This is a genomic window from Georgenia sp. Z1491, assembly GCF_049856175.1.
In the GTDB taxonomy this organism is placed as follows: Bacteria; Actinomycetota; Actinomycetes; order Actinomycetales; family Actinomycetaceae; genus JB111.
This window is the reverse complement of sequence record NZ_JBNDNA010000009.1, coordinates 115344-170212: the sequence shown is the minus strand read 5'-3', so window position 1 is coordinate 170212 and position 54869 is coordinate 115344. Positions and strand designations below refer to the sequence as shown.

Here is a 54869-nt window from a genome sequence, read left to right as displayed (position 1 = left end):
CCGGCGGCGACGCCGGCGCTGCCGCGGCGGGCGGCCCGGCGGGGGTGGCGGAGGCGCCTGTCCCGGATCTTCGGGGTACCGGGGCGGTGCCTCGCCCGGCCCGGGGCGGCGTGGGTCGGTCGCCCCGTGAAAGGCCGGCCGGTACGACGGTGGTGCGTAGGCCGGCGGCGGTGCCGAGGGACGCCCGGGCGCCTCGCGCCCGGCGGCGGGCACGGTGCGGGTGGCGCCGATCTCGTCGCGCGCGGGGATGCCGGCGCGGTCGCTGGGGGCGCGGCGCGGCGAGCCCGTCGGAGCGGGCCGGGGGCGTCGACGGTCGAACCGATCGGCCGTGGGCTGGCGCGGGGGAGCGGGCGGGCGCCCGGCGCCGTCGACCTGCCGGGTCGCCTCCGGCTGCTCGCGCGGGCGTGCTGGGCGACGCTTGCTCCTGGGCGCGAACGACGGAGGAAGGTCGTCGTCGTTCATCGTGTCCCCCCGGTCGTCCGTCCAGCGAGAGGCACCGTACGCGCGGGGAGGCCCGGAACCGTGGCACCACCCCGAGGGAGGCGGGTGGCGGTCAGCGTGTGCACGGGGGCAGGGGGGCAGCTTCCGGCTCGTCGGTCGGCGCGGGCGGCGCCGCGTCGTCGGGCGTGCCGAGGCCGTCGGACTCGTCGGTGGGAACCTCCGGGGAGGCCTCGGCCCGGGCCGCGTCGCGGGCCTCCTGGGCGATCTCGCCGCCGGTGCCGATCGCCGTGCCGGTGTCCTCGGGCGCCGCGCCGTCGGACGCCGCCTCGCCGGACTCGGACTCCTCGGCCCCGCCGCCGAGCTCGGGGTCCGCCGCCACGGTGGCGTTCGTGACGGGCTCGTCCTCGCGCAGGGCGGCCCAGACGTCCTCGGCCTCCTCGGTCGCCGTCACGCGGTAGCCCGCGGGCTCCCAGGGCATCGTGAGGAACCCGATGTTCTCGCCCTCGAGGCCACGCAGCGACACGGCGAGCCCGGCGAGGTTCCGGATGCTGCCGAACTCCGGGGAGGTGGTGAGCGTCTGGGTGCCGGCGTCGAGCACCGAGTACAGGCGCGGCAGGTCGAACAGCACGCGACTCGACAGGACGTCGCGGGCGATGGCGCTCACGAGCTGCTGCTGACGGCCGATGCGGGAGATGTCGGAGCCGTCGCCGAGCGTCTGGCGGGCGCGCGCGTAGCCGAGCGCCTCCTCGCCGTCGAGGATCTGGCAGCCCTGCTCGAGCTCGAGGCCGGCGGCCGGGTCGGCGATCTCCTCGTCGACGTACATCGGCACCCCGTCCAGGGCCTCGACGACGCCGATGAACCCGGCGAAGTCGACGACCATGTAGTCGTCGATGCGGACGTCGGTCAGCTCCTCGACGGTGGCGATCGTGCAGGCGGCGGCGGCGCTGACGTCACCGTGCTGGCCGCCGGTGTGGAAGGCGGAGTTGAAGATGGCCTGCTCGGCCGGCTCGGTCTCGGTGCCGTCCTCGAGCGTGCAGGAGGGGATGTCGACCAGGGTGTCGCGCGGGATCGAGACGACGTCGACCCGTTCGCGGTCCGAGGAGATGTGCAGGATCATCGTGGTGTCCGAGCGCATGCCCTCGACGTCGGCCTCGCCGCCCTGAGCGGCGTTGTCCCCCTCGCGGGTGTCGGACCCCATGACGAGGATGTTCATCGCCTGGCCGGCGTTGGGGTCGTCCGGGTCCTCGTGGACGGTCGGGCGCTCGTCGTCGTCGAGCAGGTGGTCGACGTCCTCGGTGGTGATGTTGCCCTGGAGGTCGTTGTACATCGCGGCGACGGCCCCGATGCCCACCGCGACGACGGCCGCCGCGGCGCCCGCGATGATCGGTCCACGGCGGCGCCTGGCCCGCGCGGGGGCAGGCTTGCGGTGCCGGGGTCGGTAGGGCTCGTCGCGCGGCAGCTCCGGATCCGCCGCGCCGTCCTGAGCGTCGGTCGGCATCGCGTTCACGATACGGGCAGGCGGCCCCGGCGTGGGCCTTCGTCTGCGGCACGGCGGCGGGTAGTTCTGTCCTGCCGCTGGTGCTCGGTCCGCGCTGTGGCCGGTGTCTCGTCGCAGGTGGCGCGGTGCGGGCCGCTACCCGGCGGCGTCGTCCGCGCCCGGCCGGTCGTCGTCGGCGGGGCCGGTGCCTGCCCCGGGTCCGGGCACGGGCCCGGCAGGGGCGTCGTCCCGCGCGGCCCGCCGTGCGTCGTCGTCGGCCTCCCGGATGGCGAGCCTGCGGGCGAGGATCGTCGTCTGCCGGTCGCGGCGCGCGTGCCCGCGGGCGGTGACCACGACGTACCCGAAGAACATGACGACCAGCACGTACAGCACGAGGTCCGTGCCACGACCGACCCCGACGAACCGGGCCGCCTGCGAGACCCACGACGGGAACAGGACCGACAGGGCGGCGAGCACCATGAAGCCGAGCAGCCCGAGCCGGCGGATCGCCTGGTGGCGGGAGCCCGCCGTCGAGCGGGTGAGCAGCACCGTGAAGGCGACGACGGCGACCAGCAGCAGGATCTGGATGAGGCGGGTGTCCCCGGAGACGGGCATCAGCGGATCACCAGCTCCCAGAGGATGTTGACGGAGTTGAGCAACGACTGTCCCTTGGCCTTGGAGTAGTCGGTGTAGACGATCTCGATCGGGTGCTCCGCCCACGGCAGGCCGGTGCGGCCGAGCTCGAGGACGATCTCGGTGGCGTGCGCCATCCGGTTCTGCTTGAGGTCGACGCGCCGTGCGGCGTCGCGGCGGATGACGCGCAGCCCGTTGTGGGCGTCGGTCAGGCGCATCCCGGTGGACTGGTTCGTCACCCAGACCGCGGTCTTGAGGACGATGCGCTTGAGGAACCCGGGCTTGGTGCGGTCGTCGAGGAAGCGCGAGCCGAAGACGACCGCCAGGTCCTCGGCGCGCGCCCGCTCGACCATCTGGACGGCGTCGACGACGCGGTGCTGCCCGTCGGCGTCGAAGGTGACGAGGTAGCGCGCGTCCGTGCGGGTGACGACGTACTCGATGCCCGTCTGGAGCGCGGCGCCCTGGCCGAGGTTGAACGGGTGGGTGACCACGAGGGCGCCGGCCGCGGCGGCCGCCGACCCGGAGCCGTCCGTCGAGGCGTCGTCGACGCACACGATGTGCGGGAACGTCTCGCGCGCCTCCGACACGACGCGGCCGATGACGGACGCCTCGTTGTAGACGGGGATGACGAGCCAGGCGTCGTCCACGGGTGGCACCATGGGCATGGGCCGCATTGTCGCAGGCTCGTGGACGACAGCAGGGCAGCGTGCCGTGCGCGGGCCGGTCGCGGGAGCGGTCGGTGCGGGCGGTGCGCGGCCCGGGGAGCGAAGGGCAGCGCATGACCGCACGGATCGTGGACTCCGCCGACGTGGCGACCACCGCCCGCATCGGCGACGGCAGCTCCGTCTGGCACCTCGCGCAGGTGCGAGAGGACGCCATGCTGGGGGAGGGGTGCGTCGTCGGGCGCGGTGCCTACATCGGCACCGGCGTGGAGATGGGACGGCACTGCAAGGTCCAGAACTACGCGCTCGTCTACGAGCCCGCGCGGCTCGCTGACGGCGTGTTCGTCGGCCCCGCCGCCGTGCTCACCAACGACACCTACCCCCGCGCGATCAACCCGGACGGCTCGCTGAAGTCCGCCTCCGACTGGGAGGCCGTGGGCGTGACCATCGAGGAGGGCGCCGCGATCGGTGCCCGCGCGGTGTGCGTGGCACCCGTGACGGTCGGCGCCTGGGCCACCGTGGCGGCCGGCGCGGTCGTGACCAAGGACGTCGCCCCGTACGCGCTCGTGGCCGGCGTACCTGCCAAGCAGATCGGTTGGGTAGGACGTTCGGGCGCCAGACTGGTGCCGGACGGGGAACAATGGCGCTGCCCGATCAGTGGGCAGCGGTACGCCCTGACCGACGGCGTGCTGACCGAGACGGAGGAGAACGCGTGAACGACGAGCTGCCCATGATCCCGCCGGCGAGGCCCATCATCGGCGACGACGAGCGGGCGGCGGTCGACCGCGTGCTCGCCGGCGGCATGATCGCCCAGGGGCCAGAGGTCAAGGCCTTCGAGGAGGAGTTCGCCTCCGTGCTGGCGCAGGGGCGCGAGGCGGTGGCCGTGAACTCGGGGACGTCGGCCCTGCACATGGGCCTGGTCGCGGCCGGGATCGGCGAGGGCGACGAGGTCATCGTCCCGTCCTTCACGTTCGCGGCGACGGGAAACTCGGTGGCCCTGACCGGCGCCACGCCGGTGTTCGCCGACATCGAGCCGGACCACTTCTGCCTCGACCCGGAGTCCGTGCGGGCCTCGGTGACCGAGCGCACCCGCGGCATCATGCCCGTCCACCTCTACGGGCACCCCGCGAACATGGACGCGCTCCAGGCCATCGCCGACGAGTTCGACCTGCAGATCTTCGAGGACGCCGCGCAGGCCCACGCCGCCACGCTCGGCGGGCGCCAGGTCGGCACCTTCGGGGCGTTCGCCGCGTTCTCGCTCTACCCCACCAAGAACATGACCTCCGCCGAGGGCGGCATGGTGACGACGGGGGACGAGACCCTTGCGCGCCGGGTGCGCCTCCTGCGCAACCAGGGCATGGAGAAGCAGTACGCCAACGAGGTCATCGGTTTCAACACCCGCATGACCGACGTGCACGCCGCGATCGGGCGGGTCCAGCTCGGCCGGGTGCTCGGCTGGACGGAGCAGCGGCGCGCGAACGCGGCGTTCCTCGACGCGAACCTGTCCGGCGTGGTGGTGCCCCCCGTCGCCGACGGTGCGGAGCACGTCTACCACCAGTACACGGTTCGGATACCCGTCGAGGGCGACGGCGGCGCCGAGCGCGACCGCATCGTCACCGCGCTGCGCGAGGAGTACCGGGTGGGCAGCGGCGTGTACTACCCGATCCCCAACCACCGCCTCGAGTCGCTGGCCGTGTTCGCGCCGGACCTCGAGCTGCCCGAGACGGAGCGCGCCGCGCAGCAGGTGATCTCCCTGCCGGTGCACCCCTCGCTCGAGCAGGGTGACCTCGACCGGATCGTCGCCGCCGTGGCGGCCGTGACGACGGCGGGGGCGTGATCGCGATGGCTGAGGACTTTGCTTCCGGCGCGCCGCTGCGGGTGGGGCTCATCGGGCTCGGCTCGATGGGGCGCCACCACGCCCGCGTGATCCGCGAGACCGAGGGCATGGACCTCGTGGCCGTGGCCGACCCGGGCGGGGACCGCTTCGGGGTCGCCGGGGCGCTCGAGGTGGGGTCCGACGTCGAGTGGTTGATCGACGCCGGCATCGAGGCCGCCATGGTGGCCGTGCCCACGGTGTACCACGAGGAGGTCGCGCTGCGCCTGGCCGAGGCCGGCGTCCACACGATGGTCGAGAAGCCCATCGCGCACGACGTGGCCGCGGGCCGGCGCGTGGCCCAGGCCTTCGAGGAGGCCGGGCTGACCGGGGCCGTGGGGTACGTCGAGCGCTGCAACCCCGCGATCGTCGCCCTGCGGGACAAGCTTGCCGAGGGGTTCCTGGGGGAGATCTACCAGATCCAGACGTTCCGGCAGGGGCCGTTCCCGGCGCGCATCTCGGACGTCGGGGTGGTCAAGGACCTCGCCACCCACGACGTCGACCTGGCCGCGTTCGTCGCCGGCTCCCCGTACAGCTCGATCTACGCGCGCACGACGCACCGTTCGGGGCGCGAGTTCGAGGACATGGTCGTGGCGACGGGACAGCTGGCCGACGGCACGATGGTCGGCCACACGGTCAACTGGCTCTCGCCGTTCAAGGAGCGGCGCACGGTGGTCACCGGTGAGCGGGGGGCGCTCGTCGCCGACACCCTCAACATCGACCTCACGTTCTACGCCAACGGCACCGTCCCGACCGAGTGGGACGCCGTCGCGGCCTTCCGGGGTGTGTCCGAGGGTGACATCACGACCTACGCGATCCCGAAGCGCGAGCCGCTGCGGGTGGAGCAGGAGCGGTTCCGGGACGCCGTGCGCGGCGTGTCTGACGAGGTGGTGTCGATGGCCGAGGGCGTGCACACGCTCGAGGTGGTCGAGGCGATCCTGTCCGCGGCCGCCGACGGCCAGGCCGTCCAGCTGTAACCGCTGCGTCGACGACCTGGCGCCGCGCGGGGCCGACCACGGATGGTCGGCCCCGCGTGCTGTCCATCGACCTCGCGCCTTCGGGTCGAGCGCACAGGTCGAGTGTCGAACCCACCGGTCGAGTGTCGAACCCACCGACGCCGTCGGCAGGGTCGGCGCACCGTGTGTGGGCTGGGCGTCGGACGGTGAGGTCGACGACACCCTTCACCGTCAAGGCGCCGAGGACGCGGACCGCCGTCGAGGGCACGGGTTGCGCGTCGAGGGCGCGGGCGGCGGGGGGCCACTCGGCACGTCGACCGCGTCCTCGGCAGGTTGACCGCGTCCTCGGCGCATCTCCGCCTCGCCCACTTCCGCCCCGCCCACCTCGGACACAATGGATCCCATGCCAGCCGCGCGCCGTCCCTCGGAGAGCCACGCCCGCCGCCCGCGCGTGACCGTCGCGTCCCGCATCTGGGACCCCGAGCCGGCCGCCGCGTCGTTCCGCCTGGCCGCCCTCGCCCGCGGCCTGCGCGACGCCGGCGCAGCCACCCGCGTCCTCACCGCGCAGCCACCGGCGGGTGCCACGATCGCTGACCACGCCGGCACCCGCGTCTCCCGCGCGCCGGTCCTGCGCGACGCCGACGGCTACCTCCGCGGCTACGTCCCCTACCTGTCCTTCGACGTCCCGCTCGCCGCCCGACTCCTCGCGGACCCCGTCCCGGACGTCTACGTCGTCGAGCCGCCGCCCACCACCGGGCTCGTGGTCCGGGCGGTGGCCACGCTCCGCAGGAGGCCGTACGTGGCCTACGTCCCCGACATCTGGTCCGACGCCGCGACGTCCACGGGTGCCCCCCGCGCGATCGTCGAGGTGCTGCGGCGCTCGGAGTCCGCCGTCCTCGCCGGCGCGGCGGCGACCATCGCGGTGTCCGACGACGTCGCCGCCCGGGCGGAGGAGCTCGGCGCCCGCGGCGTCGTCGTCGTGCGCGGGGGAGCGGACACCGAGACGTTCACGCCGACCGGACCGATGCCCGACGACGACGACCCCCGCCCGTACCTGCTCTACGCGGGCACGGCCTCGGAGTGGCAGGGCGCGGACGTGTTCCTGCGCGCGCTGCCGCAGGTCCTTGAGCAGGTGCCGGACGCGCGCGTGGTGTTGATCGGTCAGGGCAGCGCGTGGCCGGAGCTCGAGCGCCTGGCCGCCCGCCTGCCGCGGGGGACGGTCGAGCTGCGCGGGCTCGTCGGGCAGGCGGAGGCGGCGCGCTGGCAGCGGGGCGCGCAGGCGGCGCTCGTGTCGATCCGGCCCGGCATCGGCTACGACCTCGCCTACCCCACGAAGGCATACGCCGCGTGGGCGTCCGGCGTCCCGGTGATCTACGCGGGCCCCGGCCCGGCTCGGGCGGACATCGCCGAGAGCCGCCTGGGCTGGGCGGTCGAGCACGACGCCGACGACGTCGCACGGGCGATGGTCGCCGCCCTGACCGGCGAGCGAGGGCCGCGGGACGCCGAACGGTTGGCCGCCTGGGTGGCGGAGAACGCGTCGTCGGCGGCGGCCGGGCGCGCGGCGGCGGAGGTCGTGCTGGGCGCGATCCGCGCGTAGGTGCGCTGCCGTCCCTTTGCGCCGGTCAGTCGGGCAGGTCGCCGCCGTTGATGTACATCGCCTCGGTCTGGCCACCGTCGCAGGCCGGTGCCGAGTCGCCGAACAGGGCGGGGATCGCGCCGATCTGGCCCTTGTCTACCGCGTACTCGGTGCCGAGTACAGCGATGGAGCCGTCGTCCAGGCGTACAGCGAGGTTCCCCTCGTCATCGCTCACGGGTTCAGCTCCTTCAGCGAGGACCGCCAGGCGCGTGAGATCGGTGCTGCCGGTGCTGACGACGACGAGGCACCCGTCCTCGACCTCGAGCGTGCCGTAGAACATGTCGTCGGTCCCCGTGAGGGCCAGGGTCACGGTCTCCGGCAGCGTCGCGATCGAGAACTGGTCGGTCTCGCCCCAGACGTCGCCGGCGGCGAACCGGAAGCGGTCGTCCTCTCTCTGGAGGACGAGGTCGTCCCCGCCGCCGGACGCACCGACCTCGACGACGATCGAGTCGAGGACCTCGGCCTCGTCGACGCTCGCGGCCCCGAGCAGCGACTCGTCGAGGTCGAGAGCCCCGGACGTCAGGAGCTCCTCGAGCGCGTCGGCCGCCTCCTGGGTCGAGACCTCGACGCTGATCTCGCCCGAGACCGGGTCCGCCACTGTCGATATACCGATCCCGGGCGCGAGGTGCTCGGACAGCGCCATGTGCACGGCGACGGTGACCGACTCGGCGGCCTCGGCGTCGTACGCCGCCCCGCCGTGGGCGAACATCCCGGGCTCGGCCGCCAGTTCCTCGACGACGTCGGCCGGGACTTCGCCGGTGAAGTACAGGTGCGCGGTGGCATCGTCCCGGAGCTCGGAGACGGTGAAGGTGTCAGCGTGGCGGGTGGCGATCGAGGTGATCACGGGTGCGGCACGCTCCTGCATCGCGATCCGGTCGTCGAGCTCACCGGGCTCGATCTCGCCGCGCGCGATCTGAGCCTGGATGTCCTCCCAGGCGGCATCGGAGATGCCGTCGGGCCGGTCGGGCACGGCGGCGGCCGAGCTCGTCAGCACCGCGGTGGCGGCTCCGACCGCAAGCACGGTCGCAGCAAGTGTCTGTCCGGTTCGCCTCATCGCGCGTGCCAGCCCCTCAAGCCGGGAATCGTCGTGACGGCCACTGTACGGAACCCGCGTAGGGAGCACAGCGACCGGGGCCGACCTGAGAGCGAACCGTGACGAGCTTGTGCGCGCGTGCCTATCGCTCCCGGGCCCGCGCCTCACGCTCACGGTCCCGCCGGTCCTTCCACCGCCGCATCCGCCGCTCGATCGGCTTCTCGACCCAGGCGTGCAGCGCCCACGCGCCGGCGATCGCGGGCACGAGCACGGCCGCGTACACACCGAGGTTCGCCCACCCCATCGGCTGCAGCCCGAACCACCCGCGGCACGCGTAGATCAGCGTCGCGTGCAGGAGGTAGAAGGCGAAGCTCCACTCGCCGAGCCGCACGAGCCAGCCGGCGGGCGCACCGCGCCCCGACCCGTCCGCGCGACCGCGCAGCTCCCGCACCGCGTAGGCGAGGATGACGATCCCGCACGCCGCGGGGATCATCACCGGCGACAACGGACCGAGGCGCAGCGCCTCCCACACGCCCGGCGCGCGCAGCGGGCCGAGGAAAACCCCCGCGCAGACCACGAGCAGCAGCCCGAGCACCACCGGCACCGGGAGCCGCGGCCGCCAGCCGAGCCGCACGGCGTGCGCGAGCGCCATCCCGAGGCAGAACTCCCACAGCCGCAGCACTGGACGCGGCAGATGGGCGAGCGCGTCGATCTCGGAGCGCGCGATGTACAGCACGGCGGCGGTCACCGGGATCACGAGCAGCACCGCCAGGGCCGCACGGCGCCCGGTCCGGCCGAGCAGGCGGTCGAGCCACGGGTGCGTGGCGTAGAAGAACGCCTCGAGCGACAGCGTCCACGACGCCGGGTTGCCCGAGAACACCACCTCGTTGTTCGCCGACCAGCCGTGCAGCAGCACCACCGAGAGCAGCAGCACCGCCGACAGGGGCCGGACCCAGCTCTCCTCGACGTCCGCGGGTGGCCCGACGAACACCGGCACCGCGAGCAGGAGCGCCACCATGTGCGCCGGCCAGATCCGGGCGAACCTGCGCCAGTAGAAGGTCGAGACGCGGGTGCCGGGGCGCGCCGACCACGTGAGCACGAAGCCCGACAGCACGAAGAAGAACGCCACGCCCTGGGCGCCGAGGCTGAGCGGACCGGCGATCGGGAGCGGCGCGAAATTCGTCATGTGGTGCGCGAACACGGCCAGCGCGGCCCACCAGCGCAGCGCGGTGAGCGAGTCGAGGCGGGGGAGCGTGCCGGGTACGCCGGGCTCGGTCCACCGTCCGCGTGGTGCCCCGCTCCGTCGAGCAGTGGGCACCGCGCCGGACCCCGGGCCCTCGCCGGTCATCGTGCCATCGCCGCCCGCCCCGCGGCGGTCACTCACCCCCGTGACCCCGCGTCTCCCGCCGGCGGCTCGCGCCGGACCAGCCGCTCGGCCGCCGCGACGCCGTGCACGGCGGCGGGGACGACCCCGCGCCTCAGCCACGACCAGGCCGTCCGAACGGCGGGCAGGTCGACGGCGACGGCCACGCCCGCCTGGCCGGCCAGCGCCTCCGCCGTGGCGTCGGACCGGGCGGCGCGCCACACGGTACGGGTGTCGTCCAGCGGGCTGAGCGTCGCGAGCAGCCGACCGGGCACCGAGCGTCTGGCGGCCGCATCGATCGCCCGGTACCTCCCGGAGCGCGCGATCGCCGCGAGCGGCGATCGGTCCTCGGCGATGACGTGCACGACGGCGACACCCGCCACCGGCGTGCGTGGCGCCGTGCGGCACACGAGCGTGACGTGTGCCGGCGACTCCGGGCTCCCCAGTCGTTCGGCCAGGTCCCCGGCGCCGGCCGACCGCGCCAGCACCTCGTCGGCCGGATCCTCGGAGCCCACGACGAGGACGAACCGCCGCGGGGCAGCGACGTCGGCATCGTCGGCGCCCGACGCCGCAGCCGACTCCACGGCCTCGGTGTTATCGGGCAGCACGCGTGCCGGGACCTCGTGCGCAGCCACCTCTGGGACGGGCAGGCCGAGCTCGGCCGCGCGGCGAGCGACGATGTCCCCGAGCTCGGCCACGCGCGGCGCGAGCTGCTCCTCGCGCGCATACCGCCGTGCCCAGTCCCGGGTCGCCGCCACGGAGGCCGGGGTCGCCGAGCGCGCGAGCGCAGCGCCAGCCACGAGCGCGTCCGCGACGTCGTCGGCGGACATCGACTCCGTCAGCACCCACGCGGGATGCCCCTCGAGCACGGAGGACGCCGCCGACTCCGGGCCGTGCACCGACACGACCGGCAGCCCGGTCGCCGCGTGCTCGAAGACCTTCCCGCTGGTGACGTACCGCCCCGGGATGAGGGGCAGGGCGAGCACGTCGAAGCCCGCGTAGACCTGCGCGACCTCGGCCCGCGGCACGGGCCCGCCGTGCTCGACCCCGTCCCCGGCGAACTCGGCGAGCATCGCCAGGGTCCGCTCGTCCGGCGCACCCTGGTGGCCGACATGGCCCCGCAGCACGAGCCGTGCCCGAGCCACGTCCTCGTCCCGCGACCGCGCCGCACGCCACCCCTCGAGCAGCTCGCGCACGGGCACCGACCCGTAGAGCGTCCCGAGGTAGCCGAACGTCAGCGGCGCGGAGTCGTCGGGGGCGGCCGTCACGCGCAGCGCGTCGATCTCCTCACCGAGGTCTCCGTCGTACCCGTTGGCGACGACGTGGGTGCGGTCCGCGACCTCCGGCACCGTGGCGTCGTACCAGTCGCGGATCGGGGCGTTGACGAACCACGCCTCCTCGGCGCCGAGCAGCAGCTCGCGCTCGGTGCGCCAGGCCCGCGACCGCTCCCCGGACACGCGCCGCCCGGTGGTGACGTCGAGGGCCCAGCCGTCGCGGTAGTCGAGGACGTAGGGCACGTCGAACCGGCGCGCGAGGTGCTCACCCGGGACGAAGTCGACGTGGGGGTTGGACGTGCCGAGCACGAGGTCGACCGGGTGGCGTTCGTGCACCTGCTCGGCGGCGGCGCGCAGGTTGCCCGCCCAGCCACCGTAGACGCGCTCGGGGAAGCCGGCCTCCGAGGCCCGCATGAACGCGGAGAACCACGCCGGCTCCGAGGCCACCCGTCCCCGCGAGTACCGGGCGAGGTCGGTCTCGATGTGGGCCAGCTCCTGGCGCACGCGCAGCACGCGGATCGCCGGGTGCACGCGGTCCTCCAGCGAGGTGTCCGCCCCGAACAGCTCGGTGAACAGCTCGCGCGGCGCGGTGAGGACGGTGACGTCCCAGCCGGCGTCGGCGAACGCGTTGGCGGTGGCCAGCGCCCGGTAGACGCCGGACCCCCGGCAGGGCGGGAAGCCCCAGGCGACGTAGAGCAGGTGTGGACGCACCCGGCAAGGATAGGGACGACGACGGCCGAGCGTGGTGGAGGGCACCGGGGGGTCCTCGGACGGTGCCCGGCGCCGCGTGGCACGATGAACGGCACGCGCCGGCCGGTGCGACCCGCGGCCGCCCACGGCGCCCGGACGACGAGCAGCAGGAGCACGGGTGAAGGATCTACTGAGGACGACGCGGACGCTGCTGCCGATGCTTCCGTCCGGCGCCCGGCGCTACCTGCTCATGTACTCGGTCGTCACGGCGATGCTCGCGCTCCTCGACGTCGTCGCGCTCGGCATCCTCGCCCTCGTCATGGCGCCGATGGTGTCGGGCCAGCCGGTGAGCCTGCCGCTCATCGGGGAGATCGGCACCGACGACTACATCTGGGTGCTCCTCGCGGTATGCCTGCTCATCTCGGCCAAGTCCATCGCCTCCCTGGCCATGCGCTGGGTCGCCACCCGCAAGTTCGCCGAGTACGAGATGGAGATCGGCGACCGGCTCTTCCGTGCCTACCTCCACTCGCCGTGGACGGACCGGCTCTCCCGCAACTCCGCCGAGCTCGTGCGCATGGCCGACGTCGGGATCGCCAACACGACCTCCGGCCTGCTCCTGCCGGTGGCCAGCCTGCCCACCGAGCTCGCCACCACGGCGGCCGTGCTGCTCGTTCTCGTCGTCGCCGAACCGATGATCGCGGCGATCACGGTCGTCTACCTCGGGGCGCTCGCCGCGCTGCTCTACCTCGTGGTCAACCCGAAGGCCCTCGTAGCGGGGCGGGTCAACCGGGACTACTCGCTGAAGACTGCCCGCCTGATGACCGAGATGGTGGCCACGCTCAAGGAGATCGTCCTGCGGGACAAGACCTCCGAGGTCGCCGACGTCGTGTGGGACAACCGGAAGCACGCCGTACGCGCGCGGTCCAACAGCCAGTTCCTCGGCCAGGCGCCGAAGTACGTCCTCGAGGTCGCCCTCGTCGGCGGGTTCGTGCTCGTCGGCGGCGTGGGCTACTGGCAGGGCGGCGCGACCGAGGCGTTCGCGGCCGTGGCGATGTTCGGTGTCGCCGGGTTCCGGATGATCCCCGCGATCACGCGCATGCAGGCGATCCTCACCCAGACCTCGACGACGCTCCCGCACGCGAAGCGGGTCATCTACGACATCCGGGCCTCGGAGAAGTTCATCCGCGACGCCGAGACGGTGGGCCGCGAGCCGATCGTCGGGGAGCCGCGCCAGCTGGTGCTCGACGGCGTCGGCTTCACCTACCCGACCTCGCAGGCGCCGGCGGTCCACGACATCGACCTGACGATCCGCATGGGCACGCACGTGGCGCTCGCAGGCTCGTCCGGCGCGGGCAAGTCCACGCTCGTCGACATCCTGCTCGGGCTGCTCGTCCCGCAGGAGGGAACGATGCTCATCGGCGACCAGGATCTCGACGACGTGCTCGCGGACTGGCGCTCCCGCGTGGGCTACGTCCCCCAGGACGTCTCCCTGTTCAACGGGTCGATCGCGCAGAACGTCGCGCTGGCCTGGGGCTCGACGATCGACGAGGATCGCGTGCGCGAGTGCCTGCGTCGCGCCCAGCTGCTCGACGCCGTCGAGGAGCGCGGCGGCCTCGACACGCTGGTCGGCGAGCGCGGGCTCGCGTTCTCCGGGGGCCAGCGCCAGCGCCTGGGCATCGCCCGCGCCCTCTACACCGACCCGCTCGTGCTCGTCATGGACGAGGCCACCTCCGCGCTCGACACCGCCACGGAGGAGGCCGTCACCCACGCCCTGCGCGAGCTGCACGGCGAGGTCACGGTCGTCACCGTCGCCCACCGGCTGTCGACCATCCGGCACGCCGATGAGGTCTGCTTCATGACCGGGGGCACGATCGCCGCGCGCGGCACGTTCGAGGAGGTCGTCGCCGCGCACCCCGAGTTCGCGCACCAGGCCAACCTCGCGGGCCTGGCGTAGTCGGGCGCGGCGCGACCGGGCTGCGCCGGATGGAACAATCGCGCCCATGACCCAGCCGACGCGGATGCTCATCATCTCGTTCTCGAAGATCGCGACCGACCCCCGCGTCCTCAAACAGGTCAGCTACTTCGCGGACCGATACGAGGTGACGACGTGCGGGTTCGGGCCGGCGCCCGAGGGCGTGGCCGAGCACATCGAACTGCCGCTCACCCACACGAACAAGCTCGACGGCCGCCTCATCACCTCGCGCATCTACCGGCTCGCGCTGTGGGCGCAGCGCGGTATGCGCAAGGCGCGCGAGCTGCTCAAGGGCAGGGAGTTCGACATCGCCCTCGCCAACGACTTCGAGGCCGTTCCGGTCGCGCTCGGCACGCGCCCGCGGTTCGGGGTCCACGCCGACATGCACGAGTACTTCCCGCGCTGGCGCGAGGAGCAGGACGCCTGGCGCCGCCGGATCGGGCCGTACTACCTCTCGCTCTGCAAGCGGTACCTGCCCCGGTGCCGTTCGCTCTCTACCGTCTCCGGCGGTCTCGCGCGGGAGTACCAGCGGATCACCGGGATGGACGTCGAGGTGGTGACGAACGCGACGCCCTACTACGACCTGGAGCCCGGGACCGTCGGTGAGCGGATCCGCCTGGTGCACTCGGGAGTCTCGCTGCGGCGCAGGCACCTCGAACTGACGATCGAGGCAGCGGGTCGGGCCTCCGACGTCGTCGAGCTCGACATGTACCTCATGAAGTCCGACCCCACGCACCTGGCCGAGCTAGAGGAGCTCGCGGCCGCCACGAGCAACGTCCGCATCCTCGATCCGGTCCCGTACGCGGAGCTCGTCGAGACTCTCAACCGCTACGACGCCGGTATCTTTGTCGTGCCTCCCGTGACGTTCAACCTCGAGTGGACGTTGCCGAACAAGTTCTTCGACTTCGTGCAGGCGCGGCTCGGCATCGTCACCGGCCCGAGCCCGGAGATGGCGGAGCTCACCCGGACGCACGGCCTCGGCGTCGTCACCGGCGGGTTCGCGGTCGACGACATCGAGGCGACGCTCGCCGGGCTCGACCGGGACGAGGTCGCGCGATTCAAGGCCGCGAGCCACGCCGTGGCGCAGGACCTCGCCGCGGAGGCCGAGGTCGAGAAGTGGGGTGCCGCGATCGAGAAGCTGCTGGCAGGCTAGACGTCGGCCAGGGCGATGCCGATCGCTTGGGCCGCGTCGTTCTGCCGGCGGTCGCGTGAGAGCAGACGCACCTCGTCCGGCGTTGACTCGCGGAACTGCGCACATGCGGCCAAGTGGATCGCATCCAGGGAACGCACCGGTGTGCTGAGGACATACCGCTGCGCGAGGGCGAGCGTGGCGCCATCCAGGGCGACGACACCGACGGGTCCGATGTCGGATGTGTCGGCGGCATATCGATCCATCAGGGTGGCTGCCGTGGATGCGTCGATCGTGCCTTGCCGAGTCGCCCGTGCGAACGCGCTCGCGATCTCGACGTCCGTCAGCTCGCTGGTGATCACCGGGTCCTCGTGCTCATACACGACCTGTGTCAGTCGGGCGGAGTCGGACTGGTCGCCCAGATAGACCCGGGCGAGCGCGCTGGTGTCGATGTAGATGATCACCGCTCGTCGCGTTCCGCGGACACGAGATCCGACGCGTACCCGGGAGGCGTGGAGACCTCCAGTTGGGGGTGCGGTGCGGGTCGTGCGGCGCGGGACGTCAACCGTCCGGCAGCGATCGCCTCGTCCTTCCACGCCTGTCGGCCGTCGACGGCAGCCCGAAGCAGCCGGGTGACGAATGCGTTGACGGACTCACCGGTCATGGCGGCGTGTGCCTTGACCGCATCGGCCAGCGGCTCGTCGAGCCGGGTGATGATCTGCTTCATGCCATGATGATAGCAGTCTTGGGTTTGATGCTATCGACCGGACCAGGTCTCCGCGACCCCGAGGAACGGCGCCAGCGCGGCCGCTGACGCCCGCCCGTCGTGGTGCGTCCGAGCCCATGACGGGCCGGTCGCCGCGACCTCGGTGAACCGGTCGCGATCCCGCAGGATCTCCTCCATCACCTCCGCGAAGGTCTCCGGGGTGGCGTCGATGACCGGCAGCTCGCCGTCGAGCCGGGACCGGACCCGCTCGTGCACGTGCCCGACGACGAGACGCCCCGCCGCCATCGCCTCCGCTGCGAGCGCGCCGACCGCCCCGAGGAGGATCTGGTCGACCACGATGTCCGCGCCGGCGACGAACTCCGGCATCTGCTCGTGCACCACCCCCTCGAGCCGCCGGTAGGTGATCCGCCCGGCGGCGTCGAGCCGCTCGAGCTCCGGCTCGATGACGGCCGTCCCCTTGAGCGCCGGGTTCGACGGCGCGTGCACCACGATCGGCCGCTGGTGGCCGAGCGCCGGCACCGTGTGCGGGGCGCCGAACCCCTCGACGTCGACGACGACCGGCAGCAGCGTGGCGCCGGGGGCGAGGTCGAGCAGGTCCGGCGTCGAGACGAAGATCGGCAGGTCCTCGACCTCGAGGAGCCGTTGCGCGGCACGGATCCGGTCCAGCGCGTCGTCGTCGACCGTGACCGCCGACCGGTAGGGGCTCGTCGGGTAGAGCTCGGCGTGGCGGACCGGGTCCCGGATCTCGGAGCCGTGGAGGACCACGGCAGGTGCCACGCCGGCCGCCCGGTAGGCGGCGATCTCCGCCCCGTCCGCCACCGCCGTCGTCATCGCGGTGGGGGAGTAACCGGTCTCGAGCAGGACGTGGCTGAAGCGCGCGAGCACCCCGTCGCGCCAGGCCGCTCGTCCCGGGCGCAGCGCGAGCGGCAGCCGGACGTCGGCCGGGTAGGAGAACCGGTCGACTCCGCCGGGCCGCTGCAGCGTCACCGACCGCGCGGCGACGCCCGCGAGGTGCGCCTCGACCGCGCGCGCCCACAGGAAGCCCTGGCCCGCCGTGTTCGTCGGCCCGACGAGCAGGCCGGCCTGGCGCTCCTCCGGGAGGAAGGGGACGAGGTCGCCGGCCGCGCGGAGCTCACGGACGAACAGGCGTCGCTCCACCGCCTCGCGCCGGTCGGTCGGGAGGCGCCGCACGCCGGCGGCCACGACGTCACGCAGGCTGGGGCTCATGCCGACAGTGTGCCGGTCGACCCGGGCCACGGGTGGGAACATGGGCGCCATGACGCATGCCGCCCCCGCGCCGGACCCGCGACCGTCGGTGCTCGTGATCTCGTACTCGACCCTGGTCTCCGACGCCCGGCTGCTGCGGCAGATCCGGCTGCTCGCGCGGACCTACGACGTCACGTCGTGCGGCTACGGCCCGGAGCCGGACGGGGTGGCGGCCCACGTCCGCATCCCCGACGATCTCGTCGCCTGGCACAAGGACCGGGCGCTGCTCATGCAGCGGCGGTTCGCCGCCGTCTACCGACGGAACTCGGTCAATTCCTACCTGCGGGACCAGCTGCCGGCCGGGTTCTTCGACGTCGTCGTCGCCAACGACGCCGACACCGTGCCGCTCGCGCTCGCGCTGCGGCCGAACGCCGGCGTCCACGCCGACCTCCACGAGTACGCGCCGCGCCAGCACGAGGCGTCCCCGCGCTGGAAGCTGTTCGTCGCGCCCTACTACCGGTGGCTGATCCGGACCTTCCTGCCCCTGTGCGACTCCGTCACCACGGTCGGTCGCGGCCTGGCCGAGGAGTACGCGCGGGAGTACGGCGTCGACGCCGGCGTCGTCGTCAACGCCGCCCCCTTCCGGGACGCGAGCCCGACGCCGGTCGGTACCCCGGTGCGCCTCGTCCACTCCGGCGGGGCGACGCGGGTGCGGGCCATCGAGGTGATGATGCGCGCCGTGACGGCCTCGACCTCCGGGGCCACGCTCGACCTCTACCTCATGCCGTCCGATCCCACCTACCTCGCCGAGCTCGCGGCCCTCGCCGAGACCTCGGACCGCGTCACCCTGCACGACGCCGTCCCGGCCGACGGGCTCGTCGAGACCCTCGCGGGCTACGACGTCGGGCTGTTCCTCGTCCCACCGGTGACCTTCAACCTCGAGTGGACGCTGCCGAACAAGTTCTTCGACTTCGTCCAGGCCCGTCTCGGCATCGTCGTGGGGCCGAACCCCGAGATGGCCGCCCTCGTGCACGGCCACGGCCTGGGCGCGGTGACCGAGGGGTACACCGAGGCCGACCTCACCGCCCTGCTCGACCGGCTCGACGCGGACGAGGTGGCCCGCTGGAAGGCCGGCTCCGCCGCTGCCGCGCGGGAGCTGGGGGCCGAGAACCAGATGACCGCGTGGTCGGACGCCGTCGCCGCGCTCGTCACGCGCGGACGGCCGTGAGCCGCTCCGGCGGCTGGAAGAGGACCCGCAGGGGCGTGCGCATCGCCGCGTCGTAGACGACGACGGACACGGCGACGCTCACGGCCACCAGCACGGGCGTCAGCCAGGTCGCCAACGCGTCGTTCGGGGGGAGCGGGCCGCCGAGGAGCAACGCCGCCAGCACCACGAGGTTGATGAGTACCGGGTGCACGAGGTAGATCGGCAGCGTTCTCCCGGCGATGTAGCGCGAGACGGTCCGCACCCGGCCGCTGCGCACGGCCAGGACCGAGCCGCCGACCGCCGCGGCCAGCCCGGCGACGGACAGCGGGAACGCCAGCGGCCGGTCGAGGCCGGCGAGGAGGGCGACGGCGGTCAGCCCGGTGAAGGCGGACCCGCCGATCAGCAGCACGGGCCACGGCGGGAGCTCGGAGAGCCGCTTGACGGCAGAGAACGCGTAGCAGCCGAGGAAGTACCAGAACGCGTACCGGGCCACCCGTACGACCGCGTAGGTGGCCAGCGACGGCACCGACTCCTCGATGACCGGCTCCAGGTAGGGGGCCGTGGCGGCGAGCACGAGCGTGAGGCCGAGCACCACGGCCGGCCACCGGCGCAGGAGCTTGGCCGTCACGAAGAACACGACGAGCACGGCGAGGAACCAGTAGGCGGTGCCGGCGAACGGGATCGCCTTGAGCCGGTCGAGCGCGTAGGCCTCGGGCGCGGCGGGCTGGTAGGCGAAGCCGGCGAAGGAGGCGAACGCCAGGCTCCACAGCACGTAGGGCCACAGCAGCACGAGGACCCGGCTGCGGGCGACCACCGGCCAGGGCCGTCGGACGGCGCGGTGCGCGAGGAGGCCTGCGGTGAGGAAGAAGAGCGGCATGCGCATCGGCAGGAGCACGTCGTTCGCCCGGGTCCAGAACACCGAGCCGAAGCCGTCCGGGTTCGGGAGCAGCCGGTCCATGCCCGCGCCCCCGAGGTGGTAGGCGACGACGAGGATGATCGCCGCGGCCTTGGCGGCGTCGACCCAGTGCAGCCGTTCCTGGGTCGGGGCGCCCGTGCGGGGTGTGGTGGGGGAGGGCGGTCGGTCCGGCATCGTCCCCGAGGGTAGAGGGTCGCTCGGGGCCGCCTCGGTCGTTCCGGTCGTCAGCCGGCGATCTCCCCGACCCGCTGACCGCGCGGGGCCAGCTCGGCGTCGAGCACCGCCCGGAGGTGGGCGAGCTCGTCCGCGTCGCGCGCACCGAGCTCGACGAGGACGTGCGGCGCGCCGTCGGAGGTGCGCACCGCCGCCGCCTGGCGCGGCGTCGTCGTCCGTTCCAGGGTGGTGCGCGGATCGGTGAGCAGGATCCGCACGACGCCGGCGGCGGACATCTCGACGCCGGCCACCTCGGACCACGGGACCGCCAGGCCGCCCGGACCGACGAGGCCGGAGTCCTCCACGAGGAGGTCGATCGCGTCCTCGCCGGTGCGCCGGTCGTTGCGCAGCCGCACGAGGGCCACCAGCGTCCCGCCCGCGCCGATCACGCCGACCGCGCCGAGCAGGAGGATCGCGAACAGTCGGCGCGTGACCTCCCCGGAGACGAGGCCGGCGATGCACACGACGGCCAGCGCCGTGAAGCCGAGCAGGACGAGGAGCTGGCGGCGCACCTTCCTGCGGCGCTCGCCGTCGTCGGCGACGAACCGGGCGAGGACGTCCGTGGCCCGTCCGGCGTCCGGGGTGGTGGGGTCGATCGACATGCTGCTCCTCGGGCTGCGTCGGGCTTGCAGTGCGAGGGTAGTCGCGCGGCGATTGACCGGCGCTCCTGCGTCGGCCTACGCTTCCGTTGTGCAGAAGGTGGATCTCACGAAGTGGAATCCATGCGTGCGATGATGGCGGACCGGCAGGAAGCCGCGGAGCGGTCGGTTGACGGCCCCGCCGAGCGATCGAGGGAGATCAGATGACCGACGAGACGACCTCCGCCCCGCCCCGGCGCGGCATCGCCGACGTCAACGACCCGGAGCGGGTCCGCGCCCAGATCCGCGAGTACCTCGCCGAGCACGGCCAGGCGGCTGCGCGCGAGGACGGCCCGGCCGGCAGGCGCGAGGACGGCACGGCGGACCTCGTCGTGCGCGGGCGCCGCGTGCACGGCCCGGACGGGTTCGCCTCGCGCGAGGTCGCGGTGCGGGACGGGCGCATCGTGGCCGTCGAGCCCCTCGGCGCCGGCCTGGTCGGCGACACCGTGATCGAGCTGGCGGACGACGAGGTCCTCCTGCCCGGCCTCGTGGACGCCCACGTCCACGTCAACGAGCCCGGCCGCACCGAGTGGGAGGGCTTCGCGAGCGCGACCCGCGCCGCTGCCGCCGGCGGCGTCACCACGATCGTCGACATGCCGCTGAACTCGATCCCGTCGACCGTCAACCGGCCGGCGCTGGAGTACAAGCGCCTCGTCGCGGCGCCGCAGGTCTTCGTCGACGTCGGCTTCTGGGGCGGCGCCGTCCCCGGCAACGTGCCGGACCTCGCGGACCTGCACGAGGACGGCGTGTTCGGCTTCAAGTGCTTCCTGTCCGGCTCGGGCGTGGACGAGTTCCCCCACCTCGAGGCCGACGAGCTCGAGGAGCACCTCACCGAGCTGACCCGCCTCGGCGCGATGATGATCGTCCACGCCGAGGACGACCGCTCGATCGGCCGGGCACCCGCCGCCGCGGGCGCCGGCTACGGCAGCTTCCTCGCGTCCCGCCCGCGCGGCGCCGAGAACCTGGCGATCGCCCAGCTCGTCGAGCGCACCCGCTGGACCGGCGGCCGCAGCCACGTCCTGCACCTGTCCTCCTCCGACGCCCTGCCGATGCTGCGCAGCGCGAAGGCCGACGGCGTCGACATCACCGCCGAGACCTGCCCGCACTACCTGGCCCTGAGCGCCGAGGAGGTCGCGGACGGCGCCACCACGCACAAGTGCTGCCCGCCGATCCGCGAGGAGAGCAACCGGGAGCTCCTCTGGGAGGGGCTGCTCGACGGCACGATCGACTACGTGGCCAGCGACCACTCGCCCTCGACCGTCGAGCTCAAGGATCTCGAGCGCGGCGACTTCGCCGTCGCGTGGGGCGGGATCTCCTCGGTCCAGCTCGGGCTGCCGATCGTGTGGACCGAGGCCCGCCGCCGGGGCATCGCCCTCGAGCGGGTCGTCGAGTGGATGTCCTCCCGCCCCGCGGACCGGCTGGGCCTGGTGCGCAAGGGGCGCATCGCCCCCGGGCAGGACGCCGACCTCGCGGTGCTCGCACCGGACGAGGAGTTCGTCGTGGTCGCCAAGGAGCTGCGCCACCGCAATCCGATCTCCGCCTACGACGGCAAGGAGCTCGCCGGCCAGGTGCGCCGCACGTTCGTGCGCGGAACCGAGGTCGACGCCGAGACCCCGCGGGGCCGGCTGCTGCGCCGCGGGGCCGACTGACGCCTACCGGTGCATGCCGCCCAGGCCGAGCGGGACGTGCCGGTTGACGTCCTTGTAGAGCAGGTAGCGGAACGGGGCGGGCCCGCCCGCGTAGCAGGCCTGGGGGCAGAAGGCGCGCAGCCACATGAAGTCGCCCTCCTGGACCTCGACCCAGTCCTCGTTGAGGCGGTACACGGCCTGTCCCTGGAGCACGTACAGCCCGTGCTCCATCACGTGGGTCTCGGCGAACGGGATGATGCCGCCAGGCAGGAACGTCACGATCGTCACGTGCATGTCGTGGCGGACGTCGGTCGGGTCGACGAAGCGCGTCGTGGCCCACCTGCCCTCGGTGTCCGGCATCGGGGTGGGCTCGACGTCGCGCTCGTTGGTCACGAACGACTCGGGCACGTCGACGCCGTCGACCCGCTGGTAGGACTTGCGGATCCACATGAACCGCACGGGCTCCGCGGCGTCGTTGGCCACCGTCCAGGTCTCCCCGGGGGCGACGAACGCGTAGCCGCCCGGCGTCATGTGGTGCTCTCCGGCTGCCTCGCCCGCGGACTCGCCCAGGGTCAGCGTGAGCTCGCCCTCCATGACGAACAGGACGGCCTCGGCGTCCGGGTCCTCCTCGGGGCGCTGCGACCCGCCGCCGGGGGAGACCTCCATGAGGTACTGCGAGAACGTCTCGGCGAACCCGGTCAGCGGGCGCGCGAGGACCCACAGCCGGGTGCCGCTCCAGTGCGGCAGGTTCGAGGTGACGATGTCCCGCTGGGTGCCGCGCGGGATGACGGCGTACGCCTCGCGGAACATGGCGCGGTCGGTGAGCAGGTCGGTCTGCGGCGGGTGGCCGCCGTGGGTGGCCCAGTACGTCGGCTCGGTCATCGGTGATCCTTCCGGGTCGGCTCTCTCGGCATGCTGCCACGGGCCCGCGGGCGTCCGCCCCCCGGATCGGCGAGGATCGTTGTTGACAGCGCCGATCCGGTGCCCATACGTTGCAATAGTCGGAAGTTGTATTCCGCTATCCGAAACTATCACGAGGTAGCCGCATGACGACCACCCTGAGCACCTTCAACGACGACGCGGACGCCGCCCGCGAGACGCTCCTGGCCTGCGTGCGCGTGCCGCGCTGGGCCGACGAGATCGTCGCCGGCCGCCCGTACGCGGGTGCCGACGACGTGCTGCACGCCGCCCGGACCGCCGCCGACCCGTGGACCGACGGCGAGGTCGACGGCGCCCTGGCCCGCCACCCGCGCATCGGCGAGCGGGCGAGCGGTGACGACGCCGACGCGGCCCACTCCGCGCGCGAGCAGTCCGGGGTCGACGCCGGGGACGCCTCCGTCGCCGAGCGGCTCCGCGCCGGCAACCTCGCCTACGAGGAGCGGTTCGGCCACGTCTTCCTCATCCGCGCCGCCGGCCGGGACGCCGAGGAGATCCTCGCCGCCCTCGAGCAGCGCCTGACCAACGACCCCGCCACCGAACGTCGCGTCGCCGCCGAGCAGCTGCGCGAGATCGCCGTCCTTCGACTCCAGGGAGAACTGTCATGACCTCGCACGTCACCACCCACGTCCTCGACGCCGTCACCGGGGTCCCGGCCGCCGGCATCGCCGTTCGCCTGCAGCGCCTCGACGGCGACGCCGCCACCGACGTGGCGAGCGGCACGACGAACGAGGACGGCCGCATCGGCGACCTCGGCCCCGAGGCGCTCGAGGCGGGCACCTACCGCATCTCGTTCGCCTCGGGCGACTACTTCCGAGCCCAGGGTCGGGAGACGTTCTTCCCGTCGGTGACGATCGACTTCTTCGTCGAGGCCGGTCGCGACCACTACCACGTGCCCTGCCTGCTCAGCCCGTTCGCCTACTCGACCTACCGCGGCAGCTGAGCGGTCCGACGGGCCCCCGCGCGCGCCTCACCCGCGCGATTTCAACCATCGTGTTGAACTTCACGATACGAAATTAATCTTCCAGAATCTTGCCGACCGGGTGTCGCGAGAGTAGTGTCGACCGCACGCGCCGGGGATGTCGTGAGGCCCCGTACGCGGACGCGACGGCCGTTCGGCCGGGGATGCGCACTCCCCACGCACGACGCTGCAGCTCGACAAGGAAGTGAGCAATGGCCCGCATCACGGTGAACGTCAACGGTGAGGACCGCGAGATCGACGGCGCCCCCGTGCACACGAACCTCCTCGACTGGCTGCGCTCGCTCGGCCTGACCGGGGCGAAGGAGGGGTGCGCCGAGGGTGAGTGCGGCGCGTGCGCGGTACTCGTGGCCCGCCCGGACGGCGAGGACCGCACCCGGTGGACCTCCGTCAACGCCTGCCTCCCGCCGGCGCTGGCCTTCGACGGCCAGGAGATCGTCACGAGCGAGGGCCTGGGCACCGCCGAGGGCGCCTGCGCCGTCGAGGACCTGCACCCCGTCCAGCGCGAGATGGCCGACCGCGGCGGGTCGCAGTGCGGCTACTGCACGCCCGGGTTCATCTGCTCGATGGCCGCGGAGTACTACCGCCCCGAGCGCACCGGTGCACCGGCCGACGCCGAGGTCAACCTCGCCGCAGGCTCCGACGGCACGGACGGGAGCGTCGGGACCGTCACGGGATCGACGCCGGCCGGTGCGACGACGGTCGTGGAGACCGCCGCGGTGCCCGCCGACACCAGCGACGCCCACGCCCACGAGACGGGCCCCAACGGCTTCGACATCCACTCCCTGTCCGGCAACCTCTGCCGCTGCACCGGCTACCGGCCGATCCGCGACGCCGCCTACGCGCTGGGCTCCCCGGAGTCGGAGGACCCGCTCGCGCAGCGCCTCGACGCCGCCGGGCCCGCGGCCCGCGCCACGGCCTACGCCGCGGGCGAGGCCGAGTTCCACCGGCCCGCGACCCTGACCGACCTCCTCGACCGGCTCGCCGAGCAGCCGGACGCGCAGATCGTGGCCGGGGCGACCGACGTCGGCGTCGAGCTCAACCTCCGGCACACGCGCCCGCCGGTGCTGCTCGCGGTCGACCGGCTCGCCGAGCTGCGCGACCTCACCCGGACCCCGGACCACGTCGAGATCGGGGCGGCCCTCACGCTCTCGGAGGTCGAGCGCGAGCTCGACGGCGAGATCCCGGTCCTGGCCGAGCTCTTCCCGCTGTTCGCCTCGCGCCTCATCCGCAACGGCGCCACGTTCGGCGGCAACCTCGGCACCGGCTCGCCCATCGGCGACGCGCCGCCGGCGCTGCTCGCGCTCGGCGCCTCCCTCGTGCTGGCCTCCCGCGGCGGCGAGCGCGTGGTCGACCTGGCCGAGTACTTCACCGGGTACCGCCAGACGGTGCGTGAGCCCGGCGAGATCATCAAGGCGGTGCGGATCCCGCTGTCGCTCGCGCCGACCACCGCCTTCTACAAGATCGCCAAGCGGCGCTTCGACGACATCTCGAGCGTCGCCGTCGCGATCGCCGCCCGGATCGAGGACGGCCTCGTGTCGGACATCCGCATCGGCGTCGGCGGCATCGCCGCCACCCCGGTCCGGGCGCTCGCCACCGAGGACGCGCTGCGGGGCCGACCGTGGAGCGAGGAGACCGTCTCCGCCGCGGCCCAGGTGATGTCCGGCGAGGGCACGCCGATGGACGACCACCGTGCGAGCTCGCGCTACCGCAGCGCGATGCTCGGTCAGGCCCTGTGCCGCTTCTATGTCGAGAACAGCCCGTCCGAGGTCCTGGAGGTGGCCCGATGAGTGCTCTGTCCGAGCGTCCCGTCAACCCGGTTGTCGGCCGCAGCGTCCCGCACGAGAGCGCGTCCCAGCACGTCACCGGGACCGCCCTGTACACGGACGACCTCACGGTCTCCACGCACGGCGTCCTGCACGCCTGGCCGGTGCAGGCACCGCACGCGCACGCGCGCATCACGTCCCTGCGGCCCGAGCCCGCCTACGACGTCCCCGGCGTCGTGCGGGTGCTCACGGCGGACGACGTCCCCGGCACCAACGACGCCGGTACGAAGGCCGACGAGCCCCTGTTCCCGCCGGAGGTCATGCACCACGGGCACGCCGTGTGCTGGGTGCTCGGCGAGACCCTCGAGGCGGCCCGGCTCGGCGCCGAGGCCGTCGAGGTCGACTACGAGCCGCTGCCCTCCACGCTCAGCCTGACGGAGGCCATCGCCACGGAGTCGTTCCAGGGCTCGCGGCCGACGATCGTCCGCGGCGACGCCGAGTCGGCCCTCGCGACCGCGGCCCACCGCTTCTCCGGCGAGTTCGAGTTCGCCGGCCAGGAGCACTTCTACCTCGAGACGCAGGCCGCGCTCGCCAAGGTCGACGAGGGCGGGCAGGTCTTCGTCCAGTCCTCCACCCAGCACCCCTCGGAGACGCAGGAGATCATCGCCCACGTCCTCGGCCTGCACAACCACGCCGTGACCGTCCAGAGCCTGCGGATGGGCGGCGGTTTCGGCGGCAAGGAGGCCCAGGCCAACGGGCCGGCCGCCGTCGCCGCCCTCGGCGCCGTGCTCACGGGCCGTCCGGTGCGCGTGCGCTACACCCGCACGCAGGACCTGACGATGACCGGCAAGCGGCACGGCTTCCACGCCACGTGGGACATCGGGTTCGACGAGGACGGCAGGATCGTGGGGCTGGACGCCACCCTCACGGCCGACGGCGGATGGTCCCTCGACCTGTCCGAGCCGGTCCTCGCCCGGGCGCTGTGCCACATCGACAACGCCTACTTCATCCCCGACGCCCGCATCCACGGGCGCATCGCGCAGACCCACAAGCAGTCGAACACCGCGTTCCGCGGCTTCGGCGGCCCGCAGGGCGCGCTCGTCATGGAGGACATCCTCGGCCGGTGCGCCCCGCTGCTGGGCATCGAGCCGGGCGAGCTGCGCCGCCGGAACTTCTACGCGCCCGGCCAGTCCACGCCCTACGGGATGCCCGTGCGGCACGCCGAGCGGCTCGAGGCCCTGTGGCAGCAGGCGCTCGACTCCTCCGACCACGCCGAGCGGACGGCCCGCGTGGCCGAGTTCAACGCGAGCCACCGGTTCACCAAGCGGGCGATCGCGATGACTCCGGTGAAGTTCGGCATCTCGTTCAACCTCACGGCCTTCAACCAGGCGGGGGCGCTCGTGCACGTGTACAAGGACGGCTCGGTGCTCATCAACCACGGCGGCACCGAGATGGGGCAGGGGCTGCACACGAAGATGCGGCAGGTCGCCGCCACCGCCCTGGGTGTCAACCTCGAGGACGTGCGGCTCGCACCGACCCGCACCGACAAGGTGCCCAACACCTCTGCGACGGCGGCCAGCACCGGCGCCGACCTCAACGGCGGTGCGGTGAAGAACGCCTGCGAGCAGATCCGCGGCAACATGGCCGAGGTCGCTGCCCGGCAGTTCAACTGCCACCCCGAGGACGTGCGGTTCTCCGGCAGCCGGGTCACCGCGCTGGGCGTGGGCGACGCCGAGCTGACGTTCGCCGAGCTGGCCCACAAGGCGTACTTCCAGCGCGTGCCGCTGTTCGCGGCCGGCTACTTCCGCACGCCCGGCCTGCACTGGGACGCCAAGACGTTCCAGGGTGAGCCCTTCCGGTACTTCGCCTACGGCGTGGCCGTCTCCGAGGTCGAGGTCGACGGCTTCGACGGCGCCTACCGCTTCCTGCGCACCGACATCGTGCACGACGTCGGGGACAGCCTCTCCCCGCTCGTCGACGTCGGGCAGGTCGAGGGCGGCTACGTCCAGGGCGTCGGCTGGCTCACGCAGGAGGAGCTGGTCTGGGACCAGTCGGACTCCGACAGGCGTGGCCGGCTCGCCACCCAGGCCGCGAGCACGTACAAGCTGCCGAGCTTCTCCGAGATGCCCGAGGAGCTCAACGTGCACTTCCTCGAGCGCGCGGAGGAGACCGGGGTGGTCTACGGCTCCAAGGCCGTCGGCGAGCCGCCGCTGCTGCTCGCGTTCGCGGTGCGCGAGGCGCTGCGCGAGGCGGTGGCCGCATTCGGCCCGGGCGGCCGCGAGGTGCGGCTCGCGAGCCCCGCGACCCCCGAGGCCGTCTACTGGGCGATCGAGGCCGCCCGAGCACCCGGCGACGACGTCGACGGCGTCCCGGGATCCCCGGCCACGGCCGGAGTGCACCACGGCGCCGACGCGAACGGTGCCGAGACGAACGGTGCCGAGACCAACGGCGCCGCGACCCGGAGCGACACCTCTCGCCCGGGCGCGACACCGGTCCCGGTCGCGGGGGCCTGATGGACTGGCTCGCCGCGCTGCAGCTCCTCCGCGAGGAGGGGCGGCCCGGCGTGCTCGCCACCGTGCTCACGGTGCGCGGGCACGCCCCGCGCGAGTCGGGCGCCAAGATGGTGGTCGGCGTCGACGGGACCTGGGGCAGCGTCGGTGGGGGCAACCTCGAGGCGAGCGTCGTCGAGCGTGGCCGCGAGGTCATCGTCGAGGGCCTGACCGCGCCCGAGCAGATGTCGTTCGGGCTCAACGAGCACGCCGACAACGCGCACGGCACCCAGTGCTGCGGCGGCGACGTCACCGTGCTGCTCGAGCCGTTCGTCGCCCGACCCTCGATCGCCGTGTTCGGCCTCGGGCACGTCGGCCTGGAGCTCGGACGGATCCTCGCGCGTCTGCCCGTCTCGCTCCACCTCGTGGACAGCCGGGCGGAGATGGTCGACGCCGAGCGGCTCGCCGACGTCGTCGGGAGCGCCACCGTCCACCGTCACCACGCGCCGGCGCCCGAGGTCGTCCTGCGCGGGCTGCCCGCGGGCTCCCACGTGATGATCATGAGTCACGACCACTCCGAAGACCTGTTCCTCTGCGACGCTGCCATCACGCGCGGCGACCTGGGCAGCGTCGGCCTCATCGGGTCGCGCGCCAAGTGGCTGCGCTTCCGGAAGCGGCTGGGCGAGGCCGGCCACGACGCCGCCGCGATCGAGTCGATCCACAGCCCCATCGGGAGCCCCGGCATCTCGGGCAAGACTCCCGAGGTCATCGCCATCAGCGTGGCCGCGTCCCTCGTGCAGGTCCTCGAGGGCGGCGAGATCGCGCGCGGCTGGGGGAGCGGGACCGTCGTCCCTCGCGAATGGACCACGACCGACGTCGACGGGACGAGCCCGATGCCTACCGCCGTCGAAGGACGATGAGTCCGTCCCAGCCCTTGACGCCGACCGTCTGAACGGCGGTCGCTTCGAGGGAGGGGTCGACCACCGCTCCGTCCCGCACCACGTTGTCGATGACGATGACGGCACCAGGACGGGTGAGCCGCAGCGCCGCCTCGAGATGGATCGGATTGCTCGGCTTGTCGGCGACTCCCGCGCGTTCGACATCCGCCCGGGCCGCACGTGCATCGTGCCGCGAGGTATCCACAGGCATCATTGGTGCACGTTCATCCCCAACAGTGGAGTTGGTCGCTGTTCGTTGTCGCTGGTCGTCGGTAGCGTCCGGAGTAGATCGATACCGAACGCGACGGTGCGAGGGGAGGGCGACGTGGACACGCAGTGGTGGGGCGCCATGCAGCGGGAGCTGGTGGCCGACGTCGTCCCCACGGCCGCGGGCATGCGTGTGGTGACCGAGGCGCTGACCGGGGTCGAGATCACCACCGAGGCCGCCGCGATCGAGGTGATCGCGGCCGCGGAGGGGCTCAAGGCAGCGGCCGCAGCGGTGCAGGTGCGGGCCACAGCGGTGGTCGAAGTGCTGCGCCGCACCCGTGAGGACGTCAACGGTGTCCCGCGGGCGCGGCAGGGGTGGGGCTCGCCGAGGAGGTGGCGCTGGCACGGCGCGAGTCGCCGTCGACCGGGCAGCGGCGGTTGAAGGCCGGTCGGGTGATCGTCGACGACATGCCCCATGCGCTGGCGCTCATGGAGTCCGGGCGCCTCAGCGAGACTCGGGCCCACCTGCTGGTCGCGGAGCTGGTGGACCTGGAGCCGGCCGATCGGCGGGTGGCCGATGAGGAGCTGGCGCCGGTCCTGGACTCGCTGTCGGACCGGCAGGTGCGGTACCGGGCCCGGCGCATCGCTCACCGGTTGGACGGGGAGGCCGCCGCCAGGCGGGCGGAGGAGGCGCGGCGCTCGCGCCGGGTGACGATACGTCCTGCCACCGAACCGGGGATGTGTTTCCTGACCGCGCATCTGCCCGTGGCCGAGGGGCGCCGCGTCCACGACTCGTTGGTCCAGGAGGCCGATCAGGTCCTCGCAGGGCAGGGTGATGCCGGCGCGATTCCTGATGACGGGGCCGCCGTTGCCGATGCCGCCTCCGCCAGGTCCTCCGCGGACGGCCGGACCCGCGGACAGCTGGTGGCCGATCTGCTCGTCGAGCGGGTCACCGGTGTGGGCGCCTCGGCGCCGCGGGACGTCGATCTGACTCTTGTGATGACCGACCAGACCCTCGTCGGCGGCGACGAGCCTGCCTGGATGCCCGGCCAGGGACCGATCCCGGCCCGGGTGGCGCGGGACATGCTCACAGAGGCCAGCGCCCGGGACGTGGACCTGCGTCGGATCTGGACCGAGCCGGCCACGGGACTGATCACGAAGATGGACGCCCGATCCCGGATCTTCAGCCGCCGGCTACGGCGGATGGTGCTGCTGCGCGACGACGACTGTCGTAACCCGTACTGTGGCGCACCTTTGCGGCAGATCGACCATGCGATGCGCTGGTCCGAGGGCGGGGCGACGAGTCTGGACAACGCATCGGGCCTGTGTCAGCGCTGCAACCTCATCAAGGAGCTGCTGGGCTGGTCGCACACCACGACCGCGACCTCGCTGACCGTGCGTACCCCGACGGGGCACGAGTACCGGGCCGCGCCCACACATCTGGCCGCACCGGCCGAGCCGCCGGAGGGGGTGGTGCTCATGCGCACAGGCGCCGGCGGCGATCTCCGAGCCGTGCGGGACCCGCACCGCGAGCACGGCCCACCGTGCTCATGGGTCCCCGCGCAGCGGTACGTACCTGATGGCAAGCCTGTCGCCGCGCCCAATGGTGAGCAGGGCCAGCACGACGTCGTCGTCGGCCACGATCCGCCGGACCGTTCGTCCATCGAACCGCGTGCCCGATCCCGCCTCGATGTGAACGACGTCCCGGACCCGGACCCGGACCCCGATCCGGATCCTGACCCCGACGGCCGGGACCTCGGCGACGTCGGGTGACCAGGGATGACGCGACGCCCGGTGCGCAGAGTGGGCGCGCTCATGCGTCTCCTCGCGCCTACCCGGCCACGAGCGCCCGGGCGGCCGCCGAGTGCTCGGCGACGAGCGCGGGCACGTCGAGCCCGACGACCTGGCCGCCCTCGACCCGCCACTGCCCGCCGACCATCACGCGGTCCGCACGCTCGGTCCCGCACAGCAGGAGTGCGGAGAGCGGGTCATGGCTGCCGGAGAACTGCAGGTCGTCCTGCCGGAACATCGCCAGGTCCGCCTGCTTGCCCGGCGCGAGCACGCCGATGTCGGTGCGGCCCAGCGCACGCGCCGACCCCTGCGTCGCCCAGTCCAGGGCACGGCGCACGGTCACCCGGTCGGCGCCGTAGTAGAGCCGCTGCAGGTACATCGCCTGCCGCACCTCGGAGATCATGTTCGACCCGTCGTTCGACGCGGACCCGTCGACCCCGACGCCGAGCGGTGCGCCGGCGTCCTCGAGCTCGACTCCCCGGCACACGCCGGAGGCGAGCCGCATGTTGGACGACGGGCAGTGAGCCACCGCGGTGCCGGCAGACCCGAGGCGGGCGATCTCGTCGTCGTCGAAATGGATGCCGTGCGCGAGCCACGTGCGGTCCGTCAGCCACCCGACGGACTCGAGGTAGTCGACCGTGCGCATCCCGAACCGCTCGAGGCAGAAGTCCTGCTCGTCGTCGGTCTCGGCGAGATGCGTGTGCAGCCGGACGTCGTTGCGCTCCGCGAGATCGGCGCTGTCGCGCATGATCGACGTTGTCACGGAGAACGGCGAGCACGGCGCGAGGGCGATCTGCACCTGCGCGCCGTCGCCGCGCTCGTGGTGGGTGTCGATGAGCCGCTGGGAGTCGGCGAGGATCGTGTCCGGGTCCTCGACGACGGACTGCGGCGGGAGGCCACCGTCCCGCTCGCCGAGCGTCATCGAGCCGCGCGTGAGCATCGCGCGCATGCCGAGCCGCCGCGTCACCTCCGCCTGGATGTCGACGGCGTCCTCGAGCCCGCCGGGGAAGATGTAGTGGTGGTCGGCCGCCGTCGTGCATCCCGAGCGCAGGAGCTCGGCCATGGCGACCGTCGTCGCCAGCTCGAGCGCCCGGGGGTGCAGCCGGGCCCAGACGGGGTAGAGGTTGACGAGCCAGGGGAACAGCGGGACGTCGGCGACCGGCCCCCAGGCCCGCGTGAGCGTCTGGTAGAAGTGGTGGTGCGTGTTGATCAGACCGGGCACGACGACGTGCTCGCTCGCGTCCACCACCTGCTGCGGCTCGATCGTCGGTGCCCCGCCGGACGGGACGAGCTCGAGGACCGTGCCGGTGGTGGGGTCGACGACGAGGCCGCCCCCGGCATCGTCCGGCGTGCCGGTGTGGGTGGCGAGCGGGTTCTTGATCCAGATGCTCACGTGGTGCTCCAGTCTCGATGCGGGGGGTGCTCGTTGCGGGTGGTGCGGCTGGAACGCCTCGACCGTCCAGGTGCCGAGCTCGGCACCTGGACGGTCGGTGCGCTGGTGCCTAGACGAAGAAGACGTATCTCACGGCGAGCAGGATGGCGACGACGTAGAGCACCGGGTGCACCTTGCGGATGCCGCCGGTGAACATCTGGATCGCGCAGTAGCTGATGACGCCGATGCTCACGCCGTTGGCGATCGAGAACGTCAGCGGCATGACGATGATCGTGAGGAAGGAGGGCACGCCCTCGGCGATCTCGTCCCAGTCGATGTGCCGGATCCCGTCCATCATCATCGCGCCGACGAGGACGAGGATCGGTGCGGTGGCGGCGCCGGGGACGGCGCCCATGACCGGCCACAGCAGCATCGAGGCGGCGAACAGGATTCCGGTGAACGACGAGCTGACGCCGGTGCGCCCGCCGTCCTGGATGCCGGACGCGCTCTCGACGTAGGCACTCACGGTCGACGTGCCGAGCGTCGCGCCGACCATCGTGGCCAGTCCGTCCATCGAGAAGGCCGTCTTCGCCCGCGGCATGTCGCCGGTCTCCGAGAGGTGGCCGGACTTCTGCGCGAGACCGGTCAGGGTCCCGGTCGCGTCGAAGAAGTCGACGAAGAAGAACGTGAACACGACGCTGAACAGCCCGATCCCGATGGCGCCGGCGATGTCGAGCTGTCCGACGAGGTCGGAGGGCCACACCGGAGCGGCGACGATGCCGTCGGTGAAGCCCTGGAACGCCTGCGGCGTGCCGTCGGCGGACGAGTAGACCTCGGCGCGGGAGATGATCGCGATGATCGCGGAGGCGATGATGCCCCACAGGAGCGCGCCCTTGATCCGCAGCTGCAGCAGGACGGCGGTGATGAGCAGCCCGACGACGGCGATCCAGGCGTCCGGCGCGGTGAGGTCGCCGAGGGTGACGAGCGTGGCCTCGTCGGTGATGACGAGGCCGGCGTTGCGCAGCCCGAGGAAAGCGAGGAAGCAGCCGATGCCGGCCATGATGGCGAGCTTGAGGCTCATGGGGATCGCCATGACGATCGCCTTGCGGGCGCCGACGACGCTGAGCACCACGAAGAGGATGCCGGAGATGAACACTGCGCCGAGCGCGGTCTGCCACTCCACGCCCATCCCCAGCACCACGGTGAAGGAGAAGAAGGCGTTGAGACCCATGCCGGGTGCCTGAGCGAACGGGTACCGCGCGATCACCCCCATGAGCAGACAGCCGATGGCGGCGGCCATCGCCGTGGTCATGAGGAGCTGGACCTGCCCGTTCGGGATGTCGATCGCCGCCCCGAGCACCTCGGGGTTGACGAAGAGGATGTAGCTCATCGTGAGGAACGTGACGAGGCCCGCGCGCAGCTCGCGCGGGATCGTCGAACCCGAGGCGGTGATGCCGAACCACCGGTCGAGCCATCCCTTGGGTGCGGGCTTCTCGGGACTGTCCGCGACGTCGGCCGGACGCGTCGTCGCGTCGGCGTGGTCGCGTGTGGCGCTGCGGGTCCGGTCGGACCTCGCGTCCTTCTTGCTGGTCATGCGGGCCTCCATGGGCGTACGTGTCGCGCTGAGGACTGCGGACGGGGTGGCTGCTGCGGTGACGTGCGGGTCAGGCGCGGGGACCGTCGGCGACGTCGCCGCCGATCCACACGGTGTCGATGTCGGCAGGGGTGCCGAGGGCGAAGATCTTCGCCAGCGCATCGGTCGGGTCGCTCGCGTGGCGCAGCGCGGTGCGCAGGGCGCCACGCGGGCCGGGCCGCAGCAGCACGGCGTCGAGCTGCTTGCCGACCGACAGGTCGCCGACGCTCTCGTCCAGGCCGAGCGCGGTGGCTCCCGAGCGCGTGGCGAGGTGCAGCAGGTCCGGGGCCGCGAGCGGCACGCCGTCCGCCCCGAGCAGCTGCTGCGCGAAGTAGGCCTGCAGCCCCTCCTTGAGGAGGCTGAAACCGGTCCCGGCCCCGACGTCGGAGCCCAGCGCCACGCGCACGCCCGCCGCGAGGTGCGCGCGCAGCGGGAAGAGCCCGCTGCCGAGCGCCGCGTTGGAGGTGGGGCAGTGGGCCACTGCGGCTCCCGCCGCGCCGAGCACCTCGAGGCCGTGCGGCGTCGGGTGGACGTTGTGGGCGAACACCGAGCGCTCGCCGATGAGACCGTGCTGGTCGTAGGTGTCCACGTAGTGCCGGGCGTCGGGGAACAGCTCGCGGACGTCGGCGATCTCCTGGACGTTCTCGTTGACGTGCGTCGTGAACCACGTGTCGTCACCGAGGAGCTCCCCGCACGCGGCGAGCATCTCGTCCGTCGTCGAGAGGGCGAACCTGGGCGTGACCGCGTACCGCAGACGTCCCCGTCCGTGCCAGCGCTCCGCGAGGCGCCGCCCGGCCGCGAGCGACTCCTCGGGGGTCGTCAGGAGCTCGCCCGGCAGCGTCCGGTCCGACACGACGAGCCCGGAGGTGACGCGCAGCCCCGTCGCCTCGGCCTCGGTGAACAGGGCGTCCACCGCGCCCTCGAAGTGGGAGCCGAACACGAGCGCCGTCGTCGTGCCCGCACCGAGCAGGCCGTCGACGAAGTCCCGGGCGACCCCGCGGGCGTACGTCGGGTCGGAGAGCCGGGCCTCCTCGGGCAGCGCGCAGGCATCGAGCCAGTCGAGCAGCGGCATCCCGAGGCCGCCGATGGCCCGTACCTGCGGGTAGTGGACGTGGGTGTCGACCAGTCCGGGCAGCAGCACGCCGTCACGGATGTCGACGACGTCGTGCTCGGGGTGCTCGGCCCGCGCGGTCGCGTAGTCGGTGCGGGCGACGATCGTGCCGCCCTCGACGACGAGCGCGCAGTCCTCGTGGGAGCGCAGCTCGGCGGGTCGGTCGGTCGCGGTCGGGTCGCCCGGGGTGTCGAGGACCAGTGCGCGGTAGATCGTCACGTGCGCACCGCCTCGTGGTCGAGGCAGGCAGGGGAGTGTCGTGTCGGCGCCATCGCCATTCGCTCCTGTACGCAGCCGGCGTCACCCGAGGGCGGAGGCTGCAGCAGCGGCACGGTTGAGGTCTGCACCGCGCCGATGGTTATCCATGCCGGGAACAACGACGCGTCGTGCAGGGACGTTAGCGGGGCGGCGCTCGACACGCAAGAGGTTATGGAAGGGAACTTTCGGAACGCGGAAGCGATCGGTGGTCGCGTCCGCGTCTTGTCAGGACCAGAATCCCGCGTGCGCCCGGGCGGCCTCGTCCTCGAGGTGGGGGCCCGAGACGGCGACCTCCCGCTGGCCGCGCGCGAAGACCTCGCGGCAGGGCAGGTCGAGCGTCGGGTTCTCCGGATGGGACCCGGTCAGCTCGAGCAGGCGGGACTCGCTCAGCGCGTAGACCACGCGGTCGATCCCGGTCCAGTAGGCCGCCCCGGCGCACATGGCGCACGGCTCGGCGCTCGTGTACAGCGTGCTGCCGCGCATGCCCTCGGGGCCCACCGCGCGGGCGGCCGAGGCGACGGCGAGCAGCTCGGCGTGCTGCGTCGGGTCCCCGTCCGGGCCGGTCGAGCGGTTCGCGGCCTCGGCGAGGGGCCGGCCGTCGGCGGCGACGACGGTCGCGGCGAACGGGTGCCGGCCGTCCGCGCGGGCCGCGGCGGACCGGTCGACGGCCTCGCGCAGCCGGCGCAGGTCCTCGGGGGTGGCCGGGGCGTTCGCCCTGGGCGACGTCATGTCTGGCTCCTTCGCGGCGGTCGGTAGGGGCGTCGTCCGCCACCGTAACGGCCCTCGAGGAGCCCTTGCCCGCGGTCTTGACACGCCCCCGGCACCCCCGTAGGTTGATGCCGCATGGTGGACTAGTTATTCCGCCACATGAAAATGACATTGTCGTCAGCGGGGCCGCCCGACACCGACGATCTTCGCCCGGACGCGACGCGCGGGTGGATCGCGTCCGGTCGACCGCCGCCCGGACGGCACCGCACGCACCATCGAGGGAGCTGGGCATGACCGAGAGCACCACCGCCACCACGGACACCGGTCGGATCGTCCTGGGTGAGAACCAGTACGGCAAGGCCGAGGTCCGCCTCGTCAAGGTCGACCGCCAGGAGGCGCGCCACTGCATCACCGACCTGTCGGTGACCTCCCAGCTCCGCGGCGACTTCACCGTGGCCCACACCGAGGGCGACAACAGCCCCGTCGTGGCCACCGACACCCAGAAGAACACGGTCTTCGGCCTGGCCCGCGACGGCATCGGCTCGCCCGAGGCGTTCGGCCTGCGCCTGGCCGAGCACTTCACCAGCTCCTTCGACTGGGTCTCCGGCGGGCGCTGGCTCGTCAAGGAGCACACGTGGGAGCACATCCCCACCTCGCTGGACCGGAACTCCACCGACGGTGAGCACAACCACTCCTTCGTCCGCACCGACGTCGAGACCCGGACCGCCCTCGTCCAGCGCGACGGCGCGGACACGTTCGTCGTGGCCGGCCTGGAGGACCTGGCGGTGCTCAAGTCGACCGGGTCGGAGTTCCACGGCTTCCCGCGCGACCGCTTCACCTCGCTCGTCGAGACGACCGACCGCGTGCTCGCGACCTCGGTGACCGCGAAGTGGCGCTACCTCGACACCGCGATCGACTTCAACGCCGTCTACGACGACGTGCGCCGCATCCTGCTCGAGACCTTCGCCGACGTCCACTCGCTCGCGCTCCAGCAGACCCTGTTCGAGATGGGCAGGCGTGCGCTCGAGGCGCACCCGGAGATCGCGGAGTTCCGCTTCTCCATGCCGAACCTCCACCACTTCCTCGTGGACCTGGACCAGTACGGGCTCGACAACCCGAACGAGGTCTTCTATGCCGCCGACCGCCCCTACGGCCTCATCGAGGCCGAGGTCCGCCGCGACGGGGTCGCCCCCGAGCCGCGCGCCTGGTCCACCTCGGCCGGATTCTGCTGACGCCCGCCGGCGTCACGCAGCGACCCACCACCTGAGCAAGGGAGCCAGGATGAGTACGACAACGCCAGAAGAGCTGGTGAAGGGCGAACGCCCCGAGGACGAGACCTACCCGGCAGGCCGGACGATCCTCTACGGCCTGCAGCACGTGATGACCATGCTCGGCGGCATCGTCGCGCCGCCGATCATCGTCGGCCAGGCCGCCGGCCTGAGCGCCACCGACATGGGGATCCTCATCTCCGCGGGACTGCTCGTCAGCGGTCTCGGCACGCTCCTGCAGACGCTCGGCCTGCCGTTCTTCGGCTCGCAGCTGCCGGTCGTCCAGGGGATCTCGTTCGTCTCCGTCTCGACGATGGTCACCATCGTCACCGGCGGCGGGAGCATCACGACCATCTTCGGCTCCGTGCTCGTCGCGGGCGCGATCGGCCTGGCGGTCTCACCGTTCTTCTCCCAGGTGGTCCGATTCTTCCCGCCGGTCGTCACGGGCACGATCATCACCACCATCGGGATCTCCCTGTTCCCGGTGGCGGCCGGCTGGATGATGGGCAGCAGCGACGCAGACCCGGACTGGGGCTCCGCGGGCAACATCGGGCTGGCGATGTTCACGCTCATCGTCATCCTCGTGCTCAGCAGGTTCGCCTCGGGCACCCTTTCCCGGCTGTCGATCCTGCTCGGGCTCGTCATCGGTACGGCCTTCGCCGCCGCCATCGGGATGGCTGACTTCTCGGCGGTCGGGGACGGCGACACCTTCGCGCTGCCCTCGCTGTTCCACTTCGGCATGCCGACGTTCGAGGTCGGGGCCATCATCTCGATGACCGTCGTCATCTTCATCGCGATGACCGAGACCGTGGCGGACATCCTCGCGGTCGGCGAGATCATCGACACCAAGGCCGACTCACGCCGCGTCGGTGACGGCCTGCGCTCGGACATGATCACGACCGTCGTCGCGCCGGTGCTCAACACCTTCCCGGTGACGACCTTCTCCCAGAACGTCGGGCTCGTCGCGATCACGGGCATCAAGAGCCGGTTCGCCGTCGCCGCCGGTGGTGGCGTGCTCGTGCTGTTCGGGCTCGTGCCGCTGCTCGGCCGAGTCGTCGCCGCCATCCCCAACCCGGTCCTGGGAGGCGCCGGGGTCGTGCTCTTCGGCTCGGTCGCGGTCGCGGGCATCCGGACGCTGTCGAAGGTGAAGTACGACGGCAACCTCAACCTCACCCTCGTCGCGACGGCGCTCGCCTTCGGTGTCATCCCGATCGCGATGCCCAGCTTCTACGACGACTTCCCCACCTGGGTGGGCATGATCTTCCACTCGGGCATCAGCGCGGCCGCGATCGTCGCGGTCATCCTCAACCTCTTCTTCAACGAGTTCCGCTGGGGCCGGCGCGAGGACCCCTCGGTGTTCACGGCCGGCTCGACCGCCCGAGCCAACGTCGCCGGCGACGTCCAGGAGCGGCGCTCGGCCTACTTCGCGCAGCTCGACCGGCGCAGGAAGGCCGAGCATGAGGCGCGGGAGCAGGCGGAACGGACCGTACGCCGGCGGTCCGGGCACGGGCGGCGTTCCGGCTCCGCCTCGGCGATCGACCGCGAGGCCGACCGGGCGAGCGACGCTGAGCTCGCGTGGCCGCACCTGCGGGACGAACCGCGACGATGACCGGGCGCCGGTCGGTCACGGGCCGGGGGTCACCCGTCGGTGCCGTCGGCCGGCCGGTGCAGCCCGGCCGCCTCGGCCACCTGCCGGCGGACCCGGGTGAGCAGTCCCGCCATCCCCTGGAGCCGGAGCGGGCTGACGACGTCGGCCAGCGCCAGCCGGGAGGGCAGGTCCGCGGGCACGGCCAGCACCTCGCCCGCGGTCGCACCGGCGAGCCCCGCGGTGACGATGCCAGCGAAGCCCCGCGTCACCGGGGCCTGCGGCGCGGCGGAGACGTGGATCGTCACCGGGGCGTCCGTCCCGGTGCCTGCCACCTCGGCGCGCACGAAGACCGGGGCCTGGCACTCGCGGACGGCCTCGAGCAGCTCGGGGTGGTCGCGGAGCCGCTGGGGGAGCTCCGGGAGGTCGTCGCCCAGCTCGACGAGCAGCTGGACCCGTTCGGGTGCGGGGAGCGCACCCAGGTCGCGGGCGATGTCCGCGAGTGCCGGACGCAGGTCGTGCAGGTCGTCGTCGGTCATCGTGCCCCTCCGTCAGGCCGACGGGAGCAGGTCGGTGGCGATCGCCGCGGCGACCTCGTGCAGGATCGGTACCGCCCGGCGGCCGAAGTCGTCGGTCACCCGGGGTGCCGGACCCGAGACGGACAGCGCGGTCGGCGTCGGTGCCCCTGGTACGGAGACGGCGTAGCAGCGCACGCCGGCCTCCTGCTCCTCGTCGTCGATCGAGTAGCCGCGGTCGCGGATCGTGTCGAGCTCGACGAGCAGATCCTCGAGCGACTCGATCGAGCGTTCCGTGTGCGAGGGCATGCCCACGCGGCCGACGATCTCGCGCACCGTCACCTCGGGGAGCTCCGAGAGGACCATCTTCCCCACGCCCGTGCAGTGGCAGTACACGCGGCGGCCCACCTCCGTGAACGTCCGCATCGAGCGCGAGGAGGCCGCCTGGGCGACGTACACGGCCATGTCCCGATCGATCATCGCGAGGTTGGCGCTCTCGCCGAGCTCGCGCGCCACCCGCTCGAGGTGGGGGCGGGCGCCGACGCCGAACTGCCGGCCTGCGCTCTCGCCGAGCCGGATGAGGCGCGGGCCCAGCGTGTAGCGCCGCGAGGCCAGCTGCCGGGCGTACCCACGGTCGACCATCGTGCGCAGGATGCGGTGGATGGTGGGCAGGGGCAGCTCGGAGGCCTCGGCGAGCTCGCTCAGCGCCGCGTCACCCCCCAGGTCCGTGAGGAGCTCGAGGAGGTCGATCGCGCGGTCCACGGACTGGACGCCGGAGCTGGAGGCCATCATCTCTTCCTGGTCTGTGAGGGTGCTGCCGAGGACGGGCCGGGGCTGCCGCACCGCCCGTCGACCTCTCCATACTTCCATATGACGGAACTCACCGTCCGAACGATCGGAGTGCAACCATGACCAGCTCGAGCCCCTCCCTGGCGCCGGAGACCCTCGCCGAGGTCGACGCGATGCTCGACGGAGCCGACGAGCGCCTCGAGGCGGACTACCCGGGCGACGACGGCACGCGCCAGCCGGTGCACACCGTGTACGTGCCGGCGCACCGGTTTCGCGCCGGGCTCGCGCACGAGTGGGGCGGCCAGGCGCTCGAGGTGATCGAGCGCGGAGGCGGGACGGCAGAGCTGCTCGCCGCCGTCGGCGTGCCCGACGAGCTGCGCGAGAGCGTCGGCGCCCTGGTGACGGACAAGCTGGCCACCGAGCCGGTCGAGGACCTGCGCATCGACCTCGAGGACGGGTACGGGGATCACGGCGACGCCGAGGACGACGACGCGCTCGCGGCCGCCCGCGCGGTGCGCGCCGAGATCGACGCCGGGACGTCCACCCCGTTCGTCGGCATCCGCTTCAAGTGCCTCGAGCGCGCGACGAGGGCGCGCGGCGTGCGCACCCTCGATCTCGTGGTCGGCGAGCTCGCGTCGTCCGGCCCGCTCCCGGACGGGTTCGTCCTCACGCTGCCGAAGGTCACGTCGGTCGAGCAGGTCGAGGCGATGGTGGTGCTGTGCGAGCGGCTCGAGGCGGTCCACGGCCTGCCCGCCGGCCGCCTGCGGTTCGAGATCCAGGTCGAGACGCCGCAGGCGGTCCTCGGCGCGGACGGCACGGCGCTGGTGGCGCGGATGATCCACGCCGGCGCGCCGCGCGTGACCGGGCTGCACTATGGGACGTACGACTACTCCGCCTCGCTCGGCATCGCCGCCCGCTACCAGTCGATGGAGCACCCGGCGGCGGACCACGCGAAGGCGGTCATGCAGCTGGCCGCGGCCGGCACCGGCGTGCGGCTCTCGGACGGCTCGACCAACGTCCTGCCCGTCGGCGACGCGGACCAGGTGCGCGCGGCGTGGTCCCTGCACGGCCGTCTCGTGCGCCGCTCGCTCGAGCGCGGCTACCACCAGGGCTGGGACATGCACCCCGGGCACCTGCCGGGACGGTTCGCCGTGACCTACGCCTACTACCGCGAGGGATTCCTGTCCGCGGCGCAGCGCCTGCGCGCCTACCTCTCGAAGGAGGAGGGCGCCGTGATGGACGAGCCCGCGACGGCGCGCGCGCTGGCGTGGTTCCTCGCCCGCGGCCTCGACTGCGGCGCGATATCGGCCGCCGAGGTCGAGGGGTCCGTCGGCGCCGGCGTGGGCGAGGTCGACGCGCTCGCCGGCCGCCCGCCGGGCCGGCGGAACTGAGGCGGCGCGGCATGACGACCCGGAGCGGCGGGGTGCAGTCCGTCGAGCGCGCCTTCCACGTGCTGGAGCTCATCGCGGCGGCGGGCGGCGAGGCGACGATCAGCGAGCTCTCGGCCGCCGCCGACCTGCCGCTCCCGACGATCCACCGGTTCCTGCGCACCATGGTCGGGCTCGGCTACGTGCGCCAGTCGCCGGACCGCCGGTACACGCTCGGTGCCCGGCTGGTCCCGCTCGGCGAGGCGGCGAACCGGCGGCTCGGCGCGGTCGGGCGGCCGGTGCTCCAACGGATCGCGGAGGAGCTGGGGGAGAGCGCGAACATGGCCACGCTCGACGGCCAGACGATCGTGTACGTCGGCCAGGTGCAGTCCACCCGGTCGATGCGGATGTTCACCGAGGTCGGGCGCCGCGCGCTCGCCCACGCGACCGGGGTCGGGAAGGCGATCCTGGCGACGATGCCGGACGACGAGGTCGAGCGCGTGGTCGGCCGGCAGATCGACCGGCCGACGGAACGGGCGTCCGCGACGCTCGAGGAGCTCGTCGAGCGCCTCGACGTGGTGCGGGCGCAGGGCTACTCCGTCGACGACGAGGAGCAGGAGATCGGCGTGCGCTGCTACGCCGTGGCCGTGCCGGGGGACCACGTGCGCTGCGGCATCTCGGTCTCGGGTCCCACCTCCCGGGTCGACGACGCCTTCGGGCGGCGGGCCGTGCCGCTGCTCCACGACGCGGCCGAGCAGCTAGCGCGCGCGCTGAGCCCCGAGCTCACCGGAGCCGTGCACTGACGGTTGACCACCCTCGGGCGCCCTGCTAGCGTTTTCGACATCAGGAAGTAAACATCCACAAAGCGGAAAAGGAACCTGATGGCCGACGACGTCCTGTACACCGTCAACTGCTCGATCCTGCTCACCGACCTGCCGCTCCTCGAGCGTCCGGCCGCCGCGCGGGCCGCCGGCTTCACCGGCGTCGAGCTGTGGTGGCCGTTCCCCACCTCGACCCCCGACCAGGCCGAGGTCGACGAGCTCGTCCGCGCGCTCGCCGACGCCGGCGTGCAGCTCACGGGCCTCAACTTCAACGCCGGCGACATGCCCGGCGGCGACCGTGGCCTGATCTCCTGGCCCGCGCGCTCGGACGAGCTGCGCGCGAACCTCGACGTCGTCACCACGATCGGCGAGCGCACCGGCTGCCGCGCCTTCAACGCGCTGTACGGCAACCGGGTCGATGGCGAGGACCCGGCGGCCCAGGACGACCTCGGCGCCGAGAACCTCGCCCTGGCCGCCCGGGCCGTCGACCGCATCGGCGGCACCGTCCTCCTCGAGCCCGTCTCCGGCGCGGACGCCTACCCGCTGAAGACGTCCGCCGACGTCGTGGGCGTCCTCGACCGGGTGCGCGACGAGCACGGCGCGACCAACCTCGGCCTCCTCCTCGACGTGTACCACCTGGCCGTCAACGGGGCCGACGTGGACGCCGAGATCGCCCGGTACGCGGACCGCGTCGCCCACGTCCAGATCGCCGACGCCCCCGGGCGCGGCGCCCCCGGCAGCGGCGAGCTGCCGATCACGCGCTGGATCGACGACATCCGCGCCACCGGCTACGCCGGCCCGGTCGGGCTGGAGTACAAGACCTCCGACGCCGACCCGTTCGCCTGGCTCCCGCGCGAGCAGCGCTCCGCCTGACCACCCACCACCTCCGACAAGGGGAGAGACCAATGAGCACCATCGCCTTCATCGGCCTCGGCATCATGGGCAGCCCGATGGCCGTCCACCTGCAGAACGCCGGGCACGACGTGCGGGGCTACAACCGCACCCCCGACAAGACCGCCCCCCTCGTCGAGGCCGGCGGCACCGCCGCCTCCTCGGTGGCAGAGGCCGTGACCGGCGCCGACGTCGTCGCCGTCATGGTCCCGGACTCGCCCGACGTGACGGACGTCCTCACCGGCGAGGACGGCGTGTACGCCAACGCCGCGCAGGGCACTCTCGTCATCGACTTCTCCTCGATCCGCCCCGACGTCACCGTCGAGCTCGCCGAGGCGGCCCGCGAGAAGGGCATCCGCCTCCTCGACGCCCCGGTGTCCGGCGGCGAGGCCGGCGCGAAGAACGCGGCGCTGTCGATCATGGTGGGCGGTGCGGACGAGGACTTCGCCGCCGCCAAGGAGGTCTTCGACGTCGTGGGCAAGACGATCGTCCACGTCGGACCGTCCGGTTCCGGCCAGACCGTCAAGGCGGCCAACCAGCTCATCGTCGCCGGCAACATCGCGCTGCTGGCCGAGGCCGTCGTCTTCCTCGAGGCCTACGGCGTCGACACGACGGCCGCGATCGAGGTGCTGGGCGGCGGGCTCGCCGGCTCGGCCGTGCTCGACCAGAAGGCGCAGAAGATCCTCGACCGCTCCTTCGATCCCGGCTTCCGGATCGACCTGCACCACAAGGACCTGGGCATCTTCACGTCCGCCGCGCGCGAGGAGGGCGTCGTCGCCCCCGTCGGCGCGCTCGTCGGCCAGCTCATGGCCGCCGCCCGGGCCGCCGGGGACGGCCAGCTCGACCACTCCGGCCTCTTCCAGACCATCGCCCGCCTGTCCGGGCGCGAGTGACCCACCGAACCACAAGGAGAACGTCATGCCTCGAATGAGAGCGGTCGACGCCGCGGTGGCCATCCTCGAGAAGGAGAACGCCACCCAGGCCTTCGGCCTCCCGGGCGCCGCCATCAACCCGCTGTACGACGCCATGCGCAAGCACGGCGGCATCCACCACGTCCTGGCCCGCCACGTCGAGGGCGCCTCGCACATGGCCGACGGCTACACCCGCGCCGAGCGCGGCAACATCGGCGTCTGCATCGGCACCTCCGGCCCGGCCGGCACCGACATGATCACCGGCCTGTACGCCGCGTGGGCCGACTCGGTGCCGATCCTGTGCCTCACCGGCCAGGCGCCCGTCGCGAAGCTCGACAAGGAGGACTTCCAGGCGGTCGACATCGCCTCGATCGCCGCACCGGTGACGAAGATGGCGAAGACCGTCCTCGAGGCCGCACAGGTCCCCGGCGTGTTCGCCAAGGCGTTCCAGCTCATGCGCTCCGGTCGTCCGGGCCCGGTGCTCATCGACCTCCCGCTCGACGTCCAGCTCGCCGAGATCGAGTTCGACCCGGACACCTACGAGCCGCTGCCCGTGCAGCAGCCCGCCGCCACCCACCGCCAGGTGGCCAAGGCGCTGGACATGCTGCAGGCCGCCGAGCGGCCGCTCGTGGTCGCGGGCGGGGGCATCGTCAACGCCGGCGCCGAGGCGGAGCTCGTCGATCTCGCCGAGACGCTGAACATCCCGGTCGTCTCCACCCTCATGGGGTGGGGCGCCATCGCGGACGACCACCCGCTGTCCGCGGGCATGGCGGGCATCCAGACCTCGCACCGCTACGCCAACGCGACCTTCCTCGAGTCCGACTTCGTCCTCGGGGTCGGCAACCGGTGGGCCAACCGGCACACCGGCGGCCTCGAGGTCTACCGCCGCGGTCGCACGTTCGTCCACGTCGACATCGAGCCGACGCAGATCGGCCGCGTCTTCGCGCCCGACTACGGCATCACGTCCGACGCCGGGGCCTTCCTGCGCAGCGCGGTCGAGATCGCCAAGGAGCGCAGGGCCGCCGGCTCGCTGCCGGACTACGCGGCGTGGGTCGCCGACACGCAGCAGCGCAAGGGCTCCCTCCAGCGCAAGACGAACTTCCCGGAGACGCCCATCAAGCCGCAGCGCGTGTACCAGGAGATGAACCGGGCGTTCGACCGGGACACCGTCTACGTGTCGACGATCGGCCTGTCGCAGATCGCCGGCGCCCAGTTCCTCCACACCTACGCCTCGCGGCACTGGATCAATGCCGGCCAGGCCGGCCCACTCGGCTGGACTGGCCCCGCCGCCCTCGGCGTCGCCGCCGCCCGCCCGACGACGAAGGTCGTCGCGCTGTCGGGCGACTACGACTTCCAGTTCATGCTCGAGGAGCTCGCGGTGGGCGCGCAGCACCACCTGCCGTACGTCCACGTGGTCGTCAACAACGCCTACCTGGGGCTCATCCGCCAGTCGCAGCGCGCGTTCGACATGGACTACCACGTGTCCCTGGCCTTCGAGAACATCAACTCCGCCGAGGTGGCGGAGTACGGCGTCGACCACGTCAAGGTGGCCGAGGGCCTGGGCTGCAAGGCACTCCGGGTGACGGACCCGGACGACCTCGAGCAGGCGTTCGTCAAGGCGCAGGGGATGGCCGAGGAGTCGCAGGTGCCGGTGGTCGTCGAGGTCATCCTCGAGCGCGTCACCAACATCTCCATGGGGGCCGAGCTCGACGGCGTCAACGAGTTCGAGGAGCTCTCGCTGTCGGCCACGGACTCGCCCACGGCGACCGCCCTGCTCGACTGACGTCCACCCTGCCTGCCGGCTCCGGCCCGGCGGGTGAGGGCCGATCATCCTGGCGAGCGAGCGGCAATCTGTCTCTATGTCGAGACTGTGATGTCTCAGGACTTCGGTGACGGTTCTTGTCTCAGGACTTCGGTGACAGTTGGTGTCTCAGGACTTCGGTGACAGTTGGTGTCTCGGGACTTCGGTGACGGTTGGGCTGGGTGGCGAGGAATCCGCGGGGTTTGCCGTTGCCGACGTACCGGGTCCTAGGAGCGGGCCGGGGGTAGGTCTGGATGCTTTCGCCGGTGTCCTCGAAGCACTCCACGGTCTTGACGTCCCAGACGATGTGCACGGTCTGTCCGGCGCGGTGCTTGCCGACTTGGAACTGGGTGCCGATGACTTGGACGTTGCCCGCAGCGGTGACCTGTCGGGTGGCCGTTCCTGTCGCGTTGCGTAGCGGTGGGGGCTCGGGCAGCGAGACCTCGGGCGGTTCGGGCTCGGGTGCTTTCGCGGTGGCCTGCCAGGCACGCTCGGGGGTGATCCGTCCCTGCAGTGCCTGGTTGGGGCGCTCGGTGTTGTAGCGCTCCTCGAACTCATCGAGCAGTTCCTGCAGCGCGGGCAGGCCGACAGCGAGCTCTTGTTTGTCCAACCACTTCGCGGCGGTCTGGTGGTGTCGTTCGCTCTTACCGGCTGTGGTCGGTCGACCGGGTCGGCTGGCGATGGCATTGACGCCGAGCCCGTGGAGGTAGTCCACGAGCTGGCCACGGACCTTACGGCGGGTCGGGTTCAGCGCGAGACCGTTGTCGGTCAGGAACCGCTGGGGCACGCCGTGTCTGCTGATCGCGGTACGGACCACGGCCAGCACGTCGGTGGAGTTCTCCGAGGGGGCGGCCCTCGAGGCCAGGATCTTGCGGGAGTGGTCATCGATGACCTGCAAGATCGTGGCCTGGTCTCCGTAGGCCAACGGGTACTCAAAACCATCGAGCTGCCACATCGCGTTCGGTGCTGGGTAGACGAACCGGCGAGACGCTGCGCGGGGACGTTTACGCGGCTCGGGCTCCACCGCCCCGGCAGCGAGGAAGATCCGGGCCAGCGTCGCCCTGGACGGGGCCGTGAGGCCAAGCTCGATCATCTTGTCCATCACGCTGATCGGCCCGTAGTCCCAGCCCTCCGCTTCCAGATCACGTCGCACGTTCAGCGCCTGTTCAATGACCTCTGCGGACGTCGTAGCAGGCGAGCGATGGGGCCGGCGCGAGCGCGGCTTCCACGCCGCGACCGGGCCTTCCTTGGCCGCTCGGGAACGGATCGCGTAGAACGATTTCCGACTGATCCCGTGGCGCTGACAGAACTCCGTGACCGCGCCCCGCGGCGCCTTCGTCGGCCACTGCGTGATGGCGTACCGCACCGTGCTGCTGATCTCCTGGTTCTGACCCATCGGCCCATCCCGGCACCCGAAGTGTCACCACCAAGTCCAGACATACCGTCACCGATGTCCTGAGACACAAACGTCACCGATGTCTGGAGACTTCACAGTCTCTATGTCGAGACCGATTGCCGCTCTCTCGTCGTCGGGCGGCGCGCCGACCGACCGGAGACGGATGTGTGGTCCGTCGATCGTCAGCCGACGTCGAGCGACCGGATGTATCTGTTGATGGTCGGCAGATCGACGACGAGCGTGTCCCAGACCGCTCCGTAGTCGGTGCCCTCATAGTGATGCGCCAATCGGTCCCGCATCCGCTTGATGTGTGACCACGGCACCTCTGGATGCCGGTCAGCGGTGTCGGTACTCAGGCGCGCGACGTTCTCGCCGATCTTGATGATCAGCGACTCCGCCGCCAGGCCCGGGACGTTGTCAGGGTCGGTGCGGTACCACTCGTGGCCGCGCACCACGAGATTGGCGCCGACGCCGCACAGGCGGACGATCTCCCTCAGCGCCCTGGCGTCCCGTTCGTTCATACCGCGACAGCCGTCGCCAGAATCTCGTGGTCCGCACGCAGACCGCCGTCCGTGACCACGTCGACCTCGACACCGAGAAGCTCGCTCGCCTCTGATGCGAATGCCGTGATCGTGAGCAGTCCCGTGCCCGGCGTCCGCGTGACCAGGATGTCCAGGTCGCTACCCGGGCTGTCGGCCCGGCGTGCGGCGGAGCCGAAGACGCGGACGTTGCTGAGGCCGTACCGAGCGGCGAGGCTCAACAGTCCCGTGCGGTGCGCGGCGAGCGCGTCGCGTGGCAGGGGCCGCACTGCCGCTCGCAGTCGGTCCAGCATCGCTGTCGAGATCTTGCGCCTTCCGGCCTCGTAGGCGGCAATGTTCGGTTGGGCCACCCCGGACCGGTGCGCCAGCTCGACCTGACTGAGGCCGGCAGCCTCACGAAGCTCTCGCACCGAGTTCGCCATGACCCGACTATATCGTGCGATATACCCATGGCGATGCCTCATGGTCAGCGCGCCGCTCTCTCGTCGTCACATCTGGTAGAGACCGAGCCCGCGCCGACCCAGCTCCTCGGCGAGGACGCGGACGACGATGCCGAGACGCTCGGCGGAGTGGTCGACGAGGACCACCACCGGCGGGCGTGACGGACCGAGCCCGTCACCGCGCGGTTTGCGAGGTGCTGCCCCTGGCGCCCGGACCGGCCCAGGTTGCTGAGGAGTCAGATGCCGGCGACCTCGACGACGTCGGCGCCGTGCTTGACCGGGAGGGCGCCCACGCGCACACCCCTGATCTCCTCCCAGGGGATGTCGATCCCGCCCGGACCGGTCACGCCGGCGGTGGACCGTACGGCTGCGGCCCGGGTGCGGGCGCGACGCCGGGTACGGCTCACGGGGCCCGTGTCGTTCGTGCGCGGGGCCCGGCGTGCGAGGACGGGGCGGGGATCATGGCGCTGCGGTCCTCACGGGCGGCGTGCGGGCGGACGGATGCCACGATCGTCGCGGATCGCGATCGTCCGCGGCACCGTCCGGACGGGGAGTTCTCGCCCGAGTACGGCACGGGGCGCGCCGTCGGACCTCGGCTAGTCTCGACCCGATGCGAAGTGCTGTCCGGAGCCCGTGGGCGATCCTCAGCCCCCACCAGGGGCGGTCCAGGGACCAGCGCACCGTGGTCGCCGCGTGAGCGGGGGCGTCGGGACAGCCGGCCGGGTCGCGTGGATCGACGCCTCGCGGGGCTTCCTCGTCATCCTCGTCGTCGTCGGCCACGCGCTGATGTTCTTGGGCCGCGCCGACATGCCGGTCACCGAGATCGCGCCCTCGGTGCGCGTGGCGCAGCTCATCCGCATCCCCGCCCTGTTCTTCCTCTCCGGGGCGCTCTTCAGCCACGCCGCCGCGCGTCCGTGGCGGACGGTGATCGGCACCCGCATCGTTCCCATGGTGTGGATCCTCGGCGTCTGGCTGCTCGTCGAGGTCGTCCTGGCATCCTGGCGCGTCGGGATCGACCAGGCCATGCCGGCGGGACCGGCGCGGTGGTTGCTCGCCCAGGTGATGATCCCGGAGGACTACCTGTGGTTCATCTGGGGCCTCGCCGTCATGACCGTGGTGGCGCGACTCCTGCGCTCCCACCCCGTCCTCATCGTCGCCGTGGCGGCCGCGATGCTGCTCACCCCCGTCTACCCGGAGCTCGGCGGGCAGACGGAGAAGTTCTTCTCCTACGCGCCCTTCTACCTCCTCGGCTTCCTCGTCGCCCCCGCCCTGCGGGTCCGGCAGCGATGGCTGGTCGGGGCGGGCGCGATCTCGGCTCTGATCTTCGTCCCCCTTGCGCTCGCCCGCACCGAGCGGGGACTCGTGCTGACGACCGACCGTCTCGACGAGCACCTGCTGACGTTCCTCGGCCTCCCCGCGGTCGCGCTCCTGGGCATCGTCCTCACCCGCCTCCCCGGGGCCCGCATGTGGAACTGGCTGGGGCGGCGCACGCTGGCGATCTATGTCGCCCACATGCCCCTGCTCGTCCTGGCGCGGTGGAAGGTGGTCGGGACGGCGCGGCGCTACGCCGAGCCCTACGACCACGCCGACCTCCTCTTCCTCGTCCTCCTCGTGATCGTGGTGGTCGCCCTGTGCGCGCTGCTCCACGTCGTGTGCGACAGGCTGCCGTTCGACGGGATCCTGGCCGAGCCGCGGTGGCTGCGCCGCCTGGTGCGCGGTGACGGGGGCAGCGGGGGTCCGACCGGTCGACTCGCGTCGTCGCGGCAGGCCCGGACGTGACGCGTGCCAACCCGCCTGACCCGGGCGAGGCCAAGGCCGAGCGATCCGAGCGGAGCGCTCGCGACAGACCTGGCTCTTCCGCCGGCTGATGCAGAGGGCACGCCTGGGTCGGTCAGGACGAGGATCCTCTGCCGGTCAGGACGAGGACGCTCGCGCGGCGGTCCGGACCGAGCCCGGCGTCTGCCCGACCGTGCGGACGAACGCCCGGCTGAACGCCGCGTCGGACCGGTAGCCGAGCTCCGCCGCGACCTGCGAGGCCGTCGCCGTGCCCGAGGCCAGGCGCTCCTGGGCGATCCGCATCCGCCACCGCGTGACGTAGCCGTTCGGGGTCTCGCCCACGAGCTCGGCGAACCGTGCGGCGAACGTCGACCGGGACATCGTCGCCGTGCGTGCGAGCCGCTCCACGCTCCAGTGGCCGCCGGGCTCGGCGTGGACCGCGTCGAGGGCTCGCCCGATCCGTTCGTCCTGCAGCGCGGTGAGCCAGCCGTCGCGGGCGGCGTCGTCGCGTGCGAGCCAGTCCCGGATCACCTGGACCACGAGGATGTCGGCGAGCCGGGTCGCCACGGCCTCGCCGCCCGGGCGCGGGTGGGTGAGCTCGTCGACCATGAGGCGCAGCGTGTCGCGGATTGCCGACCCGATCGGTGAGGCGTCCCCCTCGGTGACGAGGACGGCCGGCAGCCGTCGGGCGAGCTCGCGCGCGGCGGGCTCGTCGAAGGCGACGATCCCGCAGACCAGCTGCGTGCGCGCGCCGCCCCCGCCGTGCTCGAGGACCGAGTAGTGCTCGCCGAGCCAGCGCTGCGGGAGTTCCTCGACGGCCCGCGGCGTGCCGGCGCCACGCGTGCCGTCCGCGCCGTCGACCCCGGCCACCACGTGCCCCCGGCCGTGCGGGACGAGCGCCAGGTCCCCGGCCGCGAGCTCGACCGTCTCGCCGCTCTCGACCTCGAGCCGGCACGCCCCCGAGGTGACCACGTGGAAGCTGAGCGAGTCGGGGACCGTCGGCATCCGTAGCGCCCAGGGTGCGGTCAGGTCGGAGCGCGTGTAGAGCAGGCCGCGCATCCGCAGCGTCTGGAGAGCGCGCGCCAGCCGGTCATGCGTCTCCCAGGGCCGCGTCGTCATGGTGTCGATCCTTGCGCATTCCGCCTGGGGCCGTGGGCGGATCCGGACGATCGGGCAAGGAAACGGGCGGAACTGGGCTGGGAACGCCATATGTCGGCCCCTAGCGTCGAGGTCGCCGTCCCGGGAGCGCCGGGGCGCCGACCACCACGAGGGAGCACGCCATGTATGTCATCGCCGGAGCCACCGGACACGTCGGAGGAGCGGCCGCGCACCGCCTGCTCGAGGCGGGGGAGGAGGTGCGGGTGCTCGTCCGCCGAGAGCCCGATGCTGCGCGCTGGCGCGCCGCGGGGGCCGAGGCCCGGCTCGTCGACCTCGCGGAGCGCGCCGGCCTGACCGACGCCCTGCGCGGCGCGGACGCGATGTTCGTCCTCCTGCCGTTCGACCTGGGGGCCGACGACCTCGACCGACACGCCGACGCGTTCGTCCGCTCGATCGCCGGTGCCGTCACCGACGCCGACGTGCCCCGCGTCGTCATGCTCTCCTCCGGCGTCGCCGACCTCTGCTCGGGGACCGGGCCGATCGCCGGGCTGCACCGCCTGGAGGAGGCACTGCGCGGGGCGACGATCCTCACGGCGATGCGATCCGGGCACTTCCAGGAGAAGGTCGCCGACGTCCTCGGGGTCGCCCGCGCCGAGGGGGTGTACCCCGTTCTCGCGTGCTCGGCGGACGTGCCCGTGCCGATGGGGGCGACGTCTGACGTCGGGGCGGTCGCCGCCGACCTCCTGCGGGTGCCGATCGGGGCGAGCGAGGTGGTCGACGTGCTCGGGCCCGAGGTCACCGAGCGGGAGGTCGCCGCTGAGCTGGGTCGAGTCCTCGGGCGCGACCTGCACGTCGCCGTCGTGCCCGAGTCCGCCTGGGCGGACACCCTCGAGGGCGCCGGGTTCGCACCGCACGTGGCACGTAGCCTCGCCGAGCTCTACAGGGCCGACGCGGCAGGTCTGCTCGCGCCGCGCGGCGACCGCACGGTCCGGGTGACGACTCCGGTCGGGGCGACGATCGACGCGCTCGTCGGGGTGGCCGTCCCGTGAGCGCCGGCTCCGCCGCGCTCGCCGCCGCCACGGTGGGCAACGGGTTGACGGCCGGCCTGTTCCTCGGGTTCACCTGCGCGGTGATGCCGGGCCTGGCCCGGGTCGACGACGCCGGGTTCGTCGCCGCGATGCGCTCGATCAACCGGGCGATCCAGAACCCGTTGTTCGGACTTGTGCTCGTCGGCACGCCGCTCGCGACCGTGGCGGCCACCGTTGCGCGCCCCGCGTCGCCCTGGCTCCTCGCGGGCCTGGTGGCGACGGCGGCGACGCTGGCGATCACCCTCGCGCGCAACGTGCCCCTCAACGTCGCGCTCGACCGGGCGTCCGGGGGCGGCCCCGCGCAACTCACCGCCGCGCGTGCCGCGTTCGAGCGGCCGTGGCGGCGGTGGAACGCGCTGCGGACGCTCACCGGTACGGCGGCGACGGCGTTGCTCGCCGTCGCGGTCGGCGCGGGGGCCGCGTCGTCGGGCTAGGCGACCAGGGGGTGTCGCCGACCGGACCGGCAGGTGTGGAGGCCGCGGTGGAGGTCACGACTCCGTCACATCATCCCTGATCGCTGGCACCCCCCCGTGGGGGGATACGTTCGACTTGTCCCTGCGCACGACCCTCCCGCGAGGAGCGCCGACGGGCGGTACGTCCGACGGTGCATCAGACCGGCAGAGCGTCGAGCAGGGGCGATGACTGTGCACATCGACGTGCAGGGTGCGGCGGACCGAGGTGAGGAGCGACTGCCACGACGACGTCGAGCGAGGACCGGACCATCGACCATGCCGAGCCGGAGGGGTCACGCTCCCTCGGCCACCGAGATCGACGGTTCCCGGCCGGACTGGCCGTCGGGGCCCTCGTGGGCCTGGTCGGTGGTCTCGCCGGTGGGTGGTTCGCGTTCGCCGGGGAGGGGTCGGACGCGCCGGGGGAGACCGGGGCGAGCGCGGAGGTCGACGCACGACGAGCGTGCGAGATCGTCGACACCCTTCCGGAGAGCTTCGACGCGGAACAGCACTTCTCCGGCGGTCCTGCAGCGCTCTTCCGGTTCGAGGCCATGTCGTCGCTCGCTCAGGCCGCGGGCTCGGACGACGACCGGTACGCCGAGCTGGCGAGCGCCGCCGAAGAGTCCTCGAACGCGGCGATCATCGGCGACTGGCAGACGGTCGACGACTCGGTCGTGGCCTACCGGGAGGCCTGCAGCACTCTGTAGATCAGGCGTCCGGGTAGTGCGGGTTCGCGCCGCGCTCGCGCTCGTCCTCCTCGAGCCCCCGGATCTGCCTGCCGAGCATGTTCCACATGTACGCGGCCACGCCGAGGCCGAGGACGCCGACCGCGACGACCACCCACTGCGTCGGCGGTTCGAAGAACAGCAGGCCGACCAGGACGATGGCGAGGTCGGTGACCGCCATCGTCGACACGACGACGAGACGCGAGCGCCTGCGGGCCTCGAGCGACGGACCCGCGCCGGGCCTGGCGCCAGGCACGGCTCCGGGACGTGCACCGGCACCGGGTGGTGCGGCTGCGGGCGTCTCGCGGTGGACGGGCGCGTCGGGGCCCCAGTTGTCGAGCGGGTCGTTCCCGGTGGTCATGGCGGTCTCCTGTCAGCGGGGCGCGGTCAGCGCGTCGAGCACGCGAGCGGCGGCATCGCCGTCGCCGTACGGGGTGGCGTCCGTGTCCGCCGGGCGGGGGCGGGTCGCGGCGGCGAGCAGGGCGTCGCCCGGCTCGACGAGCACGTTCCAGCCGAGCTCGACGGTCTCGACCCACTCGGTCTCGGTCCGCACCGTGGTGCACGGGGTGCGCAGGAGGAATGCCTCCTTCTGCAGCCCGCCGGAGTCGGTGACCACGCCGCGCGCCCGGTCGGCCACGGCCACGAGGTCGCGGTACCCGAGCGGGGTGCGCGTGCGCAGCGACCCGACGGACAGGTCGATGCCGGCAGCCTCGGCCTTCGCCACCAGGCGCGGGTGCGCGAGCAGCAGGACCGGCGCGTCGAGACCGGCGAGCGACGCCACGATCGCCCGCAGCCGCTCGGGGTCGTCGGTGGACTCCGCGCGGTGGATCGTCGCCAGGTAGAAGCCGCCGTCGTCGAGCCCCTCCTCGGCCAGGGCCGCGGGCCGGGCGTCGCCGACGGCGGCGCGCGTCGCGAGCAGCACGTCGGTCATCACGTCGCCGACCACCACGGTCCGCTCCGCCAGGCCCTCGCCGGCCAGGTGGCCGGCGGCCACCTGGGTCGGCGCGAGCAGGAGGTCGGCCGCGTGGTCGGTGAGCACGCGGTTGATCTCCTCGGGCATGCGCCGGTTGAACGAGCGCAGCCCCGCCTCGAGGTGGGCGATCGGCACGTGCAGCTTCGCGGCCGAGACGGCGCCGGCGAGCGTGGAGTTCGTGTCGCCGTAGACGAGGACCCAGTCGGGGCGGTGCTCGGTGAGGACCTCGTCCATCGCGGCGAGCATCGCTCCGGTCTGCTGACCGTGGCTGCCTGACCCGACCCCGAGGTGGACGTCCGGCGCCGGGATCTCCAGCTCGGAGAAGAAGACGTCGGACAGCAGCGGGTCGTAGTGCTGGCCCGTGTGCGCGATGACGTGCTCGACCCCGCGGCGTGCGCACTCGTGCGCGATCGGGGCGAGCTTGACGAACTGGGGGCGGGCACCGACGACGGAGAGGATCTTCACGGTTACCGAGCGTAGCCGGGTAGTTTCGAGTCATGCGCGTCGTCGTGGTCACCACCTGGTTCCCCACCTCCCTTGCCCCGAGCTCGGGGTCGTTCGTCGTGCGCGACGCG

General features: G+C 72.7%; 54 protein-coding genes (1 of these 54 only partly in view). 28 read left to right on the top strand and 26 right to left on the bottom strand.

The features are described 5' to 3' along the window. Positions 1–553: 553 nt before the first annotated feature. The 3 genes from ACPYO4_RS10915 to ACPYO4_RS10905 all read right to left on the bottom strand — a co-directional run bounded on the left by ACPYO4_RS10915 (position 554) and on the right by ACPYO4_RS10905 (position 3225). On the bottom strand, positions 554–1939 hold the full coding sequence (locus tag ACPYO4_RS10915; RefSeq protein ID WP_425709266.1) for an LCP family protein: 1386 nt from the start codon (positions 1937–1939) through the stop codon (positions 554–556). Positions 1940–2074: 135 nt separating this feature from the next. Next, positions 2075–2533 carry a DUF2304 domain-containing protein gene (locus tag ACPYO4_RS10910; protein WP_425709265.1) on the bottom strand — a complete coding sequence of 153 codons (459 nt, stop codon included), beginning with the start codon at positions 2531–2533 and terminating at the stop codon, positions 2075–2077. Continuing rightward, positions 2533–3225: a glycosyltransferase family 2 protein gene (locus ACPYO4_RS10905; protein WP_425709264.1), complete on the bottom strand. Its 693-nt coding sequence runs from the start codon at positions 3223–3225 to the stop codon at positions 2533–2535. Before ACPYO4_RS10905 ends, ACPYO4_RS10910 begins: the two co-directional genes overlap by 1 nt. Positions 3226–3329: 104 nt before the next feature. Between ACPYO4_RS10905 and ACPYO4_RS10900 the strand changes: the two genes are divergently transcribed. From ACPYO4_RS10900 to ACPYO4_RS10885, 4 genes are all read left to right on the top strand, one after another. Next, entirely contained in the window at positions 3330–3929 is a 600-nt protein-coding gene (locus ACPYO4_RS10900; protein WP_425709263.1) for an acyltransferase, read from the top strand. Positions 3930–3943: 14 nt separating this feature from the next. Beyond that, positions 3944–5050, top strand: a complete 1107-nt coding sequence (locus ACPYO4_RS10895) for a DegT/DnrJ/EryC1/StrS family aminotransferase (RefSeq protein ID WP_425709283.1) — start codon at positions 3944–3946, stop codon at positions 5048–5050. 5 nt (positions 5051–5055) lie between these two features. Beyond that, positions 5056–6063: a Gfo/Idh/MocA family protein gene (locus ACPYO4_RS10890; RefSeq protein ID WP_425709262.1), complete on the top strand. Its 1008-nt coding sequence runs from the start codon at positions 5056–5058 to the stop codon at positions 6061–6063. A gap of 382 nt (positions 6064–6445) precedes the next feature. Continuing rightward, positions 6446–7639 (top strand): glycosyltransferase, encoded by a 1194-nt coding sequence (locus tag ACPYO4_RS10885; RefSeq protein ID WP_425709261.1) that lies wholly within the window; start codon positions 6446–6448, stop codon positions 7637–7639. Positions 7640–7664: 25 nt separating this feature from the next. On the opposite strand, the gene ACPYO4_RS10880 is transcribed toward ACPYO4_RS10885, so the two are convergent. From ACPYO4_RS10880 to ACPYO4_RS10870, 3 genes are all read right to left on the bottom strand, one after another. Next, on the bottom strand, positions 7665–8732 hold the full coding sequence (locus tag ACPYO4_RS10880) for a hypothetical protein (RefSeq protein ID WP_425709260.1): 1068 nt from the start codon (positions 8730–8732) through the stop codon (positions 7665–7667). A gap of 121 nt (positions 8733–8853) precedes the next feature. Further along, a complete protein-coding gene (locus tag ACPYO4_RS10875) occupies positions 8854–10095 on the bottom strand; it encodes an acyltransferase family protein (protein ID WP_425709259.1) in 1242 nt (413 codons plus the stop codon). Beyond that, complete coding sequence (locus tag ACPYO4_RS10870; protein WP_425709258.1) at positions 10092–12059, bottom strand: glycosyltransferase; 1968 nt, start codon at positions 12057–12059, stop codon at positions 10092–10094. The genes ACPYO4_RS10875 and ACPYO4_RS10870 overlap by 4 nt, the downstream gene beginning before the upstream one ends. Before the next feature lie 157 nt (positions 12060–12216). Between ACPYO4_RS10870 and ACPYO4_RS10865 the strand changes: the two genes are divergently transcribed. Both ACPYO4_RS10865 and ACPYO4_RS10860 read left to right on the top strand, forming a co-directional pair. Further along, a complete protein-coding gene (locus tag ACPYO4_RS10865; RefSeq protein WP_425709257.1) occupies positions 12217–13992 on the top strand; it encodes an ABC transporter ATP-binding protein in 1776 nt (591 codons plus the stop codon). Between the two features lie 46 nt (positions 13993–14038). Continuing rightward, a complete protein-coding gene (locus tag ACPYO4_RS10860) occupies positions 14039–15163 on the top strand; it encodes a glycosyltransferase family 1 protein (RefSeq protein WP_425709256.1) in 1125 nt (374 codons plus the stop codon). On the opposite strand, the gene ACPYO4_RS10855 is transcribed toward ACPYO4_RS10860, so the two are convergent. Genes ACPYO4_RS10855 through ACPYO4_RS10845 form a run of 3 tightly spaced genes read right to left on the bottom strand, consistent with a single transcriptional unit; the run spans position 15160 to position 17093 of the window. Beyond that, a complete protein-coding gene (locus ACPYO4_RS10855; protein ID WP_425709255.1) occupies positions 15160–15603 on the bottom strand; it encodes a type II toxin-antitoxin system VapC family toxin in 444 nt (147 codons plus the stop codon). The genes ACPYO4_RS10860 and ACPYO4_RS10855 overlap by 4 nt on opposite strands. After that, positions 15600–15866, bottom strand: coding sequence for a hypothetical protein (locus ACPYO4_RS10850; protein WP_425709254.1), 267 nt, complete (start codon positions 15864–15866; stop codon positions 15600–15602). Before ACPYO4_RS10850 ends, ACPYO4_RS10855 begins: the two co-directional genes overlap by 4 nt. Positions 15867–15896: 30 nt before the next feature. Further along, the gene (locus ACPYO4_RS10845) at positions 15897–17093 is read right to left on the bottom strand and encodes a hypothetical protein (protein ID WP_425709253.1); all 1197 of its coding nucleotides are present in this window, start codon (positions 17091–17093) and stop codon (positions 15897–15899) included. A 49-nt stretch (positions 17094–17142) separates the two neighbouring features. On the opposite strand from ACPYO4_RS10845, the gene ACPYO4_RS10840 reads away from it, so the two are divergent. Then, on the top strand, positions 17143–18300 hold the full coding sequence (locus ACPYO4_RS10840) for a glycosyltransferase family 1 protein (RefSeq protein WP_425709252.1): 1158 nt from the start codon (positions 17143–17145) through the stop codon (positions 18298–18300). Here ACPYO4_RS10840 and ACPYO4_RS10835 read toward each other — a convergent pair. Both ACPYO4_RS10835 and ACPYO4_RS10830 read right to left on the bottom strand, forming a co-directional pair. After that, positions 18281–19369 (bottom strand): acyltransferase family protein, encoded by a 1089-nt coding sequence (locus ACPYO4_RS10835; protein WP_425709251.1) that lies wholly within the window; start codon positions 19367–19369, stop codon positions 18281–18283. The genes ACPYO4_RS10840 and ACPYO4_RS10835 overlap by 20 nt on opposite strands. Before the next feature lie 50 nt (positions 19370–19419). Then, on the bottom strand, positions 19420–20010 hold the full coding sequence (locus ACPYO4_RS10830; RefSeq protein WP_425709250.1) for a hypothetical protein: 591 nt from the start codon (positions 20008–20010) through the stop codon (positions 19420–19422). A 200-nt stretch (positions 20011–20210) separates the two neighbouring features. On the opposite strand from ACPYO4_RS10830, the gene allB reads away from it, so the two are divergent. After that, a complete protein-coding gene (gene allB / locus ACPYO4_RS10825) occupies positions 20211–21695 on the top strand; it encodes an allantoinase AllB (protein WP_425709249.1) in 1485 nt (494 codons plus the stop codon). Positions 21696–21698: 3 nt separating this feature from the next. On the opposite strand, the gene ACPYO4_RS10820 is transcribed toward allB, so the two are convergent. After that, a complete protein-coding gene (locus tag ACPYO4_RS10820; protein ID WP_425709248.1) occupies positions 21699–22556 on the bottom strand; it encodes a bifunctional allantoicase/(S)-ureidoglycine aminohydrolase in 858 nt (285 codons plus the stop codon). Positions 22557–22720: 164 nt separating this feature from the next. On the opposite strand from ACPYO4_RS10820, the gene uraD reads away from it, so the two are divergent. From uraD to xdhC, 5 genes are all read left to right on the top strand, one after another. Next, positions 22721–23218 (top strand): 2-oxo-4-hydroxy-4-carboxy-5-ureidoimidazoline decarboxylase, encoded by a 498-nt coding sequence (gene uraD, locus ACPYO4_RS10815; RefSeq protein WP_425709247.1) that lies wholly within the window; start codon positions 22721–22723, stop codon positions 23216–23218. Beyond that, the gene (gene uraH, locus ACPYO4_RS10810) at positions 23215–23553 is read left to right on the top strand and encodes a hydroxyisourate hydrolase (RefSeq protein ID WP_425709246.1); all 339 of its coding nucleotides are present in this window, start codon (positions 23215–23217) and stop codon (positions 23551–23553) included. The genes uraD and uraH overlap by 4 nt, the downstream gene beginning before the upstream one ends. Positions 23554–23783: 230 nt before the next feature. Next, positions 23784–25379 carry a xanthine dehydrogenase small subunit gene (locus ACPYO4_RS10805; protein ID WP_425709245.1) on the top strand — a complete coding sequence of 532 codons (1596 nt, stop codon included), beginning with the start codon at positions 23784–23786 and terminating at the stop codon, positions 25377–25379. After that, on the top strand, positions 25376–27868 hold the full coding sequence (xdhB, locus tag ACPYO4_RS10800; protein WP_425709244.1) for a xanthine dehydrogenase molybdopterin binding subunit: 2493 nt from the start codon (positions 25376–25378) through the stop codon (positions 27866–27868). The genes ACPYO4_RS10805 and xdhB overlap by 4 nt, the downstream gene beginning before the upstream one ends. After that, entirely contained in the window at positions 27868–28764 is an 897-nt protein-coding gene (gene xdhC / locus ACPYO4_RS10795; protein ID WP_425709243.1) for a xanthine dehydrogenase accessory protein XdhC, read from the top strand. The genes xdhB and xdhC overlap by 1 nt, the downstream gene beginning before the upstream one ends. Here xdhC and ACPYO4_RS10790 read toward each other — a convergent pair. After that, positions 28742–28996, bottom strand: a complete 255-nt coding sequence (locus tag ACPYO4_RS10790; protein ID WP_425709242.1) for a hypothetical protein — start codon at positions 28994–28996, stop codon at positions 28742–28744. The two genes, xdhC and ACPYO4_RS10790, sit on opposite strands and share 23 nt — an antisense overlap. A gap of 111 nt (positions 28997–29107) precedes the next feature. Here ACPYO4_RS10790 and ACPYO4_RS10785 point away from each other — a divergent pair, with 111 nt between their 5' ends. After that, entirely contained in the window at positions 29108–29431 is a 324-nt protein-coding gene (locus ACPYO4_RS10785; protein WP_425709241.1) for a hypothetical protein, read from the top strand. Then, positions 29365–30762: an HNH endonuclease gene (locus ACPYO4_RS10780; protein WP_425709240.1), complete on the top strand. Its 1398-nt coding sequence runs from the start codon at positions 29365–29367 to the stop codon at positions 30760–30762. Before ACPYO4_RS10785 ends, ACPYO4_RS10780 begins: the two co-directional genes overlap by 67 nt. 58 nt (positions 30763–30820) lie before the next feature. On the opposite strand, the gene ACPYO4_RS10775 is transcribed toward ACPYO4_RS10780, so the two are convergent. The 4 genes from ACPYO4_RS10775 to ACPYO4_RS10760 form a co-directional block, all read right to left on the bottom strand. Continuing rightward, complete coding sequence (locus ACPYO4_RS10775) at positions 30821–32173, bottom strand: 8-oxoguanine deaminase (RefSeq protein WP_425709239.1); 1353 nt, start codon at positions 32171–32173, stop codon at positions 30821–30823. 109 nt (positions 32174–32282) lie between these two features. Then, on the bottom strand, positions 32283–33746 hold the full coding sequence (locus tag ACPYO4_RS10770; RefSeq protein WP_425709238.1) for an NCS2 family permease: 1464 nt from the start codon (positions 33744–33746) through the stop codon (positions 32283–32285). 70 nt (positions 33747–33816) lie between these two features. Next, on the bottom strand, positions 33817–35115 hold the full coding sequence (gene guaD, locus ACPYO4_RS10765) for a guanine deaminase (RefSeq protein WP_425709237.1): 1299 nt from the start codon (positions 35113–35115) through the stop codon (positions 33817–33819). 264 nt (positions 35116–35379) lie between these two features. Beyond that, positions 35380–35883 carry a nucleoside deaminase gene (locus ACPYO4_RS10760; protein ID WP_425709236.1) on the bottom strand — a complete coding sequence of 168 codons (504 nt, stop codon included), beginning with the start codon at positions 35881–35883 and terminating at the stop codon, positions 35380–35382. A gap of 269 nt (positions 35884–36152) precedes the next feature. On the opposite strand from ACPYO4_RS10760, the gene pucL reads away from it, so the two are divergent. Both pucL and ACPYO4_RS10750 read left to right on the top strand, forming a co-directional pair. Then, positions 36153–37094 carry a factor-independent urate hydroxylase gene (gene pucL, locus ACPYO4_RS10755; RefSeq protein ID WP_425709235.1) on the top strand — a complete coding sequence of 314 codons (942 nt, stop codon included), beginning with the start codon at positions 36153–36155 and terminating at the stop codon, positions 37092–37094. A 49-nt stretch (positions 37095–37143) separates the two neighbouring features. Next, positions 37144–38739, top strand: coding sequence for a nucleobase:cation symporter-2 family protein (locus ACPYO4_RS10750; protein WP_425709234.1), 1596 nt, complete (start codon positions 37144–37146; stop codon positions 38737–38739). Between the two features lie 29 nt (positions 38740–38768). On the opposite strand, the gene ACPYO4_RS10745 is transcribed toward ACPYO4_RS10750, so the two are convergent. Beyond that, the gene (locus ACPYO4_RS10745) at positions 38769–39254 is read right to left on the bottom strand and encodes a SufE family protein (protein WP_425709233.1); all 486 of its coding nucleotides are present in this window, start codon (positions 39252–39254) and stop codon (positions 38769–38771) included. 12 nt (positions 39255–39266) lie between these two features. Then, positions 39267–40019 (bottom strand): IclR family transcriptional regulator, encoded by a 753-nt coding sequence (locus ACPYO4_RS10740; protein ID WP_425709232.1) that lies wholly within the window; start codon positions 40017–40019, stop codon positions 39267–39269. Between the two features lie 119 nt (positions 40020–40138). On the opposite strand from ACPYO4_RS10740, the gene ACPYO4_RS10735 reads away from it, so the two are divergent. The 5 genes from ACPYO4_RS10735 (at position 40139) to gcl (ending at position 45792) form a co-directional block, all read left to right on the top strand. Further along, positions 40139–41410, top strand: coding sequence for a DUF6986 family protein (locus tag ACPYO4_RS10735; protein ID WP_425709231.1), 1272 nt, complete (start codon positions 40139–40141; stop codon positions 41408–41410). An 11-nt stretch (positions 41411–41421) separates the two neighbouring features. Then, entirely contained in the window at positions 41422–42189 is a 768-nt protein-coding gene (locus ACPYO4_RS10730; RefSeq protein WP_425709230.1) for an IclR family transcriptional regulator, read from the top strand. A gap of 78 nt (positions 42190–42267) precedes the next feature. Continuing rightward, a complete protein-coding gene (locus ACPYO4_RS10725) occupies positions 42268–43080 on the top strand; it encodes a hydroxypyruvate isomerase family protein (protein WP_425709229.1) in 813 nt (270 codons plus the stop codon). A 32-nt stretch (positions 43081–43112) separates the two neighbouring features. Then, entirely contained in the window at positions 43113–43991 is an 879-nt protein-coding gene (locus ACPYO4_RS10720) for a 2-hydroxy-3-oxopropionate reductase (RefSeq protein WP_425709228.1), read from the top strand. A 25-nt stretch (positions 43992–44016) separates the two neighbouring features. Then, a complete protein-coding gene (gene gcl / locus ACPYO4_RS10715; protein WP_425709227.1) occupies positions 44017–45792 on the top strand; it encodes a glyoxylate carboligase in 1776 nt (591 codons plus the stop codon). A gap of 121 nt (positions 45793–45913) precedes the next feature. On the opposite strand, the gene ACPYO4_RS10710 is transcribed toward gcl, so the two are convergent. From ACPYO4_RS10710 to ACPYO4_RS10700, 3 genes are all read right to left on the bottom strand, one after another. Beyond that, the gene (locus ACPYO4_RS10710; protein ID WP_425709226.1) at positions 45914–47206 is read right to left on the bottom strand and encodes a DDE-type integrase/transposase/recombinase; all 1293 of its coding nucleotides are present in this window, start codon (positions 47204–47206) and stop codon (positions 45914–45916) included. Positions 47207–47388: 182 nt separating this feature from the next. Then, on the bottom strand, positions 47389–47727 hold the full coding sequence (locus ACPYO4_RS10705) for a DUF86 domain-containing protein (RefSeq protein WP_425709225.1): 339 nt from the start codon (positions 47725–47727) through the stop codon (positions 47389–47391). Then, positions 47724–48167, bottom strand: coding sequence for a helix-turn-helix domain-containing protein (locus tag ACPYO4_RS10700; RefSeq protein ID WP_425709224.1), 444 nt, complete (start codon positions 48165–48167; stop codon positions 47724–47726). The genes ACPYO4_RS10705 and ACPYO4_RS10700 overlap by 4 nt, the downstream gene beginning before the upstream one ends. A gap of 27 nt (positions 48168–48194) precedes the next feature. On the opposite strand from ACPYO4_RS10700, the gene ACPYO4_RS10695 reads away from it, so the two are divergent. Next, positions 48195–48347: a hypothetical protein gene (locus tag ACPYO4_RS10695; protein WP_425709223.1), complete on the top strand. Its 153-nt coding sequence runs from the start codon at positions 48195–48197 to the stop codon at positions 48345–48347. A gap of 74 nt (positions 48348–48421) precedes the next feature. On the opposite strand, the gene ACPYO4_RS10690 is transcribed toward ACPYO4_RS10695, so the two are convergent. Next, a complete protein-coding gene (locus tag ACPYO4_RS10690) occupies positions 48422–48592 on the bottom strand; it encodes a hypothetical protein (protein WP_425709222.1) in 171 nt (56 codons plus the stop codon). A 286-nt stretch (positions 48593–48878) separates the two neighbouring features. Between ACPYO4_RS10690 and ACPYO4_RS10685 the strand changes: the two genes are divergently transcribed. After that, positions 48879–49964, top strand: coding sequence for an acyltransferase family protein (locus ACPYO4_RS10685; protein WP_425709221.1), 1086 nt, complete (start codon positions 48879–48881; stop codon positions 49962–49964). Positions 49965–50099: 135 nt separating this feature from the next. On the opposite strand, the gene ACPYO4_RS10680 is transcribed toward ACPYO4_RS10685, so the two are convergent. Then, positions 50100–51080, bottom strand: a complete 981-nt coding sequence (locus ACPYO4_RS10680; protein ID WP_425709220.1) for a cupin domain-containing protein — start codon at positions 51078–51080, stop codon at positions 50100–50102. 161 nt (positions 51081–51241) lie between these two features. Between ACPYO4_RS10680 and ACPYO4_RS10675 the strand changes: the two genes are divergently transcribed. From ACPYO4_RS10675 to ACPYO4_RS10665, 3 genes are all read left to right on the top strand, one after another. Next, positions 51242–52108: an NAD(P)H-binding protein gene (locus ACPYO4_RS10675; protein ID WP_425709219.1), complete on the top strand. Its 867-nt coding sequence runs from the start codon at positions 51242–51244 to the stop codon at positions 52106–52108. After that, positions 52105–52581 carry a DUF1772 domain-containing protein gene (locus tag ACPYO4_RS10670; protein ID WP_425709218.1) on the top strand — a complete coding sequence of 159 codons (477 nt, stop codon included), beginning with the start codon at positions 52105–52107 and terminating at the stop codon, positions 52579–52581. The genes ACPYO4_RS10675 and ACPYO4_RS10670 overlap by 4 nt, the downstream gene beginning before the upstream one ends. Positions 52582–52952: 371 nt before the next feature. Next, entirely contained in the window at positions 52953–53303 is a 351-nt protein-coding gene (locus ACPYO4_RS10665; RefSeq protein ID WP_425709217.1) for a hypothetical protein, read from the top strand. Position 53304: 1 nt separating this feature from the next. Here the strand turns inward: ACPYO4_RS10665 and ACPYO4_RS10660 are convergent, their stop codons facing one another. Further along, entirely contained in the window at positions 53305–53682 is a 378-nt protein-coding gene (locus tag ACPYO4_RS10660; protein WP_425709216.1) for a hypothetical protein, read from the bottom strand. A gap of 12 nt (positions 53683–53694) precedes the next feature. Continuing rightward, positions 53695–54759 (bottom strand): non-hydrolyzing UDP-N-acetylglucosamine 2-epimerase, encoded by a 1065-nt coding sequence (wecB, locus tag ACPYO4_RS10655; protein WP_425709215.1) that lies wholly within the window; start codon positions 54757–54759, stop codon positions 53695–53697. A gap of 32 nt (positions 54760–54791) precedes the next feature. On the opposite strand from wecB, the gene ACPYO4_RS10650 reads away from it, so the two are divergent. Beyond that, positions 54792–54869 carry the beginning of a glycosyltransferase gene (locus ACPYO4_RS10650; RefSeq protein WP_425709214.1) on the top strand. The gene runs 1032 nt beyond the window's last position, so the window shows 78 of its 1110 coding nt (coding positions 1–78); its start codon is at positions 54792–54794; its stop codon lies beyond the right edge, outside the window.

Coding starts and splice junctions, on each gene's coding strand:
- ACPYO4_RS10805 (WP_425709245.1), top strand. CDS start 23,784: ATGGCCCGCATCACGGTGAACGTCAACGGTGAGGACCGCGAGATCGAC.
- ACPYO4_RS10900 (WP_425709263.1), top strand. CDS start 3,330: ATGACCGCACGGATCGTGGACTCCGCCGACGTGGCGACCACCGCCCGC.
- ACPYO4_RS10725 (WP_425709229.1), top strand. CDS start 42,268: ATGGCCGACGACGTCCTGTACACCGTCAACTGCTCGATCCTGCTCACC.
- xdhC (WP_425709243.1), top strand. CDS start 27,868: ATGGACTGGCTCGCCGCGCTGCAGCTCCTCCGCGAGGAGGGGCGGCCC.
- ACPYO4_RS10700 (WP_425709224.1), bottom strand. CDS start 48,167: ATGGCGAACTCGGTGCGAGAGCTTCGTGAGGCTGCCGGCCTCAGTCAG.
- ACPYO4_RS10770 (WP_425709238.1), bottom strand. CDS start 33,746: ATGACCAGCAAGAAGGACGCGAGGTCCGACCGGACCCGCAGCGCCACA.
- ACPYO4_RS10740 (WP_425709232.1), bottom strand. CDS start 40,019: ATGGCCTCCAGCTCCGGCGTCCAGTCCGTGGACCGCGCGATCGACCTC.
- ACPYO4_RS10835 (WP_425709251.1), bottom strand. CDS start 19,369: ATGCCGGACCGACCGCCCTCCCCCACCACACCCCGCACGGGCGCCCCG.
- ACPYO4_RS10905 (WP_425709264.1), bottom strand. CDS start 3,225: ATGCGGCCCATGCCCATGGTGCCACCCGTGGACGACGCCTGGCTCGTC.
- ACPYO4_RS10735 (WP_425709231.1), top strand. CDS start 40,139: ATGACCAGCTCGAGCCCCTCCCTGGCGCCGGAGACCCTCGCCGAGGTC.
- ACPYO4_RS10660 (WP_425709216.1), bottom strand. CDS start 53,682: ATGACCACCGGGAACGACCCGCTCGACAACTGGGGCCCCGACGCGCCC.
- ACPYO4_RS10680 (WP_425709220.1), bottom strand. CDS start 51,080: ATGACGACGCGGCCCTGGGAGACGCATGACCGGCTGGCGCGCGCTCTC.
- ACPYO4_RS10710 (WP_425709226.1), bottom strand. CDS start 47,206: ATGGGTCAGAACCAGGAGATCAGCAGCACGGTGCGGTACGCCATCACG.
- ACPYO4_RS10790 (WP_425709242.1), bottom strand. CDS start 28,996: ATGATGCCTGTGGATACCTCGCGGCACGATGCACGTGCGGCCCGGGCG.
- ACPYO4_RS10750 (WP_425709234.1), top strand. CDS start 37,144: ATGAGTACGACAACGCCAGAAGAGCTGGTGAAGGGCGAACGCCCCGAG.
- xdhB (WP_425709244.1), top strand. CDS start 25,376: ATGAGTGCTCTGTCCGAGCGTCCCGTCAACCCGGTTGTCGGCCGCAGC.
- ACPYO4_RS10675 (WP_425709219.1), top strand. CDS start 51,242: ATGTATGTCATCGCCGGAGCCACCGGACACGTCGGAGGAGCGGCCGCG.
- ACPYO4_RS10850 (WP_425709254.1), bottom strand. CDS start 15,866: ATGAAGCAGATCATCACCCGGCTCGACGAGCCGCTGGCCGATGCGGTC.
- ACPYO4_RS10910 (WP_425709265.1), bottom strand. CDS start 2,533: ATGCCCGTCTCCGGGGACACCCGCCTCATCCAGATCCTGCTGCTGGTC.
- ACPYO4_RS10760 (WP_425709236.1), bottom strand. CDS start 35,883: ATGACGTCGCCCAGGGCGAACGCCCCGGCCACCCCCGAGGACCTGCGC.
- ACPYO4_RS10705 (WP_425709225.1), bottom strand. CDS start 47,727: ATGAACGAACGGGACGCCAGGGCGCTGAGGGAGATCGTCCGCCTGTGC.
- ACPYO4_RS10820 (WP_425709248.1), bottom strand. CDS start 22,556: ATGACCGAGCCGACGTACTGGGCCACCCACGGCGGCCACCCGCCGCAG.
- ACPYO4_RS10895 (WP_425709283.1), top strand. CDS start 3,944: ATGATCCCGCCGGCGAGGCCCATCATCGGCGACGACGAGCGGGCGGCG.
- ACPYO4_RS10845 (WP_425709253.1), bottom strand. CDS start 17,093: ATGAGCCCCAGCCTGCGTGACGTCGTGGCCGCCGGCGTGCGGCGCCTC.
- ACPYO4_RS10860 (WP_425709256.1), top strand. CDS start 14,039: ATGACCCAGCCGACGCGGATGCTCATCATCTCGTTCTCGAAGATCGCG.
- ACPYO4_RS10840 (WP_425709252.1), top strand. CDS start 17,143: ATGACGCATGCCGCCCCCGCGCCGGACCCGCGACCGTCGGTGCTCGTG.
- allB (WP_425709249.1), top strand. CDS start 20,211: ATGACCGACGAGACGACCTCCGCCCCGCCCCGGCGCGGCATCGCCGAC.
- ACPYO4_RS10880 (WP_425709260.1), bottom strand. CDS start 8,732: ATGAGGCGAACCGGACAGACACTTGCTGCGACCGTGCTTGCGGTCGGA.
- pucL (WP_425709235.1), top strand. CDS start 36,153: ATGACCGAGAGCACCACCGCCACCACGGACACCGGTCGGATCGTCCTG.
- uraD (WP_425709247.1), top strand. CDS start 22,721: ATGACGACCACCCTGAGCACCTTCAACGACGACGCGGACGCCGCCCGC.
- uraH (WP_425709246.1), top strand. CDS start 23,215: ATGACCTCGCACGTCACCACCCACGTCCTCGACGCCGTCACCGGGGTC.
- ACPYO4_RS10890 (WP_425709262.1), top strand. CDS start 5,056: ATGGCTGAGGACTTTGCTTCCGGCGCGCCGCTGCGGGTGGGGCTCATC.
- ACPYO4_RS10830 (WP_425709250.1), bottom strand. CDS start 20,010: ATGTCGATCGACCCCACCACCCCGGACGCCGGACGGGCCACGGACGTC.
- gcl (WP_425709227.1), top strand. CDS start 44,017: ATGCCTCGAATGAGAGCGGTCGACGCCGCGGTGGCCATCCTCGAGAAG.
- ACPYO4_RS10695 (WP_425709223.1), top strand. CDS start 48,195: ATGGCGATGCCTCATGGTCAGCGCGCCGCTCTCTCGTCGTCACATCTG.
- ACPYO4_RS10745 (WP_425709233.1), bottom strand. CDS start 39,254: ATGACCGACGACGACCTGCACGACCTGCGTCCGGCACTCGCGGACATC.
- ACPYO4_RS10730 (WP_425709230.1), top strand. CDS start 41,422: ATGACGACCCGGAGCGGCGGGGTGCAGTCCGTCGAGCGCGCCTTCCAC.
- ACPYO4_RS10885 (WP_425709261.1), top strand. CDS start 6,446: ATGCCAGCCGCGCGCCGTCCCTCGGAGAGCCACGCCCGCCGCCCGCGC.
- ACPYO4_RS10720 (WP_425709228.1), top strand. CDS start 43,113: ATGAGCACCATCGCCTTCATCGGCCTCGGCATCATGGGCAGCCCGATG.
- ACPYO4_RS10915 (WP_425709266.1), bottom strand. CDS start 1,939: ATGCCGACCGACGCTCAGGACGGCGCGGCGGATCCGGAGCTGCCGCGC.